Annotated in this window: 55 protein-coding genes and 1 riboswitch (2 of these 56 only partly in view); of the genes, 13 read left to right on the forward strand and 42 right to left on the reverse strand. The window is 63.9% G+C overall.

The window, feature by feature from the left end; genetic code table 11:
* Positions 1 to 297 carry the 3' portion of a GNAT family N-acetyltransferase gene (locus BMW28_RS03075; RefSeq protein ID WP_407640938.1) on the forward strand. The gene continues 213 nt to the left of window position 1, outside the view, so the window shows 297 of its 510 coding nt (coding positions 214-510); its start codon lies beyond the left edge, outside the window; its stop codon occupies positions 295 to 297.
* Between the two features lie 54 nt (positions 298 to 351).
* Here the strand turns inward: BMW28_RS03075 and accD are convergent, their stop codons facing one another.
* The 8 genes from accD to aqpZ form a co-directional block, all read right to left on the reverse strand.
* Complete coding sequence (gene accD, locus BMW28_RS03080) at positions 352 to 1,236, reverse strand: acetyl-CoA carboxylase, carboxyltransferase subunit beta (protein WP_091813691.1); 885 nt, start codon at positions 1,234 to 1,236, stop codon at positions 352 to 354.
* Positions 1,237 to 1,265: 29 nt separating this feature from the next.
* Positions 1,266 to 2,075, reverse strand: a complete 810-nt coding sequence (trpA, locus tag BMW28_RS03085; RefSeq protein WP_091813694.1) for a tryptophan synthase subunit alpha — start codon at positions 2,073 to 2,075, stop codon at positions 1,266 to 1,268.
* Positions 2,072 to 3,355, reverse strand: a complete 1,284-nt coding sequence (trpB, locus tag BMW28_RS03090) for a tryptophan synthase subunit beta (RefSeq protein WP_091813697.1) — start codon at positions 3,353 to 3,355, stop codon at positions 2,072 to 2,074. The genes trpA and trpB overlap by 4 nt, the downstream gene beginning before the upstream one ends.
* Positions 3,356 to 3,369: 14 nt before the next feature.
* Positions 3,370 to 4,044, reverse strand: a complete 675-nt coding sequence (locus BMW28_RS03095) for a phosphoribosylanthranilate isomerase (protein ID WP_091815421.1) — start codon at positions 4,042 to 4,044, stop codon at positions 3,370 to 3,372.
* Between the two features lie 108 nt (positions 4,045 to 4,152).
* The gene (gene truA, locus BMW28_RS03100; protein ID WP_091813701.1) at positions 4,153 to 4,941 is read right to left on the reverse strand and encodes a tRNA pseudouridine(38-40) synthase TruA; all 789 of its coding nucleotides are present in this window, start codon (positions 4,939 to 4,941) and stop codon (positions 4,153 to 4,155) included.
* 17 nt (positions 4,942 to 4,958) lie between these two features.
* On the reverse strand, positions 4,959 to 6,389 hold the full coding sequence (locus tag BMW28_RS03105; RefSeq protein WP_091813704.1) for a FimV/HubP family polar landmark protein: 1,431 nt from the start codon (positions 6,387 to 6,389) through the stop codon (positions 4,959 to 4,961).
* 133 nt (positions 6,390 to 6,522) lie between these two features.
* Positions 6,523 to 7,659 (reverse strand): aspartate-semialdehyde dehydrogenase, encoded by a 1,137-nt coding sequence (gene asd, locus BMW28_RS03110; protein WP_091813707.1) that lies wholly within the window; start codon positions 7,657 to 7,659, stop codon positions 6,523 to 6,525.
* A gap of 403 nt (positions 7,660 to 8,062) precedes the next feature.
* Positions 8,063 to 8,746: an aquaporin Z gene (gene aqpZ, locus BMW28_RS03115; protein WP_091813709.1), complete on the reverse strand. Its 684-nt coding sequence runs from the start codon at positions 8,744 to 8,746 to the stop codon at positions 8,063 to 8,065.
* Between the two features lie 275 nt (positions 8,747 to 9,021).
* On the opposite strand from aqpZ, the gene BMW28_RS03120 reads away from it, so the two are divergent.
* The gene (locus tag BMW28_RS03120; protein WP_091813712.1) at positions 9,022 to 10,131 is read left to right on the forward strand and encodes an S-(hydroxymethyl)glutathione dehydrogenase/class III alcohol dehydrogenase; all 1,110 of its coding nucleotides are present in this window, start codon (positions 9,022 to 9,024) and stop codon (positions 10,129 to 10,131) included.
* Between the two features lie 258 nt (positions 10,132 to 10,389).
* Here BMW28_RS03120 and BMW28_RS03125 read toward each other — a convergent pair whose 3' ends face one another.
* From BMW28_RS03125 to BMW28_RS03150, 6 genes are all read right to left on the reverse strand, one after another.
* On the reverse strand, positions 10,390 to 10,875 hold the full coding sequence (locus BMW28_RS03125) for a hypothetical protein (RefSeq protein WP_091813715.1): 486 nt from the start codon (positions 10,873 to 10,875) through the stop codon (positions 10,390 to 10,392).
* A 217-nt stretch (positions 10,876 to 11,092) separates the two neighbouring features.
* Positions 11,093 to 11,584, reverse strand: a complete 492-nt coding sequence (gene lepB / locus BMW28_RS03130; protein WP_091813718.1) for a signal peptidase I — start codon at positions 11,582 to 11,584, stop codon at positions 11,093 to 11,095.
* 3 nt (positions 11,585 to 11,587) lie between these two features.
* Positions 11,588 to 12,193 carry a DUF6448 family protein gene (locus BMW28_RS03135; protein ID WP_091813721.1) on the reverse strand — a complete coding sequence of 202 codons (606 nt, stop codon included), beginning with the start codon at positions 12,191 to 12,193 and terminating at the stop codon, positions 11,588 to 11,590.
* Between the two features lie 96 nt (positions 12,194 to 12,289).
* Positions 12,290 to 12,748, reverse strand: coding sequence for a periplasmic heavy metal sensor (locus tag BMW28_RS03140; protein WP_091813724.1), 459 nt, complete (start codon positions 12,746 to 12,748; stop codon positions 12,290 to 12,292).
* Positions 12,745 to 13,227: an anti-sigma factor family protein gene (locus BMW28_RS03145; protein ID WP_091813727.1), complete on the reverse strand. Its 483-nt coding sequence runs from the start codon at positions 13,225 to 13,227 to the stop codon at positions 12,745 to 12,747. Before BMW28_RS03145 ends, BMW28_RS03140 begins: the two co-directional genes overlap by 4 nt.
* A 13-nt stretch (positions 13,228 to 13,240) precedes the next feature.
* The gene (locus BMW28_RS03150) at positions 13,241 to 13,795 is read right to left on the reverse strand and encodes a sigma-70 family RNA polymerase sigma factor (RefSeq protein ID WP_091813730.1); all 555 of its coding nucleotides are present in this window, start codon (positions 13,793 to 13,795) and stop codon (positions 13,241 to 13,243) included.
* 231 nt (positions 13,796 to 14,026) lie between these two features.
* On the opposite strand from BMW28_RS03150, the gene fghA reads away from it, so the two are divergent.
* Positions 14,027 to 14,860: an S-formylglutathione hydrolase gene (gene fghA / locus BMW28_RS03155; protein WP_091813733.1), complete on the forward strand. Its 834-nt coding sequence runs from the start codon at positions 14,027 to 14,029 to the stop codon at positions 14,858 to 14,860.
* Positions 14,861 to 14,970: 110 nt separating this feature from the next.
* On the opposite strand, the gene BMW28_RS03160 is transcribed toward fghA, so the two are convergent.
* Positions 14,971 to 16,197 carry an MFS transporter gene (locus tag BMW28_RS03160; protein WP_091815424.1) on the reverse strand — a complete coding sequence of 409 codons (1,227 nt, stop codon included), beginning with the start codon at positions 16,195 to 16,197 and terminating at the stop codon, positions 14,971 to 14,973.
* A gap of 273 nt (positions 16,198 to 16,470) precedes the next feature.
* On the opposite strand from BMW28_RS03160, the gene BMW28_RS03165 reads away from it, so the two are divergent.
* A complete protein-coding gene (locus tag BMW28_RS03165; RefSeq protein ID WP_091813736.1) occupies positions 16,471 to 19,158 on the forward strand; it encodes a bifunctional acetate--CoA ligase family protein/GNAT family N-acetyltransferase in 2,688 nt (895 codons plus the stop codon).
* 130 nt (positions 19,159 to 19,288) lie between these two features.
* Positions 19,289 to 19,519 (forward strand): molybdenum ABC transporter permease, encoded by a 231-nt coding sequence (locus BMW28_RS03170; RefSeq protein WP_143280533.1) that lies wholly within the window; start codon positions 19,289 to 19,291, stop codon positions 19,517 to 19,519.
* A 64-nt stretch (positions 19,520 to 19,583) separates the two neighbouring features.
* Here the strand turns inward: BMW28_RS03170 and BMW28_RS03175 are convergent, their stop codons facing one another.
* From BMW28_RS03175 to BMW28_RS03195, 5 genes are all read right to left on the reverse strand, one after another.
* The gene (locus BMW28_RS03175) at positions 19,584 to 20,369 is read right to left on the reverse strand and encodes an ABC transporter ATP-binding protein (protein ID WP_091813740.1); all 786 of its coding nucleotides are present in this window, start codon (positions 20,367 to 20,369) and stop codon (positions 19,584 to 19,586) included.
* The gene (locus BMW28_RS03180) at positions 20,366 to 21,433 is read right to left on the reverse strand and encodes a FecCD family ABC transporter permease (RefSeq protein ID WP_327020810.1); all 1,068 of its coding nucleotides are present in this window, start codon (positions 21,431 to 21,433) and stop codon (positions 20,366 to 20,368) included. Before BMW28_RS03180 ends, BMW28_RS03175 begins: the two co-directional genes overlap by 4 nt.
* Entirely contained in the window at positions 21,430 to 22,377 is a 948-nt protein-coding gene (locus BMW28_RS03185; protein WP_234969958.1) for an ABC transporter substrate-binding protein, read from the reverse strand. Before BMW28_RS03185 ends, BMW28_RS03180 begins: the two co-directional genes overlap by 4 nt.
* 256 nt (positions 22,378 to 22,633) lie before the next feature.
* On the reverse strand, positions 22,634 to 24,781 hold the full coding sequence (locus tag BMW28_RS03190) for a TonB-dependent receptor (protein WP_091813746.1): 2,148 nt from the start codon (positions 24,779 to 24,781) through the stop codon (positions 22,634 to 22,636).
* Between the two features lie 127 nt (positions 24,782 to 24,908).
* Positions 24,909 to 25,150: riboswitch (cobalamin riboswitch) on the reverse strand.
* A 95-nt stretch (positions 25,151 to 25,245) separates the two neighbouring features.
* Entirely contained in the window at positions 25,246 to 25,575 is a 330-nt protein-coding gene (locus BMW28_RS03195; protein WP_091813749.1) for a cupin domain-containing protein, read from the reverse strand.
* 124 nt (positions 25,576 to 25,699) lie between these two features.
* On the opposite strand from BMW28_RS03195, the gene BMW28_RS03200 reads away from it, so the two are divergent.
* Positions 25,700 to 26,947 (forward strand): nucleoside recognition domain-containing protein, encoded by a 1,248-nt coding sequence (locus BMW28_RS03200; RefSeq protein ID WP_091813752.1) that lies wholly within the window; start codon positions 25,700 to 25,702, stop codon positions 26,945 to 26,947.
* 103 nt (positions 26,948 to 27,050) lie between these two features.
* A complete protein-coding gene (locus BMW28_RS03205) occupies positions 27,051 to 28,316 on the forward strand; it encodes a putative Na+/H+ antiporter (protein WP_091813755.1) in 1,266 nt (421 codons plus the stop codon).
* A 114-nt stretch (positions 28,317 to 28,430) separates the two neighbouring features.
* Here BMW28_RS03205 and BMW28_RS03210 read toward each other — a convergent pair whose 3' ends face one another.
* From BMW28_RS03210 to BMW28_RS03270, 14 genes are all read right to left on the reverse strand, one after another.
* Positions 28,431 to 28,796, reverse strand: coding sequence for a PaaI family thioesterase (locus BMW28_RS03210; RefSeq protein WP_407640939.1), 366 nt, complete (start codon positions 28,794 to 28,796; stop codon positions 28,431 to 28,433).
* 73 nt (positions 28,797 to 28,869) lie between these two features.
* Entirely contained in the window at positions 28,870 to 29,202 is a 333-nt protein-coding gene (locus BMW28_RS03215; protein WP_091813759.1) for a DUF4298 domain-containing protein, read from the reverse strand.
* Between the two features lie 153 nt (positions 29,203 to 29,355).
* Positions 29,356 to 30,423 carry a 3-isopropylmalate dehydrogenase gene (gene leuB / locus BMW28_RS03220; RefSeq protein ID WP_091813762.1) on the reverse strand — a complete coding sequence of 356 codons (1,068 nt, stop codon included), beginning with the start codon at positions 30,421 to 30,423 and terminating at the stop codon, positions 29,356 to 29,358.
* A 27-nt stretch (positions 30,424 to 30,450) separates the two neighbouring features.
* Positions 30,451 to 31,101 (reverse strand): 3-isopropylmalate dehydratase small subunit, encoded by a 651-nt coding sequence (leuD, locus tag BMW28_RS03225; RefSeq protein WP_091813764.1) that lies wholly within the window; start codon positions 31,099 to 31,101, stop codon positions 30,451 to 30,453.
* An 89-nt stretch (positions 31,102 to 31,190) separates the two neighbouring features.
* A complete protein-coding gene (locus BMW28_RS12725) occupies positions 31,191 to 31,352 on the reverse strand; it encodes an entericidin EcnAB (protein WP_143280534.1) in 162 nt (53 codons plus the stop codon).
* A 34-nt stretch (positions 31,353 to 31,386) separates the two neighbouring features.
* Positions 31,387 to 32,838 carry a 3-isopropylmalate dehydratase large subunit gene (gene leuC / locus BMW28_RS03230; protein WP_091813765.1) on the reverse strand — a complete coding sequence of 484 codons (1,452 nt, stop codon included), beginning with the start codon at positions 32,836 to 32,838 and terminating at the stop codon, positions 31,387 to 31,389.
* Positions 32,839 to 32,865: 27 nt separating this feature from the next.
* Positions 32,866 to 33,798, reverse strand: a complete 933-nt coding sequence (locus BMW28_RS03235; RefSeq protein ID WP_091813768.1) for a LysR family transcriptional regulator — start codon at positions 33,796 to 33,798, stop codon at positions 32,866 to 32,868.
* A 300-nt stretch (positions 33,799 to 34,098) separates the two neighbouring features.
* Entirely contained in the window at positions 34,099 to 35,409 is a 1,311-nt protein-coding gene (locus BMW28_RS03240) for a citrate synthase (protein ID WP_091813772.1), read from the reverse strand.
* A gap of 51 nt (positions 35,410 to 35,460) precedes the next feature.
* The gene (locus tag BMW28_RS03245; protein WP_091813774.1) at positions 35,461 to 35,739 is read right to left on the reverse strand and encodes an FAD assembly factor SdhE; all 279 of its coding nucleotides are present in this window, start codon (positions 35,737 to 35,739) and stop codon (positions 35,461 to 35,463) included.
* 18 nt (positions 35,740 to 35,757) lie between these two features.
* Positions 35,758 to 36,462: a succinate dehydrogenase iron-sulfur subunit gene (locus tag BMW28_RS03250; protein ID WP_091813777.1), complete on the reverse strand. Its 705-nt coding sequence runs from the start codon at positions 36,460 to 36,462 to the stop codon at positions 35,758 to 35,760.
* A gap of 13 nt (positions 36,463 to 36,475) precedes the next feature.
* Complete coding sequence (sdhA, locus tag BMW28_RS03255) at positions 36,476 to 38,281, reverse strand: succinate dehydrogenase flavoprotein subunit (protein WP_091813779.1); 1,806 nt, start codon at positions 38,279 to 38,281, stop codon at positions 36,476 to 36,478.
* A gap of 3 nt (positions 38,282 to 38,284) precedes the next feature.
* Positions 38,285 to 38,650, reverse strand: coding sequence for a succinate dehydrogenase, hydrophobic membrane anchor protein (gene sdhD, locus BMW28_RS03260; protein ID WP_091813781.1), 366 nt, complete (start codon positions 38,648 to 38,650; stop codon positions 38,285 to 38,287).
* A gap of 22 nt (positions 38,651 to 38,672) precedes the next feature.
* Positions 38,673 to 39,107: a succinate dehydrogenase, cytochrome b556 subunit gene (gene sdhC, locus BMW28_RS03265; RefSeq protein ID WP_091813783.1), complete on the reverse strand. Its 435-nt coding sequence runs from the start codon at positions 39,105 to 39,107 to the stop codon at positions 38,673 to 38,675.
* Between the two features lie 207 nt (positions 39,108 to 39,314).
* On the reverse strand, positions 39,315 to 40,121 hold the full coding sequence (locus BMW28_RS03270; RefSeq protein ID WP_091813785.1) for a GntR family transcriptional regulator: 807 nt from the start codon (positions 40,119 to 40,121) through the stop codon (positions 39,315 to 39,317).
* A 249-nt stretch (positions 40,122 to 40,370) separates the two neighbouring features.
* Between BMW28_RS03270 and BMW28_RS03275 the strand changes: the two genes are divergently transcribed.
* The 4 genes from BMW28_RS03275 to acnB all read left to right on the forward strand — a co-directional run bounded on the left by BMW28_RS03275 (position 40,371) and on the right by acnB (position 45,892).
* Positions 40,371 to 41,357: a malate dehydrogenase gene (locus BMW28_RS03275; protein WP_091813787.1), complete on the forward strand. Its 987-nt coding sequence runs from the start codon at positions 40,371 to 40,373 to the stop codon at positions 41,355 to 41,357.
* 229 nt (positions 41,358 to 41,586) lie between these two features.
* The gene (locus BMW28_RS03280) at positions 41,587 to 42,579 is read left to right on the forward strand and encodes an HpcH/HpaI aldolase/citrate lyase family protein (RefSeq protein WP_091813789.1); all 993 of its coding nucleotides are present in this window, start codon (positions 41,587 to 41,589) and stop codon (positions 42,577 to 42,579) included.
* Positions 42,580 to 42,632: 53 nt separating this feature from the next.
* Positions 42,633 to 43,226: a hypothetical protein gene (locus tag BMW28_RS03285; protein WP_091813791.1), complete on the forward strand. Its 594-nt coding sequence runs from the start codon at positions 42,633 to 42,635 to the stop codon at positions 43,224 to 43,226.
* Between the two features lie 74 nt (positions 43,227 to 43,300).
* Positions 43,301 to 45,892 (forward strand): bifunctional aconitate hydratase 2/2-methylisocitrate dehydratase, encoded by a 2,592-nt coding sequence (gene acnB, locus BMW28_RS03290; RefSeq protein ID WP_091813794.1) that lies wholly within the window; start codon positions 43,301 to 43,303, stop codon positions 45,890 to 45,892.
* 106 nt (positions 45,893 to 45,998) lie between these two features.
* On the opposite strand, the gene BMW28_RS03295 is transcribed toward acnB, so the two are convergent.
* The 5 genes from BMW28_RS03295 to trhP form a co-directional block, all read right to left on the reverse strand.
* Complete coding sequence (locus tag BMW28_RS03295) at positions 45,999 to 46,196, reverse strand: hypothetical protein (RefSeq protein WP_091815430.1); 198 nt, start codon at positions 46,194 to 46,196, stop codon at positions 45,999 to 46,001.
* A gap of 88 nt (positions 46,197 to 46,284) precedes the next feature.
* The gene (locus tag BMW28_RS03300) at positions 46,285 to 48,459 is read right to left on the reverse strand and encodes a polysaccharide biosynthesis tyrosine autokinase (RefSeq protein WP_091813797.1); all 2,175 of its coding nucleotides are present in this window, start codon (positions 48,457 to 48,459) and stop codon (positions 46,285 to 46,287) included.
* A 4-nt stretch (positions 48,460 to 48,463) separates the two neighbouring features.
* Positions 48,464 to 48,901, reverse strand: a complete 438-nt coding sequence (locus tag BMW28_RS03305) for a low molecular weight protein-tyrosine-phosphatase (protein WP_091813800.1) — start codon at positions 48,899 to 48,901, stop codon at positions 48,464 to 48,466.
* 5 nt (positions 48,902 to 48,906) lie between these two features.
* Positions 48,907 to 50,076 carry a polysaccharide export protein gene (locus tag BMW28_RS03310; RefSeq protein ID WP_200785710.1) on the reverse strand — a complete coding sequence of 390 codons (1,170 nt, stop codon included), beginning with the start codon at positions 50,074 to 50,076 and terminating at the stop codon, positions 48,907 to 48,909.
* 58 nt (positions 50,077 to 50,134) lie between these two features.
* On the reverse strand, positions 50,135 to 51,535 hold the full coding sequence (gene trhP, locus BMW28_RS03315) for a prephenate-dependent tRNA uridine(34) hydroxylase TrhP (protein WP_091813805.1): 1,401 nt from the start codon (positions 51,533 to 51,535) through the stop codon (positions 50,135 to 50,137).
* A gap of 174 nt (positions 51,536 to 51,709) precedes the next feature.
* Here trhP and BMW28_RS03320 point away from each other — a divergent pair, with 174 nt between their 5' ends.
* Positions 51,710 to 52,918 carry an FAD-dependent monooxygenase gene (locus tag BMW28_RS03320; RefSeq protein ID WP_091813807.1) on the forward strand — a complete coding sequence of 403 codons (1,209 nt, stop codon included), beginning with the start codon at positions 51,710 to 51,712 and terminating at the stop codon, positions 52,916 to 52,918.
* A 93-nt stretch (positions 52,919 to 53,011) separates the two neighbouring features.
* Positions 53,012 to 53,428 (forward strand): COG4315 family predicted lipoprotein, encoded by a 417-nt coding sequence (locus BMW28_RS03325; protein ID WP_200785711.1) that lies wholly within the window; start codon positions 53,012 to 53,014, stop codon positions 53,426 to 53,428.
* A gap of 106 nt (positions 53,429 to 53,534) precedes the next feature.
* Here BMW28_RS03325 and BMW28_RS03330 read toward each other — a convergent pair whose 3' ends face one another.
* From BMW28_RS03330 to BMW28_RS03340, 3 genes are all read right to left on the reverse strand, one after another.
* Positions 53,535 to 53,846, reverse strand: a complete 312-nt coding sequence (locus tag BMW28_RS03330) for a YkgJ family cysteine cluster protein (protein WP_091813810.1) — start codon at positions 53,844 to 53,846, stop codon at positions 53,535 to 53,537.
* Positions 53,847 to 53,868: 22 nt separating this feature from the next.
* Positions 53,869 to 54,777 carry an ornithine carbamoyltransferase gene (gene argF / locus BMW28_RS03335; RefSeq protein ID WP_091813813.1) on the reverse strand — a complete coding sequence of 303 codons (909 nt, stop codon included), beginning with the start codon at positions 54,775 to 54,777 and terminating at the stop codon, positions 53,869 to 53,871.
* 77 nt (positions 54,778 to 54,854) lie between these two features.
* A protein-coding gene (locus tag BMW28_RS03340; RefSeq protein WP_091813816.1) for an aspartate aminotransferase family protein crosses the window boundary here: on the reverse strand, positions 54,855 to 55,296 show its 3' portion. The gene runs 755 nt beyond the window's last position; 442 of the gene's 1,197 nt are visible here — the last part of the coding sequence; the start codon falls outside the window, past its right edge; it ends in the stop codon at positions 54,855 to 54,857.

The raw sequence follows: 55,296 nt of genomic DNA on the forward strand, positions 1-55,296 counted from the left end.
TGGCGTGCCTTCGACGGCTACCGGCATACAGTGGAGCACTCGGTCTACGTGCATCCGGATGCGAGGGGGAAGGGCGTGGCGCGGCAGTTGATGCACGAACTGATCGAACGGGCACGTGCGCTCGACAAGCATGTGATGGTGGCGGCGATCGAGGCGGGCAATCAACCGTCGATTGGGCTGCATCGCCAGCTTGGCTTTGTGCAAACCGGTCTGATGCCCGAGGTGGGCACCAAGTTCGGGCGCTGGCTGGATCTGGCGTGGATGCAACTGACCTTGCCATCCGCCGACAAAGACTGAAGCAGCGCGCCATCACGGGGCGCTGCTTCGGGCTTCGGGATCAGATGCAGAAGTTCAGACCGTTTCGACCGCATCCGCCGGCATGCGCTGCAGCATGGCCAGCGATTTGGCGATGGTGCTGCGCAGTTCGCGGCGGTCGATGATCATGTCGACAGCACCTTTTTGCAACAGGAACTCGGCGCGCTGGAAACCTTCGGGCAGCTTCACGCGCACGGTGTTCTCGATCACGCGCGGGCCGGCAAAGCCGATCAGGGCCTTGGGTTCCGCAATCACGATGTCGCCGACAAAGGCAAAACCGGCAGAGACGCCGCCCATGGTCGGGTCGGTCAGCACACTGATGTAGGGCAGGCCTTTTTTCGCCAGACGCGTGAGCGCAGCGTTGGTCTTGGCCATCTGCATCAGCGAGAGCAGGCCTTCCTGCATGCGCGCACCGCCGGTGGCGGTGAAGCAGATGAAGGGCACTTTCTGCTCGATGGCATGCTCGACGCCGCGCACGAAGCGCTCGCCAACCACGGAGCCCATGCTGCCGCCCATGAAGTCGAACTCGAAGCAGGCCACCACCACGTTGATACTCTGCACGCTGCCGCCCATGACGACCAGTGCGTCGGTCTCATTGGTGGCTTCCAGCGCTTCCTTCAGGCGTTCGGGATACTTGCGGCTGTCCTTGAACTTGAGGGCGTCGACCGGCAGCACTTCCTGGGCCAGCTCGTAGCGGCCTTCGGCATCCAGAAACGCGTTGAGGCGCTCGCGCGCATTCATGCGGTGATGGTGACTGCACTTCGGACAGACGTTCTGGTTCTGTTCGAGATCGGTCTTGTACAGGACGGTGTCGCAGCTCGGGCACTTGATCCACAGCCCTTCGGGCATGTTGGCACGTCGCTCGGCATTGTTTGCCGCCTTGGTTGCCTTGGCAGGCAGCAGTTTTTCCAACCAGCTCATATTGTGATGCGTAATTTCAGTTGCCGTAATTATGCGTCCAATGCGCTACGGATACCTTGCAGAAAGCTGGCAGCCGTCCGGTTGATGCCTTCTCCCTGCTCGTTGGCGATGAGCTGGATGATGCGGCTGCCGATCACCACGGCATCGGCATGCTCGGCAATGGCGCGGGCGCTTTCGGCGTCGCGGATGCCGAAACCGACCCCGACCGGGATCTTCACATGCTCGCGGATGCGCGGAATTGCCTCTGCCACAGCAGCGGTATCCAGCGCGCCGGAGCCGGTCACGCCCTTGAGCGACACGTAATACACATAGCCGCTGGCCAGATCCGCCACTTGCTGCATGCGCTGCGGCGTGGAGGTGGGCGCCAGCAGGAAGATCAGGTCCATGCTGTTCTCGCGCAGCTGGGCAGCGAACTCGCTGCACTCCTCGGGCGGATAGTCCACCACCAGCATGCCGTCCACGCCGGCACTGGCTGCGTCGCGGGCAAAACTGCCGGCGCCATGATGCAGTTCGTAGCACTCGATCGGGTTGGCGTAGCCCATCAGCACCACGGGCGTCTTGTCATCCTTCTGGCGGAAGGTGCGCACGGCCTCCAGCACGTCCGGCAGGCCGCTCCCTTGGGCAATCGCCTGTTCGGCCGCCTGCTGGATCACCGGACCGTCGGCCATGGGGTCGGAGAAGGGGATGCCCAGCTCGATGATGTCCACGCCGGCGTCGACCATGGCGTGCATCAGCGCAGGCGTGCAGCCCTTGTGCGGGTAGCCGGTCATCATGTAGGGGATGAGGGCGGTGCGGCCCTGGTCTTTCAGGGCTTGGAGGGTGGAGGCGATGCGGCTCATGACTGGGCTCCTGCGCTGGATTGCGATTCGGCAGCAGCGCCGCCCTTGACGACATGGCCACGCATGGACGGACGGTCGTAGAAATCGACGCCGGACAGGTCGGCCACGGTGCCGATGTCCTTGTCGCCACGGCCGGACAGGCAGACCAGGATGCTCTGCTCCGGCGACATGGTTTTTGCCAGCTTCATGGCATGCGCCACGGCGTGGCTGGATTCCAGCGCGGGGATGATGCCCTCGGTGCGGCACAGGTAGTGGAAGGCTTCCAGCGCTTCCTTGTCGGTGATGCCGACATACTCGGCGCGGCCGGTGTCGCGCAGCCAGGCGTGCTCGGGGCCGACGCCGGGGTAGTCCAGGCCGGCGCTGATGCTGTGCGTTTCGGTGATCTGGCCGTTGGCGTCCTGCAGGATGTAGGTGCGGTTGCCGTGCAGCACGCCGGGGGCGCCCATCTGCAGGCTGGCCGCGTGCTTGTCGGTGTCCAGGCCCTCGCCGGCCGCTTCCACGCCGATCAGGCGCGTGTTTTCGTGCTCGATGTAGGGGTAGAAGATGCCCATGGCATTACTGCCGCCGCCCACGCAGGCGATCACGGCATCCGGCTGCCTGCCGCTGTTCTGGTCGGGCATCTGCGTCAGGCATTCCTCGCCGATGACGCTCTGGAAATCGCGCACCATCATGGGGTAGGGGTGCGGGCCGGCCACGGTGCCGATGATGTAGAAGGTGTTGTCGACGTTGGTCACCCAGTCGCGCATGGCTTCGTTCAGCGCGTCCTTGAGCGTGCGGCTGCCGGACTCGACCGGTACCACCTTGGCACCCAGCAGGTGCATGCGGTAGACGTTGGGCGACTGGCGCTTGACGTCTTCCGCGCCCATGTAGACCACGCACTCCAGGCCGTAGCGGGCGCAGATGGTGGCGGTTGCCACGCCATGCTGGCCGGCGCCGGTCTCGGCAATCACGCGCGGCTTGCCCATGCGCCTGGCGAGCAGGGCCTGGCCGATGGTGTTGTTGATCTTGTGGGCGCCGGTGTGGTTCAGGTCTTCGCGTTTCAGGAAGATCTGGGCACCGCCCATTTCACGGCTCATGCGCGCGGCATGGTAGATGGGCGAGGGGCGGCCGACGAAATGCGCCAGCTCGTGTTTGAACTCGGCGATGAATTCGGGGTCCTGTTGGTAGCGGGCGTAGGCCTGCTTGAGTTCGTCGATGGCGTGCGTCAGCGTTTCGGAAATGAACGCACCGCCGTACTTGCCAAAGTGCCCGTTGGCATCGGGTTGGGTATATGCAGACATGGGGGGACTTTCAATCAGGGCGTGCTGTCGGCGGCGCGCACAGCCGCCACGAAGGCACGGATCTTGTCGGCGTCCTTGATGCCCTTGGCCGACTCTACGCCGGAACTGACATCCACCGACAGCGACTTGCAGCGATCACGCAGCAAGCGCACGCCATCGCCCGCATTTGCAGGCGTCAACCCACCACTCAAAACGAGGCGAGCGTCGACGTTTGTTGGAAGCTGTGACCAATTGAATGCCTTGCCGCCGCCGCCATAGCCGTCGACATGGGCGTCGAGCAGGATGGCCTGGGCGTTTGAATACAGATGGATGAATTCTAGCAAGTCGAAGCGCGGGGCGTCATCCCCCAGCGGAATGCGCGCGGCGCGCAGGTAGGGGCGGCGGCCGTTTCCCGTCACTGCGTCGCAGCGTTCGGGCGTTTCGTCGCCGTGGAATTGCCACAGGGCCTGGGGCACTGCCTCGGCGGCTTCGGCCAGCAGGGCATCGTCTGCATTGACGAAAAGCAGCACCGGCGTGACGAAGGGCGGCAGGCGCCGCGCCAGTTCGGCCGCGCGCTGCGGCGTGACGGCGCGCGGGCTGGGGGCGTAGAGCACGAAGCCGGCAGCGTCGATACCGGCCTCCACGGCAGCGTCGATGTCCTGTTCGCGGGTGAAGCCGCAGACTTTGATGCGGGTGCGGGGATGTTCCATGGGACTATTGTCGCGGATGCGGAACAGGGGCAGGCTCCACAGTCCAAAAACAGGCGCAGCCACCGAGGGCATGGCTACTGTCGGGCAGATCGCCTGCAACCTTGTTGTTTATCCCGGCAGGAGATCAAAGCTGGCAGTGCGCTCCGGCAGTCCCCAGTGTGGTTCGTAGACCGGTCCGGCGAAATACAGCCCGTCGGGCGCAAACGTCGGAGCAGCCGCATCACGGCTGCGTGCCGCCAGTACTTCGTCGATCCATTCCGGCGGCTTGTGCCCGTGGCCGACCGCAATCAGGCAGCCCATGATGTTGCGGATCATGTGGTGCAGGAAGGCGTTGGCCTGGAACTCGAAGCGCCAGTAGGCGCCGCGGCGGCTGATGGCGATGCGCTGCACGGTCTTGACCGGGCTGAGCGCCTGGCAGGCGGCGGCGCGGAAGCTGGTGAAGTCGTGCTCGCCGAGCAGACGGGCTGCGGCGTCCTGCATGGCGGCCTCGTCCAGCGGGCGGAATACCCAGCCGACGCGGTTGGCTTCCAGGCTGGGGCGCACCGGTGATTCGAGCAGCACGTAGACATAGCGCCGCGCGATGGCGGCAGCGCGGGCGTGGAAGCTGTCCGGCACTTCGGCGGCCCACTGCACGGCAATGTCCGGGGGCAGGTAGCTGTTGGTTCCGCGTACCCAGGAGTTCTGGTCGCGCTGGATGTCGGTGTCGAAGTGCACCACCTGCATCAGGCCGTGCACGCCGGCATCGGTGCGGCCGGCGCACAGGGTGTTGATGGGGGGCCCATCGGTAAAGCGCTGCAGCGCCAGTTCGAGCTTGTCCTGCACGGTCTTGCCGTCGGGCTGGCTTTGCCAGCCGTTGTAGGCGGTGCCGAGATAACTGACGCCCAGAGCGATGCGCATGGAAGGTCGGTCCGTGCTCACTGCTTTTCTGCAGCGTCAATGTCGGCCAGCAGCTGGCGGGCTTGTGCTTCCAGGGCCTCGTCGGCCTTGTCAGCCACTTCTTCAGCCAGTGCGCGGGCACCGTCGTAGTCGGAGATGGCCAGGAATTCTCGGGCGAGCTCGAGACGGGTTTGCAGTGCTTCCGGGCTGGCCGTGGTATCGGCCGGATCTTCCAGTTCGAGGTCGATGCTGCTGAAGTCGAAGGTGCGGGGCTGGATGGCGGGAGCGTCGGTGTTGCGCGCTTCTTCCAGCGCGCTCAGGTCCAGCGTCAGGCCGTCTATTTCGGCGGTGGAGGCTTCGGGCTGGTCTTTCAGGGTCGCCTGCGCAACGCCCGTGGTTCCAGCGCCTGGTGTGGCAATGGCTGCAGCAGTCGCTGCGGCGGCGGTACCGGCTGCCGTAGTGGGCGAAGCGTCTTGGGCTTGAGAGGGGGGCTCACCTGCCTGGTGGTCTACGTCCCAGACGCGGGACAAGGCCTCGGCCGCAGCGCGGGGCTGGGCCGCAGCGGCTTCGGCCGCGAGGCGCTCCTCTTCACGCATGCGGCGGATGCGCAGCATCAGCCAGGCAACGAGTGCAAGCAGCAGGGCGGAGCCGGCTGCCAGCCAGACCATCGGGTTGATGCCGGTGTCGGAGGCTGGAGCAGGGGCTGCTGCGTCAGGCGCGCTCACGGCTTCTGCCGGAGCACTGCTGGCTATTGCCGGAACAATGGCGCTGGCGGCATCAGATGCAGGCGTGGCAGGGGCGACAGCCGAAGCCGTGCCTGCCGTGCTTGAGGCAGCAGCGGGCTCGGCGGCAACTGCGGACGCAGTGCCTGCTGCAGGTGCGGCCTGAGAGGGAGCTGAGGCAGAATCGGCAGCGGCGATGGGCGCTGCCTGATGCGATGCTGCGGTATCCGCAGGAGCCTGGGTGCCACTGCCGGCATCGGCGTTCGGTGCAGGTGCAGTAGTGGCAGACCCGTCAGGGCTGGCTGGAGTGCTTGCTCCAGTGGAAGCAACGGTGGCGCTTGCCATCTGTACCAGCCGATAGCCGTGTTTTTCGAAAGCCGCATTCTGCTGCTGGATCATGCGACGCGCGTCAGCAGCGGGGGTGGCCAGAACCTCGGCGGCAGCCGGCATGGTCAGCGCTGCACCTTTTTTCAGCAGGTTGATGTTGCCCGCCATGAAGGCGTCCGGATTGGCCTGCAGGATGGCCAGCAGCATCTGGTCGAGGGAAGCGCCTGCAGGACGGTGTGCGGAGGCGATGCGGCTGACCATGGCGCCGGGTTTGGTCTGTACCACGATGGCACTGCCTGCGCCACTGGGCGCGACGGCCGGACTTTGCGCTGCCAGGGGCAGTGCGGCGCCAGTCATCAGGGCGGCTGCGGCCAGCATGCGAACGCGTGGGATCAGGGTGGCGGATTGGCGAGTCTTCATGGCGATAGTCTAACTGCGTGAGCAGGCTGCCACATGACCAGGACGGCCAGCCGCAAGGATCAGAGAACAAAAAAGCGCAACGCCCGAAGACGTTGCGCTCTTGACGCACGATGGCGACAGGGCAACCGGGAGCTTACGCCTCCAGCAGGATGCGCAGCATGCGGCGCAGCGGCTCGGCAGCGCCCCACAGCAGCTGGTCACCGATGGTGAAGGCGCCGACGTATTCGGGGCCCATGGCCAGCTTGCGGATACGGCCGACCGGGATGGTCATGGTGCCGGTCACGGCAACGGGGGTCAGGTCCTGCACGGTGGCTTCACGCGTGTTGGGCACCACTTTCACCCAGTCGTTGTCGGCGGCGATCATGGCCTCGATGTCGGCCACGGGCACGTCCTTCTTCAGCTTGAAGGTCAGTGCCTGGCTGTGGCAGCGCATGGCACCCACGCGCACGCAGTAGCCGTCCACCGGGATCTCGCTGGAGCCGAAGTCGGCGCCCAGGCCCAGGATCTTGTTGGTTTCGGCCATGCCTTTCCACTCTTCGCGCGACTGGCCGTTGCCCAGATCCTTGTCGATCCACGGAATCAGGCTGCCGCCCAGCGGCACGCCGAAGTTGGCGGTTTCGGCAGCGGTCAGGGCGCGCTGCTTGGCGACGACCATGCGGTCGATCTCGAGGATGGCGCTCTTTGGGTCATCCAGCAGGGCCTTGACTTCGGCGTTGAGCGTGCCGTACTGCGTCAGCAGCTCGCGCATGTGCTGGGCACCGCCGCCGGAAGCGGCCTGGTAGGTCTGCGTGCTCATCCATTCGACCAGACCGGCCTTGTACAGCGCGCCCACGCCCATCAGCATGCAGCTGACGGTGCAGTTGCCGCCAACCCAGTTCTTGCCGCCGTTGGCCATGGCGTTCTTGATGACCGGCATGTTGACCGGATCCAGCACGATGACGGCGTCCTTTTCCATGCGCAGGGCAGAGGCAGCATCGATCCAGTGGCCGTTCCAGCCGGCTGCGCGCAGCTTGGGGAACACCTCGTTGGTGTAGTCGCCGCCCTGGCAGGTCAGGATGATGTCGCACTTCTTCAGTGCTTCGATGTCGTGCGCGTCCTTGAGCGTCTTCTCGTTCTTGGCCATGGCCGGGGCAGCGCCGCCGGCGTTGGAGGTGGAGAAGAACACGGGCTCGATCAGGGCAAAGTCATTCTCTGCCTGCATGCGGTCCATCAGCACGGAGCCGACCATGCCGCGCCAGCCCACCAGACCTACTACGTTTCCAACTTTCATCGTGCACACCTTTCGCGATTTTCAGAGATTGAACCGGACACACCATCGCCCGTGTCCATGCATGGAGCAGGACCGTCGAACGGCAACGCGGAATTTCAGGGGAGGTTTGCAGCCGGCTCGTCCGGCCGGATTTGGCGCACGACGAACCGGAGCGATCAGCCCTTGATGGTTGTCGTTTTGATGATGGAAGCAGGCAATGCCGCAGCTCGGGCGCGGGAGAGGGCGCACTGGGAGCGGGAGACAGCATTGCTAGACATACGAAAGATTATAGGGAGCAACCCGAACGCACGGGGGTGCTAAATGAAAGTGCCTGCGCAAAAAGCGGGAATTGCCGGGCAAATGCGTGGCGTGCGCGCAAAAAAGCCGCCTGTCTAGGCGGCTTGCGCGGTCACGCTTGTGGGGTTCAGTCCGTTGCAATGGCACGGTAGGCCACGGCACCCAAGAGGGCGCCCACAATCGGCGCCACCCAGAACAGCCACAGCTGCTCCACGGCCCAGCCGCCCACGAACAGCGCCACGCCGGTGCTGCGCGCGGGGTTGACGGAGGTGTTGGTGACCGGGATGCTGATCAGGTGGATCAGCGTCAGGCCCAGACCGATGGCGATGGGGGCAAAGCCGGCCGGGGCGCGCTTGTCGGTAGCGCCCAGAATGATCATCAGGAAGAACATGGTCATCACGACTTCCATCAGCAGGGCGGACATCATGCTGTAGCCGCCCGGAGAGTGGGCGCCGTAGCCGTTGCTGGCAAAGCCGCCGGCCAGGCTGAAATCGGCATTGCCGCTGGCAACCACGTACAGCACCGCACCCGCGGCAATCGCGCCCAGCACTTGCGCCACGATGTAGGGCAGCAACTGGCTGGCCGGAAAGCGGCCGCCGGCCCACAGGCCGATGGACACGGCCGGGTTGAAGTGGCCGCCGGAAATATGGCCCACGGCATAGGCCATGGTCAGCACGGTCAGACCGAAAGCCAGGGCAACGCCGGCAAAACCGATGCCCAGTTCAGGAAAGGCGGCGGCCAGCACTGCGCTGCCGCAACCACCCAGCACCAGCCAGAAGGTACCGAAAAATTCTGCGCCGTAACGCTTCATGGAAAAACTCCTCATCCAGTCAACAAAAAAGCCCTGTTTCCAGAGCTTGTGGAAAAAGTGTAGGTGCGTTCGGTGACCAATCGATGTCACAAGGTCGGATAGGTGACAATTTGCCGCCAAAGCGTGATCAACTGCGCGATCGGGAAAGGCAGGAAATCCGGCCCGGGAAGGGGTATGCTTCCGGTTGAGGCCGTCGCTGTCCGGCCGTGACTTGTCTTGGGAAAGGTGAAACCGGCCTTTCCTGAATCCAGAACAGCTCCCGCAGGAGAAGCCCCATGAAATCCCGTGCCGCCGTAGCCTTCGCCCCCGGAAAACCGCTGGAAATCGTCGAGATCGACGTCGCTCCGCCGCAGAAAGGCGAAGTGCTGGTGAAGATCACCCATACCGGCGTCTGCCATACCGATGCCTTCACGCTGAGCGGGGACGATCCCGAGGGCGTGTTTCCCGCGGTGCTGGGCCATGAGGGTGCCGGCGTGGTGGTGGAAGTGGGCGATGGCGTGACCAGCCTCAAGCCGGGCGACCATGTGATTCCGCTCTACACCGCCGAGTGTGGCGAGTGCCTGTTCTGCAAGAGTGGCAAGACCAACCTGTGCGTGGCCGTGCGTGCCACCCAGGGCAAGGGCCTGATGCCGGACGGCACCACGCGCTTCAGCTACAAGGGCGAGCCGATCTACCACTACATGGGCTGTTCCACTTTCAGCGAGTACACGGTGGTGGCCGAGGTGTCGCTGGCGAAGATCAATCCCGAAGCCAACCACGAGCAGGTGTGCCTGCTGGGCTGCGGCGTGACGACGGGGCTGGGCGCCGTGTCCAACACGGCCAAGGTGCAGGAGGGCGATACCGTGGCGGTGTTCGGCTTGGGTGGCATCGGCCTGGCGGTGATCCAGGGTGCCAAGCTGGCCAAGGCGGGCCGCATCATTGCCATCGACACCAACCCCGGCAAGTTCGAGCTGGCGCGTACCTTTGGCGCGACCGACTGCATCAACCCTAAGGATCACGACAAGCCGATCCAGCAGGTGGTGGTGGAGATGACGGGCTGGGGTGTGGACCATTCCTTCGAGTGCATCGGCAACGTGAACGTGATGCGTGCGGCGCTGGAGTGTGCACATCGTGGCTGGGGGCAGTCGGTCATCATCGGCGTGGCCGGGGCAGGGCAGGAGATTTCCACCCGCCCGTTCCAGCTGGTGACCGGCCGCAAGTGGCTGGGCACGGCTTTTGGCGGCGTGAAGGGCCGCAGCCAGCTGCCGGGCATGGTGGAGCAGGCCATGCAGGGCGAGATCCAGCTGGAGCCCTTCGTTACGCACACCATGCCGCTGGACGAGATCAATGAGGCGTTCGACCTGATGCATGAGGGCAAGTCGATTCGCAGCGTGATTCACTATTGAGCGTTTGGCGTTTGGCGTTTGGCGTTTGGCGTTTGGCGTTTGGCGCTTGACGCTTGACGCTTGACGCTTGACGCTTGACTCGCGGCGGTCTGCTCTCGCTGGCTGGATTAGGTCACTTGCGTGAGATTCGTAAGGTCGCCAATGGAAAAGAGGATGGTGCATCTGCAACCATCCTCTTTCCCTGGGGTCGCAACGCCTTGCCTTGAAGGGGTGCATCCTCTCCGTCAGGCATTGGCGTTACTGCGCCAGCGCTGACGTTCAGTGGCCGACGTCGATCTTCTTCCAGCCCTTGTGGTCGAAGTAGTCGCCGTAGGTGTTCAGGGCCTTGGCCACGGCCACCACGCCATCGGCGCGCTTGGCATCGCCTTGCTTGCCCTGGGCGGCTTCGGCGCCATTCATCATCTGGCCGATCAGGCCGTGGAGTTCGGCGTCGGCCTTGGGATCGAGCTTGCAGTTCTTGACGATGTAGGCCACGTCATCGTTCACCTGCTTGTTGAAGGCGGTGTAGTCGGCTGCAGTGGCCTTGCCTGCGTGGATGCGGTGCAGCGTCTTGTTGGTGGATGCCTGGATGGATTCCATGCCCTTGCGCAGCGGGGCGTCGATGGCCCACTTCTTGCCGTTGTTCAACTGGATGGTGTGGGTTTCGCTGGCGGCGCCGTGGTTGTGTGCGTTGTCGGCAGCGAGGGCGGCCAGCGGAGTGGCCAGTGCGAAGGCGAGGATGAGGGGCAGGGTGCGGCGTTGCATGAGGGAATCTCCTTGAGTCGATCGGGTTGAACAGGGCCGAATCAGTCGGCTTGTGTGTACTAACGAGCGGGGGCTGGAGAAAGTTCCACGGGGTGCGAAATTTTTTCGCAAAAAAAGCGCCCGTCGTTGCGGGCGCTGTAGTCTGCTCTGGCTCTGGCTCTGGCTCTGGCTCTGGCTCTGGCTCTGGCTCTGGCTCCGTGCCCTGTGTTCAGGAGCGCTAATCGTTGCGCAGCCCAACTGCCGATCTGCCGCGCACAATGCCCACAATGGCGTGGAGCGGCACGTACGGCGCCTGCCAGCTGCGGCTGTCGCTGGAGGCTGCGCGGTTGTCGCCCAGCACGAAGCAGTGTCCGGAAGGCACCTGCCAGCGGCCAGTTCGACCGCCGTGATGGGCAACATGGGGCTCATCCACCCGCTGGCCGTTGCGTTGCAGGCCCTGGGCATCGATTGCCAGCCGGTCACCAGGCAGGCCCGCCAGCCGCTTGATGATGCGCTCGTTCAATTCCTCCGATTGCAGCACCACGATGTCGCCATGGCGTAGCTGACCGGGATCGCGCAGGGGACGCGCAAAAAGAAGCTGCCCCGCGCGCAGCGTGGGCAGCATCGATCGTGAATGGACCCGGATCACCAGACCGGCATAGCGCCGGAACCCCAGGGCCGCGAGCGCCGCGGCCGCCAGGGCGCCCAGCCAGAGCCAGGTCGTGTCCATGGCTCAGTGGGCGTGGTGATGGTGATGAGCACCGCCGCAGCCGCCATGCCCATGCTCGTGGTCATGCCCTTCGGCGTACTTGAAGAAGGACACGTAGTCTTCCACATGGGCGCGGGCCGCTGTCAGGTCGTTGATGTCGTAGCCCAGGCTGGCGCGCGCCCGGTCGAAGCGGGCGCGCAGTTCGGCGTGCTGTTCGGCTGGCATCAGGGCCAGCAGGGGATCCAGGTTGCCGTCGAGCATGGCGGCATCGGCAGCAATTACCTTGGGATCGAGGGCAGTGCCGGTGGGCTTGATGCCGTCGTAGCCGGCACCTTCACCCGCGCGGTGGATGCGCACCAGGTTTTCCAGGAAATGGCGGTCAGCCACTTCGGCGGCTTCGCCACCCAGGGAGCGTACGCGGATGGCTCGCTCGAAGATGGGACGCAACTCCGCTTCGCCGTTCTCGAAGATCCACTTCAGCGCGTAGTTGACATTGCCGGTCTGCAGCGCCTTGTGGCCGTCGACCACGGCGGGTCCGTCCTCGGTGTCGCAGTGGGCGCTGGCGCGCAGCGGCATCAGGGCGATCACGGCAAACAGGGCGATGGCAGACAGGATGATGGTTGCAAGCATGACGTTCTCCTTCAGGGATGATGAACCGCCGGAAAAATGGCCGGCTTGTTCATGCAAACGAACGGGAACGGAAAAAGTTCCATGCCTGCATCAACTTTATTTGTTGTGCAGCTGTTCCTCCTGCGTCGGCTCGGCGGAATAGCGGCTGAGCAGCAGGGCCAGCAGGCGGGCACGCTGTTCGGAATTGAGCAGCTCGCGTTCGGCCATCAGCTGCGTGATCACGCGTTGCTGCTGGGCGTTCTGCAGCTCGGCAATGCGTGCCTGTTCGCGCTCGATGGCGGCCGGGTCGGGCGTGCTGGCAAAGATGGCCTGCACCAGCGCTTCGCGGTGATGGCGGATTTGTTCCCAGTTGCCGTTCAGATCCTGCAGGAAGGGGCGCTCCAGGGCTTCCCACTGCTGGCGCTGTTGCGCATCCAGCGCCAGGGTGTCGGTCAGATGTTGCGGAGCCTGTGCGGCTTGCGGGCTCCACTGTTTCCAGGCGACTGCGCCCAGCATGCCGAGGTTGAGGGCCAGCGAGGCGGCCAGCAGCCAGGTGAGGGGTTTGCGTTGGCTCATGGCAGGGTCCTCGTCATGCGGCACAGTTCGGGGGCTGCGCACAGTCCGCCCGGCGGCACCGGGTCGAAAACGCGCACGCTGGTCATGTCCGTGGCCTGACCGACTGCCGCCGCCGGCAGCAGGCCGCCACCCAGCCAGAGGCCGACGGCCAGCGCCAGGCCGGCCGCAACTCCGCCGGGAGCGCCGCCGAACCAGCCCAGCCAGCCCGAAAGCCAGCCGGAGCTGTCCCGCGCTAGCCGGCTTGCCGGCTTGCGGGTGTTGGGGTGCGCGTGGAGGCGGTCGTGCAGATTGGCCGCCAGATCGAAGCCCAGCGCGGGCGTGGGCAGGGCGCGCAAGGCCTGCTGCAGGCCGGTGAAGGTCTGCAACTGCTTCTGGCAGAGCGGGCAGTGCAGCAGATGCTTGGACACCTGCTCGCGTTCGGCGGGGGACAGGGCGTCGTCCAGATAGGCCGACAGGTCATCGGTAGGAGGGCAGGTCATGGCAGGCTTTCAGTCATCGGGGCATGGTTTCGGCCAGGGCAAGCCGCGCACGGGCAATGCGCGACTTGATGGTGCCCAGCGGCACATCCAGTACCAGGGCGATTTCGTCATAGGACAGTTGTTCGATCTCGCGCAGCAGCAGCACTTCGCGCTGGTCGGTCGGCAGGCGGGCCAGCGCCGTTTCGAGCAGGCGCAGCTGTTCCACGCCTTGCAGCGCGGCTTCGGGGGTGGGTGCGGTATCCACGAGCCGGGCTTCCTGTTCAGGCTCCAGCGTGACGAAGTCCACCCGCTGGCTGCGCCGAAGCATGTCATACGCCAGATTGCGCGCGATGCGCAGCAGCCAGGTGCTGAACTGGGCATCGGGTCGCCATCGGGGCAGTGCTTCGTAGGCGTGCATGAAGGTCTCCTGCGTCAGGTCCTGCGCGTCCTCGCGCGTGCGCGTCAGCCGCAGCAGGAACCGGAACACGCGATCCTGGAAACGCCGTACCAGTTCGGCAAACGCCGTCGCATCGCCACGCTGGGCGCGGGCAATGCAGTCGTCGTCGGTGAGCTGGCGGGTGTTTCGCATGATCTGGTCATTGATTCAACGAACGGCGCGCAGGAAAGTTCCACCTTTCAGACAAGAATTTCCATGAACCGGCGCTTCAAGGAGGTACCAGCACTGGGTGGATGCGAGTTTACAGAACGCGACGGGCGCTGGAGCGCAAGCCCCCCTGTCCCGTGCGTGCTGCAAGGGCAGTGTATCCTTGGCCCAAGCCATCGGGCCCGGCCCGGTTTGACGGATTGTGGAGGACGGAACATGCAGCGCATCGAACAGCACGCCAGCTTTGGCGGTCGTCAGGAAGTCTGGCAGCACGCCAGCACCAGCACGGGCACCGACATGAAAGTGGGCGTGTTCCTGCCGCCCAGGGCGCTGGCAGGGCAGAAGTGCCCGGTGCTGTACTGGCTCTCGGGCCTCACCTGCAACGAGCAGAATTTCATCACCAAGGCAGGAGCGCAGCAGTTTGCCGCACAGCATGAGCTGATTCTGGTGGCGCCCGATACCAGCCCGCGCGGCGAAGGCGTGGCCAATGACGAGGCCTACGATCTGGGGCAGGGCGCAGGCTTCTACCTGAACGCCACGCAGCAGCCCTGGGCGCAGCACTATCGCATGGAAGACTACGTGGTGCAGGAGCTGCCGGCCCTGATCGAGGCGCACTTTCCGGCCAACGAGCTGCGCGGCATCTTCGGACACTCCATGGGCGGGCATGGTGCGCTGACGCTGGCGTTGCGTCATCCGGGGCGCTACTGCAGCGTGTCGGCGTTTGCGCCCATCGTGGCACCGAGCCAGGTGCCGTGGGGACAGAAGGCTTTTGCCGCCTATCTGGGGCCGGACGAGGCGTTGTGGAAGCAGCACGATACGGTCGCGCTGATTGCGACGGCGCAGGAGCGCCTGACGCTGCTGGTGGATCAGGGCGATGCGGATGATTTCCTGGCGGGGCAACTCAAGCCCGAGCTGCTCTGGCAGGCCTGCGCCGCCACCCAGCACCCGCTGAAGCTGCGCATGCATTCGGGCTATGACCACAGCTACTACTTCATTGCCAGCTTCATGCAGGAGCATGTGGAGCACCATGCGGCGGCCTTGAACGCCTGAGGCATGGCTTGCTGTTGGAGCGCATGGCGAGGCTCTGGCGAAGGTCGTGGCGGGACGCGCACCTGTGCGGAGGAGCCGCCTGCCAGAACGGGCGGTAGGCGCCTTCAGGATCAGGCAGCAGGCTGTCCGCGCGTTCCGGGGGCCAGCAGCAGCGCCAGCGCAGTCACCCCCGCAAAGCCGGCGCCAGCCCAGAAAGTCAGCGACGGGCCGTGTGCATCCCACAGCCAGCCGGCGATCAGGCTGGCAGCCAGCATGGCCACGCCACTCACCAGATTGAACATGCCAAACGCCGTGCCGAGCAGGGATTGGGGTGCACGGTCGGCCACCAGCTTGGAGAGCAGGCCCTGCGTGACCGCCATGTGCAGCCCCCACAGCGCGGACCCTACATAGACCATCCACACATTCGGAGCCAGCGCCAGCACCACGTCGGCGGCCACCAGCAGTGCCAGTCCGAGCAGCATCAGGGTGCGCGGCTGCATGCGGTCGGAGGCGGCGCCGGCAGGATAGGCGCCTGCGGCATAGACGATGTTCATCACCACCATCACGATGGGCACCAGTGCCATGGCCACCCCCATGCTTTGCGCGCGCAGCACCAGAAAGGCCTCGCTGAAGCGCGCCAGCGTGAACACGGCGCCGATCAGCACGATCAGCCAGTACTGCAGCGGCAGCTCCTTCACGCTGGACCAGTGCAGGCGCTTGCCGTTGGCCCTGGCTTCGCCGGCCGGCTTTTCCGGATCGCGCACCCAGATCGCCAGCAGCACCACGCAAATCACCGCCGGAATCACCGAAAACCACATGGCCAGGCGCAGGTTGTCGGCCAGCCACAGCATCAGCAGCACCGCCAGCAACGGGCCGGCCAGTGCCCCCACGGAATCCAGCGACTGGCGCAAGCCATAGGCCGCGCCGCGCATGTGCGGCGGGGCAATGTCTGCCACCAGGGCATCACGCGGTGCGCCTCGAATACCCTTGCCGATGCGGTCGATGAAGCGCGCCGCCATCACCCAGCCCATGCTGTGTGCCAGCGGAAAGATCGGCTTGGTCAGCGCCGCCATGCCGTAACCCAGCACCATCAGCCACTTGCGCTTGCCGAGATAGTCGCTCAATGCACCGGAAAACACCTTGGTGATGGAGGCCGTAGCCTCGGCAATGCCTTCCACCAGCCCCACCGCCACCATGGAGGCGCCCAGCGTGCCGACCATGAACAGCGGCAGCAGGCTGTGAATCAGCTCGGACGAGATGTCCATGAACAGCGAGGCAAAACCCATGGCCCAGATGCCGGCGGGGAGGGCACGGGGCGAGATGCGCTGTGCAGGGGGAGTCTGTGGTTGTTGGCCCATGGCGCGCTGAAGAAAGGGGCTGGCGGCCGCGCCTTCCGGATAAAGCGGATGGCGCTGCCGCAATCGTTCCACTATAGGAGAAAACCGGCTTGCATGTGCCTGCGCGCAACGCGTGTGTGCGATTTGTCTCGGCCTCCTGACGCAGGTCAGTGGACAGCCAGCAATACCCATTGGGAAAACGGGGAAGCTCGGTTACAGTTGGTCGTGTAACACGCCGCCACGCTGCGCTGCAGCGCGGGGCTTCTGTGTGCCCTCAACCGACAGGCTTACGATATGGACCAGCACTACCTCACGCCCCTGTTTGCTCCTTCCTCTATCGCGGTGTTTGCCGGCAACCCCGAGTTGCGCGAATCCGATCCTGCCTACCGGGATGCGAAGAACCTCTACGAGGCCCTTACGGCTCAGCGCTACACCGGCAAGTTCAACTTCCTGGACGTGGACACCACCGAAGGCCGCCTGGCGGACCTGATCAATACCGGTGCCGACCTGGCGCTGGTGGCATTGCCCCCGCACAAGGTGATGGCGGCACTGGAAGTGGCAGGGCGCATCCGCTGCAAGGCGGCGCTGATCATCTCCACCGGCATCACGGCCGAGCAGGCGTCCGAACTGCGCGCCGTGGCACGCCGCAATAACATGTTCCTGATGGGCCCGAACAGCCGCGGCTTCCAGCGCCCGCATCTGGGGCTCAACTCCAGCATCGTCGGTCCGATTGCCGAGAAGGGGCCGCTGGCGCTGGTGTCGCAATCGGGCGCACTCACCTCGGCCCTGCTGGACTGGGCACGGCCCAACAAGGTGGGCTTCTCCACCGTGATCTCGCTGGGCCCGCACACTGCCGTGGACATGGCGCAGACGCTGGATTTCCTGGCCGCCGATCCGCAGACCCACAGCATCGTGGTGTATCTGGAAGGCATCAAGAATGCCCGTAATTTCATGAGCGCGCTGCGCGCTGCCGCCATCGCCAAGCCGGTGGTGGTGCTCAAGGCGGGCCGCAAGCAGGCGGGCAACGTGGCAGCGCGCACGCATTCGGCCGCCATTGTGGGCAGCGACGAGGTGTTTGATGCCGCACTGCGCCGCGGCGGTGCCGTGCGCATCCGTTCCTTCACCGAATTGTTCTCGGCCGTGCAGTGCCTGGCATCGCGCTACCGCCCGGTGGGCAAGCGCCTGGCCATCATCACCAACGGCGGCGGCCCCGGCGTGCTGGCCGCAGACCGTGCCAACGACATTGGCCTGGAACTGGGCCATCTGTCCGACACCACGGTCAACGCACTCAAGCCCAAACTGCTGCCGCAAGCCTCGCTGGTGGACCTGATGGACCTGACCGAGGACGCATTGGGAGAGCACTTCCTGGAGGCGCTGCGTGCTGCCGCTTCCGATCCCAACATCGACGGCGTGTTGACCATCCACACGCCCAAGATCGGGACCGACATGGAGGGCGTGGCCACGGCCATTGCGCAGGAACGCCCGAAGTTTTCCAAGCCGCTGATCAGCTGCGTGATGGGCGATGCCTCGGTGCACGAGGCGCGCAACATCCTGAACAATGCCAGCATCCCCACCTTCCGCAGTCCGGAAGCTGCCGTGGGGGCTTTCGGCAACATCGCCTCTTACTACCACAACCAGAAGCTGCTGCAGCAGACGCCGCCGCCGCTCACCCATCTGGCCAAGCCCGATGTGGAGGGCGCACGCATGCTGCTGGAAGGCGTGCTGGCCGAGCGTCGCCAGATCCTGACCGAGATGGAATCGAAGGCGCTGCTGTCGGCCTTCCACATCCCTGTTACGCAGACGATTCTGGCGCGCAGCGCGACCGAAGCCATGATGCTGGCCGCGCAACTGGGCTTCCCGGTGGCGCTCAAGATCGACTCGCCCGACATTCCGCACAAGAGCGACGTGAACGGCGTGGCGCTCAACATCATGAACGCCGTGGGCGTGCGTGACGTGTTCGAGGAGATGATGGAAAACGTGGCACGCAAGATGCCCAAGGCGCGCATCAACGGCGTGTCGGTGCAGCGCATGGCGCGCCACAACCGCGGCCGCGAGCTGTACATCGGCGTGGTGACGGACGAGCCTTTCGGCCCCGTGATCGCTTTCGGTGCAGGCGGCACCATGGTCGAACTGTATGACGACCGCGCGATGGAATTGCCGCCGCTCAACCAGTTCCTGGCGCGCCACATGATCGAGCGCTCACGCGTATCCGCCACGCTCGATGCCTGGCGCGGTGCCACGCCGGTGGATCGCGAGGCGCTGGAACAGGTGTTGCTGCGCGTCTCCGAAATGGTGTGCGAGCTGCCGCAGCTGCGCGAGATGGACATCAACCCCATCATCGTGGACGAAGACGGCGCCGTGGCGGTGGATGCGCGCATCGTGGTGGGCAACACGCTGGCCACGGCACGGCCCTACCAGCACCTGTCCATCCTGCCGTATCCGGCGCACTTCGAGCAGCAATGGCCGCTGCCGGGGGGCGGGCACTACATCGTGCGTCCCATCCATCCGGACGATGCCGAGATGCTGCAGACGCTGGTGCGCGAACTCAAGCCGGAAAGCCGCTACAACCGCTTCGTGTCGGCGCTGACCGAGCTGTCACCCAACATGCTCTCCAAGTTCACGCTGATCGATTACGACCGCGAAATGGCGCTGGTGGCCATCCTGATCGACAGACAGGTGGAAGAAGACGGCAGCGTGACCGAAACGCAGCGCATCGTCGGCTCGGCACGCTACGTGACCAACCCGGACAGCAGCACCTGCGAATTCTCGCTGCTGGTGGCCGACGACATGTCCGGCAAGGGCATGGGCTCGCGCCTGATGCGCTCCATCATGGACGTGGCGCGCGAGAAGGGGTTGAGCGAAATCATCGGTCTGGTGCTGACCAATAACTCCGGCATGCTGAAGCTGATGCGGTCGCTGGGCTTCACCATCAAGGCTTATCCGGATGATCCGGATTTCAGGTTGGTGACGCATCAGTTGTGATGTTGCCGGCGGGCATCTGGTGTGCCCGCAATGAAAACACCTTTTTCAAAGCCTTAGGTTTTCAATTTTCAGTTTGTATTAGTATAAACTTCGCATCTTATACGCGTGACAATCTGATTGGAGGCTGATTTTGAGTGCAATGATTACGGGTGTTTTGTTTCTGCTCTTTGGGGTGCTTGGCTTGTATCTGGTCAGCCGTCGCCAGTTCTATCGGCGCAATGTTGCCGGAGTCGAGGAGTTCAGCAGCCATTCAGCAATGATTGGCGCGCGGCTTCTTGAGAAAGTCATCAGGATCGCCTCGTGGCTGCTGGTTGTTTTCGGCATCATTGCCGTGATCGCAGCCTACAGCCGACCTGCCTGAACGGTGCATACTGAATAATGGTCTTTCAGGGTAGCTTGCGGGGCGACCCTGGACGAGCCGTGAGCTACAGGGCGGCTGTCGAACTGAGCGCGGTGATGGAGACTCGAAGCAAGCCTGTGCCAGGCCGTCTGTCCACCAGTGCGTCAACACCATAGACTCTTGCAATATTTTCGGGCGTCAGGGCAGAGGCAGGTGTTCCCCGAGTGATGACATTGCCCCCCTGCATCACGTAGATGCGGTCGCAGTACTGCGCAGCAATGTTCAGATCATGCAGCGCCACCTGCACCGTCCGTCCCGATTGCTTGACCAGATGCATCAGCTCCAGCTGATACCGGATATCGAGATGGTTGGTCGGCTCATCCAGTATCAGCACTTCCGGTTCCTGCGCCAGCGCGCGGGCCAGCAGTACGCGCTGCTTTTCGCCGCCAGACAGGCCGGAGAAGTCCCGCTCCGCCAGGTGCAGACAGCCGACCTGCCGAAGACAATCCTCCACCACCTGCAGATCGTGCGCACTGTTGCGTGCCCAGGGAGACTGGTGCGGAATCCGCCCCATCATCACGGCCTCCTGCACGGTGTAATCAAACACATGGGCTGACTCCTGCCCCAGCACAGCGACCTTTTGGGCAAATTCGCGGGGGGAGAGCGTCCAGATGTCGCGGCCGTCCAGGTGCACGCTGCCGCTGTCGGGCCGGGTGTGGCGATACATCATGCGCAGCAGGCTGGATTTGCCGCAGCCATTGGGGCCGAGCAGGCCGACGCACTCGCCCCGTTCCACATGCAGGCTGACGCTGTCGACAATGCGTTGGCCATCCACCGACCAGCTCACGTTGCGTGCTTCCAGCAGGCTCATGCAAATCCCTTCACACTGCGCGCCTTGCGTGCCAGCATCCAGACAAAGAACGGGCCGCCGATCAGCGAGGTGATTACGCCAACCGGAATTTCCATGGGAGCCAGCACAGTGCGCGCCATCAGGTCGACCAGGACTAGAAAGATCGCACCCAGCAACGCTGCCACCGGCAGCACGCGGCGATGCTCCACGCCCACCAGCATGCGCGTGATGTGCGGAATGACCAGCCCGACGAAGCCGATGGCACCGCTGACGGCCACCATGGTTCCGGTGATGAGCGAGATGACGGCAAACAGCACGCGTCGCAGCGCATGGGGATTGATGCCCAGGGTGCCGGCGGTTTCGTCACCGGTAAGCAGGGCATTGAGCGCGCGCGCCTGCAGCACCAGCCACAGAACGCCCAGCAGCAGGAGGGCGGCAGGCAGCGCCAGATGATCCCACTGTGCGCCGGCCAGACTTCCCAGGGTCCAGGTGAGCAGGGCGTTAGCCAGGTCGCGCTGGCCGGAGGTAAGCGTGATCAGGCTGGTCAGCCCTATCAGGAAGTAGCCCACCGCCACGCCGCTCAGGATCAGACGCGTGGCCTCGATGCGTCCGCCTTGGCGCGCCAGCCAGTACACCACGATGGCGGCTGCCAGCGCCCCCAGAAAGGCACCTGCCGAGATGGCGTACACGCCTGCTGCTGCCAGGCTGCCAAAGGCCAGCACAGACACTGCGCCGACCGAAGCGCCGGATGACACGCCCAGCATGTAGGGGTCTGCCAGCGGGTTGCGCACCATGGCCTGCATCACCACGCCCACCGTTGCCAGTCCGGCACCGACCAGCGCCGCGAGCAGGATGCGCGGCATGCGGATCATCCAGACGATCTGGTAGTGCTGGATGGACCAGTCGGGCGTGAGCAGGGCCAGGCCAAAGCGCTGGCCCAACTCGTGCAGCAGGATGCGCCATACGGTGCCTGGGTGCAGCGACACCGAGCCGAGCGTGACAGCCAGTGTCATGGCGGCGATCAGCAGCCCCGCCAGCGCGAGGCAGGCCAGACCGATGGGCCACTGCCGCATCCAGCGCATCATGATCTGGCCGTAGCCGCCGTAGCCGCCGTAGCCGCCGTAGCCGCCGTAGCCGCCGTAGCAGCCGTAGCAGCCGTAGCAGCCGTAGCAGCCGCGCCGAAGCGCTCGGGATGCAGCTTCCGCGCCAGCGCTCGCGCCGCCTTCACATTGCGTGGCCCCGGCGTCGCCTCGGCATAGCTGATCACAAAGAACCGCTGGTTGCGGATCGCATCCACATTCGCCAGCTCGGGCTTCTGTCGCAGAAAATCGATCTTGGCCTGCGCCGACACCGTGCCGTAGTCGTTGATCAAGATCCAGGCTGGATCGCGCGCCACCACGTCTTCCCAGTTGCCGCGCGGCCAGTTGCTGGCGATATCGTCAAACAGGTTCTCCCCGCCGGCCAGATCGATGATGGCGCGTGCCATGCCGTAGCGGCCCACGGTGGTGGGAATTTTCTCGCCGCCGTCATACAGGAACACGCGCGGGCGCTCCGCCACGCCTTGCATGCGCTGGCGCAAATCGTGCAGGTCCGTCTCGATGGCGCGGATGCGCGCTTCGGTCTGCGCCTCCACATCGAAAATGCGCGCGATATTGCGCAGGTCGCGCAGCGTGTCGTCAATCGCCACGCCTTGGCGCGGCTGGATGCGCACGCAGGATTCCGTCAGTGCGTACGAACTGATGCCGTAGCGCTGCAGTATCGCAGGTGTCACGCCGCCTTCGCGAAAGCCGTAGTTCCAGCCGGCAAACACGAAGTCGGCCTGCACGCCGAGCAGGTTTTCCAGCGTCAGGCCCTGGCTGGACAGATCGGGCACGCGCTTGAGGGAGGGCTGAAAGGCGGGATCGATCTCGCCATGGGAGCGGATGCCGGTAAAGCCGGCCAGCCGGTGTTCCAGACCGAGGAACAGGAACATCTCGGTGATGCCCATGTCGTTGGTCACGGCGCGCCGGGGCACGACCGGATAGTGCACGTCCTCGCCGCAGACCTGCAGGCGCAGATCGCGTGTCGTGCCGCTGGCCGCAAGACCAGCTGCGGTGCCAGCTGGCCCCGAAACAGCAACACCACTGCTTGAGGTCGCGTCTTTGCATGAAGCAGCCGCACGACTGTGTGCGGCGTGTCCATCGCTCGCCTGCTGGCCGCATCCCGCCAGCACCGCCGCCACCATCACCGCGAGCAAACCCGGGCGCATAGCAGCAAGGGAAGAATTCCGCATGGGGAGCCCCCGATCAGAAGCGCATCAACGCCGTCAGTTCCACATGGCGCCCCGGCGCCACCAGCCATTGCTTGCCGTAGGTGTTGCTGGCGTAGAAGCGGTTGGTCAGGTTGCGCCCGGACAGGCTCAGCGTGGTCACGCGGTTCACATCCCAGCTCAGCGCGCCGTCCAGCGTGGTGTACGCTGGCAGCTTCACGCTATTGGCGTTGTCGGCAAAGCGCGCGCCCACGTGGCGCAGGCCAAGCGACGCCTTCCATTTCGGCTGCTGGTAGTGCGCCCACAGGTTGGCCGTGTAGCGCGCCACGTTGGCGGGACGGTTGCCGGAGCGATCGATGCCGGCGGCTCCTTCGCGCAGGTGGTCGAACTTGGCATCCACCCAGGCCACGTTCCCTTCAAGCCTCCAGGCCTTTGTCGGCCGGATCGCCGCACTCAGTTCCACGCCCCGGGACGATTGCTGCCCGCCCTGCACCGAGATGGCAGGACGGTCAGGATCGCGCGTCAGGATATCCTTCTTGCTGATATCGAATGCGGCGAGCGTCCATTCGCCGCGATCGTCAGCCAGTTGCTGCTTGACGCCGATTTCGACCTGTCGCCCCTTGCTCAGCCTGAAACGGCTTTGGGCTTCGCCCAGGGAGAGCAGGCTGGTGACGGGATCATGCCCCTGGCTGTATTGGGCATACAGGTTGGTGCGCTCATTCAGCCGGTAGCTCGCCCCCAGCCGCCAGGAAGTGCCGCCCAGGGTGCTCTCGAAATGCTTGCCACTGGCCGCGTCCGTGCGGGCCACCTGGTACAGATCGCGCCGGATGCCGCCCATCAGCAACCACTGTTCGTTCACGTTCCAGGCATCTTCCAGATAGAAGGCATGCTGGCGTACGCGCGAATCAAAGCGCGGAACGGTAGCATCCGGGCTGCTCCACCAGCCATGTTCCGGCGCCAGCAGTGAAACAGAAGACGAACCACGGAAGGGTGCGTTGCTGTTCAGCGCGAAGTCCGTGCGGGACACGTCCCAGCCAACGGCAATCTGGTGATTGCGCGGCGTCAGCTCCAGACCCAGACGGTTGCCCACCTGGCGGGTGTCATGGCCGATTTCCAGGTAGGAGTCGCGATCGATCCGGCCGGTGGCGGGGTTGTGCCGGTAGCCCTCCACGTTCTTCCAGTGCCGGTCGGAGTCGAAACGGTAGGTTTCGTTGTGCAGCCTGATCCAGTGCTGCGGCGACCATTCGCCCTTCAGGCGCACGCGCTTGTCCTTGTAGCGGATGTCGCCATCGGCTACGTTGTAGTTGTTGCTGGCCACGTCCTTGCGCAATTCGCCATTGACCAGCGGCGTGCCCCAGTAGCGCTCGGGCTTCTGGTCGGCGATGTCGGCGGTCAGGTCGAACATCAGGTTGGAACGCGGCTGCCAGCGCAGGCCGGTCATCAGCTTGGCGTTGCGTGCATCGCCGTAGGCGCGCTCGCCATCGCTGCGCTGGCCATAGGCATCGATGCGGTAGCTCAGCGTTTCGCCCAGCGGCCCGGTGGTGCCCACGCCGAGCCGCGCAGTGCCATGCGTGCCTGCGCCGATCAACACCTCGGTTTCACGGATGCGGCTGGGAGTCTTGCGTACGGCATTGAGGGTGGCGCCCATGGTGCCACTGCCATACATGAGCGAGGCCGGACCGCGCAGCACGTCCACGCGCTCGTAGCCCCAGGTGTCGGCCGGGTAGGTCACGGTGCCCGCGCCGATGCCCAGCGTCAGCCCGTCCTCGGCCACCCCGACGGAGTTGACGCCGGAGAACCCACGGCTGGCAAATGACAGCCCGCCGTTGCCGGGAGAGCCGTTCTCGCTCACCCCGACGGTACGCGTCACTGCGCTGTTGACGCCATGGTCCGAGCGTTCCAGCATCTGTTCGCTGCTTACGCTGCCGACACTGGCCGGAAGATCCTGCACGCTCACACCGGTGCGTGAGCCGGACGCCGCAGGAAGGTTCAGGCCCAGACCGGTGGCGCCGAAGGGGCTGGCAGTCACTTCGATGCGGGGCAGGGTGTCAGTGGTGTCATCGGCATGTGCGCCGGTCACGCTGGCAAGCAATACCAGCGTACAGGCCGTGGCAACAGAACGGGGACGGGAAGGGGGCAGGGCGGCGCGGCCGGCAGCGGGCGCCGAGAAGAAAAACGCAGGCATTGTCAGAAAAGGCGGTGACTGCCTGATGGATGCCTGCACACAAGAACGCCCAACGGCGCCAATACAAGCGCGCGGACTTTGCATGACGGCTATCTACACCCCGCAGACAGTCATGGGTTTGTGCCAGGGCACAGGGAACCAGCAGGCCGGTCTCCGGGCTCACAGACGATGCGTGCGCATCCGCATGTCACCTTCCCGAGGCAGGCGCTTGCACGCACTGGCCCTCAGTGGTTGCCCCTGGCGCGAACGCTGAAGGGCGTGACATGATTTTCTGCATACCGTTGCGGGGGCAGCCAAGGCCTGGGCATTGCGCCGTACCTTGTTCCCGTTTCACTTGCTGAGGCAAGCACCTGCTGACGATCGTTCTTTTTCAAGAACGGCAGGAGTCTATCACGTGTGAATGATGTGGGAGGCGAACGGGAGCGAAACTTTCCAGCGCCCAGCCCAACCCAGCACCGGCCGTTTCAGCCTTGCAGGCAGATCGTCACCAGCGCCGAACAATCCTCCTCCGCCAACAGCGCATGCGGCTCGTTGCCGGCCAGATGCACCCAGTCGCCGGCCTGCATCGTCTGTGCGCCCAGAGAAGTCTGCATCTGGAACCGGCCCTCCAGGCATTGCACCGTGATTTCGCCCGGCACCGTATGCTCGCGCAGCGTTTCGCCCTGGCGCAACACCACGCGCACCACTTCCAGCTGGCGCGCCTTGAGCAGGGCATGGGTGCGCGTGTCCGTCAAGGCAGCGCCCAGCGGCGCAAGCGAAACGACCTGGTTCGAAATGGCATGGGGCTTGGCCATGGCGGACTCCTTGGGCAACGATGGTGCGACCCATGATACGCAGCCCCGGCGAATGCTCCGCAAGCAAGAGCCTGCATCAGACAGGGATAATGCTCCCAGTTCCACTCGATAGGGCGCCCGCGCCATGGTCCTCAATCTCGTCTGGCTGGGATTCTTCGTCTCGGCCTTTGCCATCGCCCTGTTCCAGCTCATGCAGGGCGATCTGGAAGTGTTCTCCCGCCTGCAGACCGCACTGTTCGACGCAGCCAAGACCGGCTTCGAGATCTCGCTTGGCCTGACCGGCATGATGGCGCTGTGGCTGGGCATCCTGCGCGTGGGCGAGAAGGCCGGCGTGATCAACGCCTTTGCCCGTGCGGTGAATCCGCTGTTCCGCCACATTTTCCCCGGCGTGCCTCAAGGCCACCCGGCGCAGGGCGCCATGACCATGAACATGTCGGCCAACATGCTGGGGCTGGACAATGCCGCCACGCCGCTCGGCCTCAAGGCCATGCAGGAGCTGCAATCCCTCAACGACAAGCCCGACACTGCCACCAATGCCCAGATCCTGTTTCTGGTGCTCAATACTGCCGGCCTCACGCTGATCCCCACTTCGGTCATCGCCATCCGCCAGACCATTGCACTCAAGCAGGGGCTGACCGGCTTCAACGCGGCCGATATCTTTCTGCCCACGCTGGTGGCCACCTCCATTTCGCTGCTGTCGGCGCTGCTGATCGTGGCGCTGGTGCAGCGCCTGCCGCTCTGGCGCCCCGCAGTCTGGGCGCCGCTGGCGGCTTTCGGGGCAGCAGTAGGGGGGTTGACCTGGTGGCTGGCCCAGCTGCCGCCCGATCAGTCTGCGCGCCTCATTGGCACCATCGGCAGCGGCGTCATCCTCGGGCTGGTGGTGCTCTTCCTCGTGGCGGGTGCGCTGCGCCGCATCAACGTCTACGACACCTTCGTGGACGGCGCCAAGGAGGGCTTTGGTGTGGCGGTGCAGATCATTCCCTATCTGGTCGCCATGCTGTGCGCCATCGCCGTGTTCCGTGCCTCTGGCGGCATGGACTGGATCATGCAGAGCATTGCCACCGTCGTCAGCGCCTTCGGCCTGCCGACCGACTTCCTGCCCGCCTTGCCGGTGGGCTTGATGAAAATCCTCTCCGGCTCGGGCGCACGCGGCCTGATGGTGGACGTGATGAACACCTACGGTGTAGCGTCCTTCCCGGCGCAGGTCGCCGCCATCATCCAGGGCTCCACCGAAACCACCTTCTACGTGCTGGCCGTGTACTTCGGCAGCGTGGGCGTGAAGCAAACGCGCCATGCGCTGGCCTGTGCGCTGTTTGCCGACGTAGTCGGCATCGTGGCCGCGGTATTGGTGGGGTATGCGTTCTTTACATAAAGGTAAACCCTTGTGTTGTAAACTTCGTTACAGATTCCCGCGACAGGGTGGCGAAAGCCGAGTTGCGCGGGCTGCGTCCTGATTCCGCCGGGTTGTCCCTTCCATGAGTCCGAACTTTCCTCACGCTGCAGAGTTGCTGGCAGCCACGCTGTTTGCGCTGGCCTTGATCCACACCTTCTCCACCAAGTATTTCCATGGTCTGGCACAACGCTATCCGGGGCATTCCGGCGTCTGGCACCTGCTGGGCGAAGTGGAAGTGGTGTTCGGCTTCTGGGCCATGCTGCTGATGGTGCTGCTGTTCGGCCTGTACGGGCAGGACCAGGCGTTGGGCTATCTCGAGTCACGCAACTTCACCGAGCCCATGTTCGTGTTCGTCATCATGGTGGTGGCGGCCACGCGGCCCATTCTCGACTTTGCCAGCCGCATCGTGCTGCGCATGGCGCGCCTGCTGCCCCTGCCGGATGGCATGGCACTTTATTTCATGCTGCTGGCCTTTGTGCCGTTGCTGGGTTCCTTCATCACCGAGCCCGCCGCCATGACGCTGGCTGCGCTCATGCTGCGTGATGCCGTCTTCACCCAGCCCGTTACCAACCGACTCAAGTACGGCACGCTGGGCGTGCTGTTCGTCAATGTCTCTATCGGCGGCGTGCTGACGCCGTTTGCGGCTCCGCCCGTGCTGATGGTCGCCGCCAAGTGGGGCTGGGATTTGCCCTTCATGCTGACCCAGTTCGGCTGGAAAGCGGCTGTTGCCGTCTGCTTCAACGCCGGCGCTGCCATGTGGCTGCTGCGCCGCGAACTCAAGCGTTTGCCCGTGGCACAGCCGGAACCTGGCTCGCACGTGCCGGTCACCGTGGTGGTCATCCACCTGCTGTTCCTGGCCACCGTGGTGCTGTTTGCCCATCATCCGGTGGTATTCATGGGCATGTTCCTGTTCTTCCTGGGTTATACGGCGGCGTATCCGCGCAACCAGAGCCCGCTCATCCTGCGCGAGGCGCTGCTGGTGGCCTTCTTCCTGGCCGGACTGGTGGTGCTGGGCGGCATGCAGCAATGGTGGCTGCAGCCGCTGCTGATGGGCCTGAACGCCGACACCGTGTACTTCGCAGCCACTGCGCTGACCGCCATCACCGACAACGCGGCACTGACCTATCTGGCATCGCTGGTGGAAGGCCTGTCGCCAGACTTCAAGACAGCGCTGGTGGCTGGTGCCGTGACCGGCGGCGGCCTGACGCTGATCGCTAACGCCCCCAACCCGGCTGGCGCCACCATTCTGAAGGAACACTTCCCCGAAGGCGCCATCCACTTCTTCTGGCTGCTGGTGGCCGCGCTGCCGCCCACGCTGGTGGCGATGATGGCGTTCCGGTTGTTGTAATCTTCCGGCAGCCGAGCAGCCGAGCAGCCGAGCAGCCGAGCAGCCGAGCAGCCGAGCAGCCGAGTGGCTTGGCACGCTTTCCGCAGGCCGCCGGTCGAGCCGGCACCGCCGCGCTTACACCTTCACGTTGACGATCGTCGCCTGCATCAGCGCAACCACCTTGGTTGCCCCGTCCTTGTAGGCCAGCACTTCACCCGTGCATACGGTCAGCATCTTGCCGGCATTCACCACCTTGCCAATGGCGACAAAGCGTTCGCCAATGGCCGGACGCAGCAGGTTCAGCTTGAACTCGGCAGTCACCACCTCATGCCCCGGCGGCGCCTTGGTCAGCGCCGCGTAGCCGCAGGCGCTGTCGACGATACTGGTAATGGCTCCGGCGTGAACAAAGCCCTGCTGCTGGGAGAGATGGAACGAAAACGGCAGGCTGATCTGCACCTCGCCTTCCTGCGCCGACAACAGTTCGGCACCGAGGGTGGCCATCAGCCCCTGCTTTTCAAAGCTGGCTGCAATGCGGTCATGGATCTCGCTCACGTTCTGTCTCCCGTCACTTGTTCTACTGGATTTTCTGCGCCAGTGACTTGAGCAGCCGGAGGTACTCCTGATTGGTATCGCTCAAGGCGTTCCAGATGGTGTCCTGATCCAGAACGGAGAAGGAACCCTCTGCGACCATGGCCTGAATCTGCTGGCGCTGATTGTCGTCCAGATCCGCAGATTCGGACAACTCCATCCAGTGTGCCTGATAAAGAGCCCCCAACTTCCGGTAACGCTCATCCACGCTACTCAGGAATTTCCCGAACTTGCGCAACTGGCACAGGTCATCTTCCAGTGCGGTACACAGTGTCTGCATCTCCTGCAGTTGGGCGAAATCATCAGGGGACAGGGGCATGGCGAGCTACGGTTGGCAGCCCGGCAGGCGGTAGCCCCGGGCCGAAAATGACCGCACCCATGTACGACGCGATCAGCAAGAGGGCATGATAACGCGCAAAAAAAGCGCGCAGCCTGAAGGCGCGCGCTGTGTTCCGGCAGGCCGGATCAGGGTTTACAGGGCCGCCACAACGGCATCACCCATTTCCACCGTGCTCACCTTGGTCGTGCCCTCGCTCAAGATGTCTGCCGTGCGCAGACCCTGTTCCAGAACCTTCTGCACGGCCGCTTCGATGCGGTCGGCAGCTTCCGGCTGGTTCAGCGAGAAGCGCAGCATCATGGCGGCGCTCAGGATGGTCGCCAGCGGGTTGGCAATGCCCTTGCCGGCGATGTCGGGCGCGCTGCCATGGCTGGGCTCGTACAGACCCTGGTTCCTGTCATTCAGGCTGGCAGACGGCAGCATGCCGATGGAGCCGGTCAGCATCGCAGCCTCGTCGCTCAGGATGTCGCCGAACATGTTGCCGGTCACCACCACGTCGAACTTCTTCGGCGCCTTCACCAGCTGCATGGCGGCGTTGTCGACCAGCATGTGGTCCAGTGCCACGTCGGGATACTGCTGGGCCACTTCGACCATCACGTCCTTCCACAGCTGCGAGGTTTCCAGCACGTTGTTCTTGTCCACGCTGGTCAGGCGCTTGCCGCGCTTTTGCGCTGCCTGGAACGCCGTGTGCGCAATGCGCTCGATTTCGGGGCGGCTGTAGCGCATGGTGTCGAAGGCTTCCTCGGTGCCGGGGAAGTGGCCATCTTCAGCCGTACGGCGGCCGCGCGGCGTGCCGAAGTAGATGTCACCGGTCAGTTCGCGGATCAGCAGGATGTCCAGGCCGGCAATCAGCTCGGGCTTCAGGCTGGAGGCGTTCACCAGCTCCTTGTAGCAGATGGCAGGACGGAAGTTGGCGTACAGGCCCAGCGCCTTGCGCAGGCCCAGAATGGCCTGCTCGGGGCGCAGATGGCGTTCCAGCACGTCGTATTTCCAGTCGCCCACGGCGCCGAACAGGATGGCGTCGGAGGACTTGGCCAGCTCCAGCGTGGCTTCGGGCAGCGGGTGGCCGTGTTTCTCGTAGGCGGTACCGCCCACGTCGGCCCAGTTCATTTCCAGCGGCAGATTCAGCGCGTTGAGGACCTTGACAGCTTCTGCAACGATTTCGTGACCGATGCCGTCACCGGGAAGAATAGCGATTTTCATGATGGTGGTTCAGGGATAAATAAAAAATCAGACAGCCGGCTGATGTGCCAGCCAGGGCTTGCTTGCCAGACGTTCGGCTTCGAAGGCCTTGATCTTGTCCACATGGCGTAGCGTCAGGCCGATATCGTCCAGGCCGTTGATCAGGCAGTACTTGCGGAAGGCCTGCACGTCGAAGGGGATTTCTTCGCCCTGCGGCAGCACGACGACCTGACGCTCCAGGTCGATGGTCAGCTGGTAGCCGGGGAAGGCCGCCACTTCATCGAACAGGCGCGACACGGTCGCTTCCGGCAGCACGATGGGCAGCAGGCCGTTCTTGAAGCAGTTGTTGAAGAAGATGTCGGCAAAGCTGGGCGCGATGATGGCGCGGAAGCCATACTGCTCCAGTGCCCAGGGGGCGTGCTCGCGGCTGGAGCCGCAACCGAAGTTCTTGCGCGCCAGCAGAATGCTCGCGCCCTTGTAGCGCGGCTGGTTCAGCACGAAATCGGGATTCGGCTTGCGCTCGGATTCGGGCTTGCCGGGCTCGCCCTTGTCAAGGTAGCGCCACTCGTCGAACAGGTTGGGGCCGAAGCCGGTGCGGCGGATGGATTTCAGGAACTGCTTGGGAATGATGGCGTCGGTATCGACGTTCTCGCGGTCAAGTGGGGCCACGAGGCCCTGGTGGATGGTGAACTTTTGCATGATGAATCAATAAGAGGGGCAGGGCAGATGCCCTGCGCAATGGCCGGGAGGAGGGGCAGGGATCTGCTGCCCGCCGCCTCCGGACGCAATTACTTGGAAACTTCCTGGACTTTCTCGCCCGCCTTTTCGATGCCGGAGCCGGCAGCCTGGCCGGCCTGCTTGACGTCCTGCTTCACGCCGGCCCAGGTATTGCAGCCGGAGATGGAGAGTGCCATGACGATGGCGCTGGCGAGGATTGCGATGGTTTTCATTCAGGGTCCTTTCTTGAAAACAGCCTGGTGGGCTTCATGCAAAAGCACGGACATCCACGAAGTGCCCGTGTACCGCAGCAGCCGCGGCCATGGCCGGGCTGACGAGGTGCGTGCGACCGCCATTGCCCTGGCGGCCTTCGAAGTTGCGGTTGCTGGTCGAGGCACAGCGCTCGCCCGGCTCCAGACGGTCGGCGTTCATGGCCAGGCACATGCTGCAGCCCGGCTCGCGCCATTCAAAGCCGGCCGCCTTGAAGATCTCGTGCAGGCCTTCGCGCTCGGCTTGTTCCTTCACCAGACCGGAACCCGGCACCACCATGGCCAGCTTCACGTTCCTGGCCACTTTCTGGCCCAGCTTCTTCACCACGGCGGCGGCTTCGCGCATGTCCTCGATGCGGCTGTTGGTGCAGCTGCCGATGAACACCTTGTCCACGCTGATGTCGGTCAGGGCCTTGCCCGGCTCCAGACCCATGTATTCCAGCGCGCGCTCGATGGCGCCACGCTTGCTGGCATCCTTTTCCTTGTCGGGGTCCGGCACATTGCCGTTCACGCCCAGCACCATCTCGGGGCTGGTGCCCCAGGTCACCTGCGGCTGGATCTCGGCGGCATTCAGCTCCACCACGGCGTCGAAACGCGCACCCTCGTCGGAGTGCAGCGTGCGCCAGTGCGCCACTGCCTGCTCCCACTCGGGGCCACCGACGAACTTGCCGGTAGCGGCATCGGTACCCGGAGCAAAGGGGCGACCCTTCACGTACTCGATGGTCTTGTCATCCACCGCCACGATGCCGGCACGCGCACCGGCTTCGATCGCCATGTTGCACACCGTCATGCGGCCTTCCATGCTCAGGCCGCGGATGGCGCTGCCGCCAAACTCGATGGTGTAGCCGGTGCCGCCAGCGGTACCGATCTTGCCGATGATGGCCAGCACCACGTCCTTGGCCGTCACGCCCGGAGCCAGCGTGCCTTCCACCTTCACCAGCATGTTTTTCGCCTTCTTGGCCAGCAGCGTCTGCGTGGCCATCACATGCTCCACCTCGCTGGTGCCGATACCGTGCGCCAGCGCGCCGAAGGCACCGTGCGTGCTGGTATGGCTGTCGCCGCAGACCACGGTCATGCCTGGCAGGGTGGCGCCATTCTCGGGACCCATCACGTGCACAATGCCCTGGCGCTTGCTCAGAAAGGGGAAATAGGCCGCAGCACCGAATTCCTTGATGTTGGCATCCAGCGTGGTCACCTGCTCCTTGCTGGTGGGATCGGTGATGCCGTCATAGCCCAGTTCCCAGCCGGTGGTGGGGGTGTTGTGGTCGGCGGTGGCCACCACGGAGCTCACGCGCCACAGCTTGCGGCCGGCCTCGCGCAGGCCTTCGAAAGCCTGCGGGCTGGTCACTTCATGCACCAGATGGCGGTCGATATACAGGATGGCGGTGCCGTCTTCTTCGGTATGCACCACGTGCTCATCCCAGAGTTTGTCGTACAGGGTACGGGCCATGATTGTCCTTGTGATTAGCGTGAAAGGTTAAACGGAAACGGGGTGGGGCCGTTCGGCGCCCAGCAGGTGATCCACCAGCTGGCGCGCCGCATGCGGCAAGGCAGAAAAATCGCGCGCCACCAGATCCAGGCGGCGCTCCGACCAGGCATCGCGCAAGCCGATACTCACCAGCTTGCCGGCTCCATGCAGCAATTCAAAAGCGCGGCGCGGCATCACGCCCACGCCCAGACCATTGTCGATCATGCGGCACATGGCGTCCAGACCGGACACGGAGATGCGCAGGCGGATCGGCCGTCCGGCCAGCAGCGCCGCATGGCGCATGGCCTGATGCACCGAGCTGTTGGCATGCAGGCCCACATGGTCGTAGTCGAGCGACTGGGCGAAATCGATCTCGTCGTGCTGTGCCAGCGGATGCGACTCGGGCGCGATCAGCACCAGCTGGTCCTGCCGGTAGGGCAGGGTCTGCAGGCCGGCGCTGCCATGCACCAGATTGCCGATGCCGAGATCGGCCGTGCCATCCTGCACGGCGCGCACGATATCGGGGCTCAGATGCTCTTCCAGATCGATCTTGATGTGCTCATGTTCGCGCGCAAAGCTGCCCAGGTCTTCCGGCAGAAACTGCACGATGGCCGAGATGCTGGCATGCACACGCACATGGCCGCGCACGCCTTCGGCATATTCGCCCAACTCATCCTGCATCTTGTCGATGCGGCGCAGCACGGCGCGGGCATGGTGCAACAGGTTTTCGCCCGCAGGAGTCAGCGACACACCGCGTGCATGACGCTCGAGCAGGGGGGTGTGGAACAGCGCTTCCAGATCGCTCAGCCGCTTGCTCACCGCCGAGGCTGCGATATAGGCCTTGTCCGCTGCGCGCCCGATGCTGCCCGATTCGCACACGGCAACAAACAGCTGCAGCGAGGTCAGGTCGAGTCGGCGGGAAACGGAGTGGTCGGCGGCCATGGAATTGGAGTAAGCATCGTGGTTGACGATGAATTTCCGCTATTTTGCGCGAAATTTTGGCGCGGATGCATCGCGGATCACGATGTCTGACCTTCTTAATGGCGAATCTTCATGTTCGCAGAGGATGCTGGAAAAATGAACCTGCACCGGCATCTGCGCACCAAGCTTCTGCAAACCCCCCTGTGCAAATCAGGCGCCCACGAATCCGCTTCGCCTCGCAGCGCAAGAAAAAACCCGCCAGGCTTGCGCACAGGCGGGTGGTGCAGACCGGCTGCCATGCAGCCGGTACGGCAGGGTCGATCAGCCCTTGTAGTTGGCCGGAACGTCGCGACGGACGGAGCCGGTGTACAGCTGGCGCGGACGGCCGATCTTGTACTCGGGGTCGCCGATCATCTCGTCGAGCTGGGCAATCCAGCCAACGGTACGGGCCAGGGCGAAGATGCCGGTGAACAGGTTCACCGGCACGCCGATGGCGCGCTGCACGATGCCGGAGTAGAAGTCCACGTTCGGGTACAGCTTGCGCTGGACGAAGTAGTCGTCTTCCAGGGCGATCTTTTCCAGGGCCTTGGCCAGGGCGAACAGCGGATCGTTTTCCAGACCCAGTTCAGCCAGCACCTGGTCGCAGGTTTCCTGCATCAGCTTGGCACGCGGGTCGTAGTTCTTGTAGACGCGGTGACCGAAGCCCATCAGCTTGACGCCGGAGTTCTTGTCCTTCACCTTTTCCATGAACTCGCCAACCTTGGCCACGCCACCCATCTTCTGGATGTCTTCCAGCATGTTCAGGCAGGCTTCGTTGGCGCCGCCGTGGGCAGGACCCCACAGGCAGGCCACGCCGGCTGCGATGGCAGCGAACGGGTTGGTGCCGGAGGAACCGCACAGACGCACGGTGGAGGTGGAAGCGTTCTGCTCGTGGTCAGCGTGCAGGATAAAGATGCGGTCCAGGGCCTTCTCGATCACCGGGTTGACCTTGTACTCCTCGCAGGGCGTACCGAACATCATGCGCAGGAAGTTGCCGGCATAGCTCAGGTTGTTCTGCGGGTACATGTAGGGCTCGCCCTTGCCATACTTGTATGCCATGGCGACCAGGGTCGGCATCTTGGCAATCAGCTGGATGGCGGCGCGGGCACGGTGTTCGGGGTTATGAACGTCGGTGCTCTCGTGGTAGAAGGCGGACATGGCGCCAACCAGACCGGTCAGAACGGCCATGGGGTGGGCGTCGCGACGGAAACCGCGCAGGAAGAACTGCATCTGCTCGTTCACCATGGTGTGACTCAGCACACGGTGGTGGAAGTCCTTGGACTGGTCTGCGCTGGGCAGTTCGCCCTTCAGCAGCAGGTAGCAGGTGTCCAGATAGTCGCAGTTCTGGGCCAGTTGCTCGATGGGGTAGCCGCGGTACAGCAGTTCGCCCTTGTCGCCGTCGATGTAGGTGATGGCGGATTGGCAGGAGGCCGTGGAGAGGAAACCGGGATCGTACGTGAACATGCCGGTCTGTGCGTACAGCTTGCGGATGTCGATCACGTCAGGACCGATGTTGCCCTGGTACACCGGCAGCTCGACGTTCGGGCTGCCGTTGCTGAAGGAGAGGGTCGCTTTGTTGTCAGACAGTTTCATCAAGGAACTCCTGCGTTCTTGGTTCAGTGAATTAAAAGCAGCCAAAGCTGCTCAATGAGGGGCCGGATTACGCATCCGTTCCAGCAAGGCAACGACTTCGGGAGTGTCGAGCGGCGCCGCAGGTTGCTTGCGGCGCAGCAACAGATCCAGCAGATCGTTGTCGGACAGGTCCATTAGGGCATACATCGCTTGCGCTTCACTGACAGTCATGGCGCTGCCATGGTTGTCGAGGAAGCGCGTGATGAACAGGTCGTTTTCCAGCAAGCCGCGGCGGCAGCGCCACCGCATCTTGCTGAATTCTTCCGCTGTCAGGCGGTCGTCTGCCGTCATGTGCGTGTTTCTTCCAGATCAGATCGTGCGACGCGCGATCATTTCCTTGATCTTGCCGATCGCCTTCGCCGGGTTCAGGCCCTTCGGGCAAACGTCGACGCAGTTCATGATGGTGTGGCAGCGGAACAGGCGGTACGGATCTTCCAGGTTGTCCAGACGCTCGGCCGTGGCCTGGTCGCGGCTGTCAGCCAGGAAGCGGTACGCCTGCAGCAGGCCGGCAGGACCGACGTACTTGTCGGGGTTCCACCAGAAGCTGGGGCAGCTGGTCGAGCAGCTGGCGCACAGAATGCACTCGTACAGGCCGTTGAGCTCTTCGCGCTCTTCGGGGCTCTGCAGGCGCTCTTTCTCGGGAGCCGGCGTGTTGTTGATCAGGTACGGCTTGATGGAGTCGTACTGCTTGAAGAACATGGTCATGTCGACGATCAGGTCGCGCACCACCGGCAGGCCCGGCAGCGGCTTCAGGACGATCGGGTCCTTCAGCGTGCGCAGGTTGGTCAGGCAGGCGAGACCGTTCTTGCCGTTGATGTTCATGGCGTCGGAACCGCACACGCCTTCGCGGCAGGAGCGGCGGAACGCGATCGTGGGATCGAGTTTCTTCAGCTTGACCAGGGCGTCCAGCAGCATGCGCTCATGGCCGTCGAGTTCGATCTCGATGGTCTGCATGTAGGGCTTGGCGTCCTTGTCCGGATCGTAGCGGTAGATTTTGAAGGTACGTTTTTGCATGGAAAACTCCGGATCAGAAGGTACGGACCTTCGGTGGCACGGATTCAACCGTCAGGGGTTTCAGGTTCACGGGCTTGTAGCTCAGGCTGTTGCTGGCGCTGTGCCACAGGGTGTGCTTGAGCCAGTTGGCATCGTCACGACCCAGTGGAGCGGTGGGGTGGTCAGCCGGATGCTCGTAGTCGTACACGGTGTGGGCGCCACGGCATTCCTTGCGGGCAGCGGCGGACACCATGGTGGCCTGGGCCACTTCCATCAGGTTGGCCACTTCCAGCGCCTCGACGCGGGCGGTGTTGAACACCTTGGACTTGTCCTGCAGGATGATGTTGCCTACGCGATCGCGGATGGCAGCAATCTTCTGCACGCCTTCGTCCATGCTGGCCTGGGTGCGGAACACGCCGGCGTGTTGCTGCATGGTGGCACGGATGTCGTTGGCGATGTCCTGCGAGTATTCGCCGGAAGTGTTCTCTTCCAGCTTGGCCAGGCGGGACAGGGTGAAGTCGGCAGCATTCGCCGGCAGCGGCTTGTGCTCCTTGTTCTTGTCGTTGAACTGCACGATGTGGTTGCCGGCAGCGCGGCCGAACACCAGCAGGTCGAGCAGGGAGTTGGTGCCCAGGCGGTTGGCGCCGTGCACCGACACGCAGGCGCATTCGCCCACGGCGTACAGGCCGTTGACGATGCGGTTTTCACCGTTGATGTGCTCGACGACCTGACCATGGATGTTGGTCGGGATGCCGCCCATCTGGTAGTGGATGGTGGGCACCACCGGGATCGGCTCCTTGGTGATGTCGACGTTGGCGAAGTTGTGGCCGATTTCTTCCACGGACGGCAGGCGCTTGCGGATGGTTTCGGCGCCCAGGTGGTCCAGCTTCATCAGGATGTAGTCCTTGTTGGGACCGCAGCCGCGACCTTCCTTGATCTCCTGGTCCATCGAGCGGGACACGAAGTCGCGCGGAGCCAGATCCTTCAGCGTGGGCGCATAGCGCTCCATGAAGCGCTCGCCTTCGCTGTTCAGCAGGATGGCGCCTTCGCCGCGGCAGCCTTCGGTCAGCAGCACGCCGGCACCGGCCACGCCGGTGGGGTGGAACTGCCAGAATTCCATGTCCTGCAGCGGGATGCCGGCACGTGCCGCCATGCCCAGGCCGTCACCGGTGTTGATGAAGGCGTTGGTGGAAGCAGCGAAGATGCGGCCGGCACCACCGGTGGCCAGCAGCGTGGTCTTGGCTTCGAGCATGTAGACCTCGCCGGTCTCCATCTCGAGGGCAGTCACGCCCACCACGTCGCCGTCGGCGTCGCGGACCAGGTCCAGCGCCATCCACTCGACGAAGAAGTTGGTGCGGGAAGCCACGTTCTGCTGGTACAGCGTGTGCAGCATGGCGTGGCCGGTACGGTCAGCGGCTGCGCAGGCGCGCTGCACGGGCTTCTCGCCGTGGTTGGCGGTGTGGCCGCCGAACGGACGCTGGTAGATCGTGCCATCGGGGTTGCGGTCGAACGGCATGCCGAAGTGCTCGAGCTCGTACACGACCTTCGGGGCCTCGCGGCACATGAATTCGATGGCGTCCTGGTCACCCAGCCAGTCGGAACCCTTGATGGTGTCGTAGAAGTGCCATTCCCAGTTGTCTTCGCTCATGTTGCCGAGGGAAGCGGACACGCCACCCTGGGCGGCCACGGTGTGGGAACGGGTCGGGAAAACCTTGGTCAGCACGGCCACGTTGAGGCCGGCGCGTGCCAGCTGCAGCGAGGCACGCATGCCGGAGCCGCCGGCACCGACGATGACGACATCAAACTTGCGGCGGGGCAGGGATTGGGGAATCGCAGTCATTTTTTACACTCTCCACAGAACTTGGATCGCCCAGCCAGTGCAACCCAGCAGCCATACGATCGTAAACACATGCAGCGCCAGGCGGATGCCGGTCGGCTTGACGTAGTCCATCCAGATGTCACGCACGCCGATCCAGGCGTGCCAGGCCAGGGCCACGACGGTGACCAGGGTCAGGAATTTCATCCACTGGGGGGCAAAGATGCCGGCCCAGGTGTCGTAGCTGATGGGGCCCGACGTGAACAGCACGGAGAGCAGCAGCACCAGCGTGAACAGCACGATCAGGGCAGCGGTGACACGCTGTGCGATCCAGTCACGCCCGCCGTAGTGGGCACCGGTAGTGAGGCGTTTGTAGCCGTAGTTGACAGACATGGGAGTTTCCTTTTGCTTGAAATCAGTACAGGCCGAACAGCTTGGCGCCCAGGACCAGGGTCAGCGCGATGCTCAGGACCAGCACGGCCTGGGCAGAAGTGCGGCCACCCTGCTTGCTGATGAGTTCGTGGTTCATGTCCATCAGCAGGAAGCGGATGCCCATGAACATGTGGTGCAGGAAGGCCCAGATCAGGCCGAGGCTGATCAGCTTGTAGAACCAGCCGGGCATGCCCAGACCGCCGTTGAACAGGGCGGTGAATTTCTCGAACGAGACTTGCGAGGAGATCGAGTTGTCGAACAGCCAGATCACGAAGGGCAGCAGCAGGAACATCAGGGCGCCGCTGATGCGGTGCAGGATGGACGCGATACCCGCGACCGGGAGGCGGTAGCTCGTGATATCCCCGATGGAGATATTACGGAACTCGGGCCGCTTGGAAGGTTTGCTAGTAGTTGTCATGGGAGGCCTTTTGAAAGTCAACAATCCAGGAAGGCGCAGTTGTGACGCCCCGCAAAAAGCGTTACAAGAGCAATCGCCGATTTTAGGACATGGTACGGGCTTGCGGGCACCGTTTGGGTCCAATTATGAAAAAACGCGGGGTTTGGCCGGCTTGCGCGTAAGCTTGCATTCAGTTAGTGATGTAGAAGACATACGTTACAACGGCGCTCAACTGAGCGTGTTCTTGTAATAGTGGGTATCGGTCCGGTAGAGTCCCTTGCGGACTTCGACCGGTGCGTCATTGTAGGTATAGCTCACGCGGTCCACCTGCAGCAGGGGGGTGTGGGGCGTGACCTCGAGCAGTTCTGCCTGGGCGGCATCGGGCAGCACGGCACGCACCTGTTCCTCGGCGCGAATGGTGCGCACGCCGAATTCCTTTTCGAAAAGGGCATACGTGGGGCCCTGGTGCGTGGTCAGCATGTCGGCATTCAGGCCCTTGAACAGTTGCGCGGGCAGCCAGATGTCCTCGAGGATGGTGGGAGTGCCGCCGAGCGTGAGCAGGCGGCGCACCTGCATCACGGCATCGCCGCTCTGCAGGCCCAGGGTGCGTGCGAGTTCGGCATTGGCACGGGCACGCTTGCATTCCAGGATGGTGCGCTGCGCCGGTCCTTCGGTGGAAACCGTGCCGCTGTCGGGATGCAGGCGCAGGAAGCGGTATTCGACGTGGCGCTCGTTGTGGCTGGCCACGAAGGTGCCCTTGCCCTGGCGGCGCACCACCAGGTTCTCGGCGGCCAGTTCGTCGATGGCCTTGCGCACGGTGCCCTGGCTCACGTTGTAGCGCTTGGCCAGTTCCATTTCGCTGGGGATGGCTTCGAGCGGCTTCCATTCGCCGGCTTCCAGACTGTGCAGGATGGCCTGCTTGATCTGCTGGTAGAGCGGGCTGAAGGAGGGCGTGGGCTGCGGCAGTGGTGCGGAAACCGCAGCGCCGGAGTCCGCCACGATGGCGTCGGAGGGCTCTGGGGAGAAGTCTGGCATGGCGGCTACGGCAGGGTGGTCAGGGAGGGGTTTGCCCGGAGTTGTGGCAACGAGCACGAATGATAAATCATATCTTATATAAGATATAAGACAAATTGACCGAATGTCACAATCGGCGTTACACTATGCGCACTCTGCGGCAGGGCTGTCACGCACGCTCCGGGCGCAGGGCCAAACTTCCCGATTTCCGGCGGTGACCGGCAGGCGGCCGGTGCAGCTGTTTCGACTTTTCTAACTGGAGACCATTCCATGAGCAAGACCCCCGTTCGCGTGGCCGTTACCGGCGCTGCTGGCCAGATTGGCTATGCCCTGTTGTTCCGTATTGCTTCCGGCGAAATGCTGGGCAAGGACCAGCCGGTCATCCTGCAGCTGCTGGAAATCCCCGACGAGAAGGCACAGAACGCGCTCAAGGGCGTGATGATGGAACTGCAGGATTGCGCTTTCCCGCTGCTGGCCGGCATGGAAGCCCACTCCGACCCGATGACCGCCTTCAAGGATGCCCAGTACGTGCTGCTGGTTGGTGCCCGTCCGCGCGGCCCCGGCATGGAGCGTGCCGACCTGCTGGCTGCCAACGCCCAGATCTTCACCGCCCAGGGCAAGGCCCTGAACGCCGTGGCTGACCGCAACGTGAAAGTGCTGGTGGTGGGCAACCCCGCCAACACCAACGCCTACATCGCCATGAAGAGCGCTCCCGATCTGCCGGCCAAGAACTTCACCGCCATGCTGCGCCTGGACCACAACCGTGCTGCCAGCCAGATCGCCGAGAAGACCGGCAAGCCCGTGTCTGCCATCGAGAAGCTGGCCGTGTGGGGCAACCACTCTCCCACCATGTACGCCGACTACCGATTCGCCACCATCGATGGTCAGTCCGTGAAGGACATGATCAACGACGAAGAGTGGAACCGCAACACCTTCCTGCCCACCGTGGGCAAGCGCGGCGCCGCCATCATCGAGGCCCGTGGCCTGAGCTCCGCAGCTTCCGCTGCCAACGCTGCCATCGACCACATGCGTGACTGGGCCCTGGGCACCAACGGCAAGTGGGTCACCATGGGCATCCCGTCCAAGGGCTGGTACGGCATCCCCGAAGGCGTGATGTTCGGTTTTCCGGTGACCTGCGAAAACGGCGAGTACACCGTGGTCGAAGGCCTGCCGATCGACGAATTCAGCCAGCAGTGCATCAACAAGACCCTGGACGAGCTGAAGGGCGAAGAAGACGGCGTCAAGCACCTGCTGTAAGCACAGGAGCTGCCTGTCGGCTTGCCGGCAGGTTCGCCAACAGTTTGTCCTGGCACCGTGCCAGGACTTCCAGCCAAGCATTGTGGATACCGTTCGCAGTTCTTGGCTGGAAGTGTGTCCGGACTGGCTGCAAGCCGGTTGCCGGATGCCGATGCCGGTTAGCGCCTCCCTGCGGGGCGCTGCCCGGACGTGATGTGTGCAACCCCAACCCGATTGCTGCAAGCCCGCCATGACTGACACCACGACGGCCCATCCCCGCGAAGTTCTGCTGGATGCACAGGGCGCCACCGGCCTGCTGCCGGTGTGCGACCATTACTGCGGCGTCGAGGTGCGCATGCGCAAGAGCCTGCAGCTGCAGGCCGAGATGACCGAGGAATTCGGCGCCTGCATGTTCGACATCACACTCGACTGCGAGGACGGGGCCCCTGTAGGCGGCGAGGCCGAGCATGCCGATCTGGTACTGGCCGTGGCGCGCGATGCTGTGCCCGAAGCGCGTGTGGCCGTGCGGGTGCATCCTGTCGATCATCCCGCGTTTGCTGCCGATGTCGAGAAGCTGGTGGGCCAGGCGGCGGATCGCTGGTGCCACGTGATGATTCCCAAGGTGGATTCGGTGGCCGATGTCGAGCTGGCCGTGCGCCATGTCGACGCAGCCGGGGGCAGTACGCTGCCACTACAGGTGCTGGTCGAGTCGCCGCTGGCCGTGCACAACGCCTTCGAGATTGCTGCCCATCCGCGCGTGCAGTCGATCAGCTTCGGCCTGATGGACTTTGTTTCCGCCCATGGAGGTGCGATTCCCGGCGAGGCCATGGGCCTGCAGGGTCAGTTCACCCATCCGCTGGTGGTGCAGGCCAAACTGCAGATTGCATCGGCCTGCCACGCCTATGGCAAGACGCCGTCGCACTGTGTGGTGACCGAATTCAGTGACGCCGAAGCCATCGGTCATGCTGCCCATCGGGCCGCGGCCGAACTGGGCTACACCCGCATGTGGAGCATCCACCCGAGCCAGATCCGTCCGATTCTGGCTGCATTTGCTCCGACCGATGCGGAAATCGATACGGCCGTGGCCATTACCGAGGCTGCCATTGCTGCCCAGTGGGCACCCGTCAGCCACAAGGGCAAGCTGCATGATCGCGCAAGCTACCGCTACTACTGGCAGGTGTTGGAACGCGCACACGCGACTGGCAAATTGTTACCACAAGGCATGCTGAAATACTTTGCGTGACAGGGACTGATTTGATAATCGGTTGTCCCGTGTTCCATGACTGAAAGGTATCCATGAAAAAGACCCTGATTGCGCTGAGTGCCATGATGATCGCCGCTTCCGGCGCAATGGCTGCTACCACGCCTGCCAAAGCTCCGGCCAAGAAGGCAGCGGCAGCGAAGAAGGCCGCGCCGAAGAAAGCAGTGAAGAAACCGGCTGCCAAGAAGGCGGCTCCGGCCAAGAAGGCTCCGAGCAAGCTGCGCGAGCGTCTGGCCGTGAACCCGATCACCGGTGCGAGCGCGCCTGTGGCCAATATTCCAGGTCCGGGCACTCCGTTCCCGGCCCCTGCAGCCGGCACCGTGTTTACCGGCACGATGCGCTGCGAACTGGGTAGCGCGGTGACGGTCACCCAGGATGCCGCCCGCCCCACCATGTACCAAGTCAGCAACGGTAAAGGTCTGACCTATACCATGCACCAGGTGCCCACCACCACCGGCGTGGTGCGTCTGGAAGACCGCGCCAACGGCGCCACCTGGCTGCAGTTGGGCAACAAATCCATGCTGATGGATCAGAAGCGTGGCGAACGTGTGGCCGATGGCTGCCAGAACCCGCAACAAGTGGCGCGCGACCGCGAGCTGCAACAAAGACCCGTCGACCTGCTGCGCTGATGCGGGCAGGTTGATGCCGGCTGCACTGCCTGCAAGGGGGTGCAGCCTCCCATACCAACCTCAGGAGAACCACCATGTTGAAAGCCTACCGTGACCATGTGGCCGAGCGCGCCGCACTCGGCATTCCCCCGCTGGCACTGGACGCCAAGCAGACGTCCGAGCTGATCGAGCTGATCAAGAACCCGCCGGCAGGCGAGGAAGCTTTCCTGGTGGATCTCCTGACCCACCGTGTGCCGCCGGGCGTGGATGATGCCGCCAAGGTCAAGGCCAGCTTCCTGGCTGCCGTGGCGCATGGCGACATCCAGGTCGGCCTGGTCAGCAAGGCCAAGGCGACCGAGCTGCTGGGCACCATGGTGGGTGGCTACAACGTCCATCCGCTGATTGAGCTGCTGGATGACGCCGAAGTGGCCGATATCGCCGCCGAGGGTCTGAAGAAGACCCTGCTGATGTTCGATTTCTTCAACGATGTGGCGGTCAAGGCCAAGGCCGGCAATGCCAAGGCCCAGGAAGTGCTGCAAAGCTGGGCTGATGCCGAATGGTTCACCAGCCGTCCCGAAGTGGCCCAGAAGATCACCGTGACCGTGTTCAAGGTGCCCGGCGAGACCAACACCGACGACCTGTCGCCCGCTCCCGATGCCTGGAGCCGTCCCGACATTCCGCTGCACTATCTGGCGATGCTAAAGAACACCCGTCCTGACGCGGCCTTCAAGCCCGAGGAAGACGGCAAGCGCGGCCCGATGCAGTTCATCGAGGACCTGAAGCAGAAAGGCAACATCGTGGCCTACGTGGGTGACGTGGTGGGTACCGGTTCCAGCCGCAAGTCCGCAACCAACTCCGTGATCTGGGCTACCGGTGAAGACATTCCCTTCGTGCCGAACAAGCGCTTCGGTGGCGTGACGCTGGGCGGCAAGATTGCCCCGATCTTCTTCAACACCCAGGAAGACTCCGGCTCCCTGCCGATCGAGGTCGATGTGACCCAGATGGAAATGGGCGACGTGCTGGATGTCTATCCCTATGACGGCAAGATCGAGAAGAACGGCCAGAAGATTGCCGACTTCGCCCTGAAGAGCGATGTGCTGCTGGACGAAGTGCGTGCCGGTGGCCGTATCAACCTGATCATCGGCCGCAGCCTGACGGCCAAGGCGCGTGAAGAGCTGGGTCTGCCGGCCTCTACCGTGTTCCGTCTGCCCAAGTCCCCGGTCGATTCCGGCAAGGGCTTCACGCTGGCCCAGAAGATGGTCGGTCGTGCCTGCGGCCTGCCGGAAGGCCAGGGCATCCGTCCGGGCACCTACTGCGAACCCAAGATGACCACCGTCGGCAGCCAGGACACCACCGGCCCGATGACGCGCGACGAGCTGAAGGATCTGGCCTGCCTGGGCTTCAGTGCCGACATGGTGATGCAGTCCTTCTGCCACACCGCTGCCTATCCGAAGCCCGTCGATGCCAAGATGCACCGCGAGCTGCCCGCCTTCATCAGCAACCGCGGCGGCGTGGCCCTGCGTCCGGGCGATGGCGTGATCCACAGCTGGCTGAACCGTCTGCTGCTGCCCGATACCGTGGGTACCGGCGGCGACAGCCACACCCGCTTTCCGATCGGTATCAGCTTCCCGGCTGGCTCTGGTCTGGTGGCATTCGGTGCTGCCACCGGCGTGATGCCGCTGGACATGCCCGAATCCGTGCTGGTGCGCTTCAAGGGCGAGATGCAGCCTGGCGTGACCCTGCGTGACCTGGTGCATGCGATCCCGCTGTACGCCATCAAGGCCGGTCTGCTGACGGTCGAGAAGGCTGGCAAGAAGAACATCTTCTCCGGCCGCGTGCTGGAAATCGAGGGTCTGCCGGACCTGAAGGTGGAGCAGGCGTTCGAACTGTCCGATGCCTCCGCCGAGCGTTCCGCTGCCGGCTGCACGATCAAGCTGAACAAGGAACCCGTCATCGAGTACCTGAACTCCAACGTCGTGCTGATGAAGAACATGATCGCCGACGGTTACGAAGACGCGAAGACGCTGGCCCGCCGCATCGAGAAGGTCGAGCAGTGGCTGGCCAACCCGCAGCTGCTGGAGGCCGACGCCGATGCCGAGTACGCCGCCGTGATCGAGATCGATCTGGCCGACATCAAGGAACCCATCGTCTGCTGCCCGAACGACCCGGATGATGCCAAGTTCATGTCCGAAGTGTCTGGCACCCAGATCGACGAAGCCTTCATCGGCTCCTGCATGACCAACATCGGCCACTTCCGCGCCGCAGCCAAGCTGCTGGGCGGCAAGCGCGATATCCCGGTCAAGCTGTGGGTGGCACCGCCGACCAAGATGGACCAGGACGAGCTGATGAAGGAAGGCCACTACGCCGCCTTCGGCACGGCTGGTGCGCGCACCGAAATGCCGGGCTGCTCGCTGTGCATGGGTAACCAGGCACAGGTGCGTGAAGGCGCTACGGTGATGTCCACCTCCACCCGCAACTTCCCGAACCGTCTGGGCAAGAACACCAATGTGTACCTGGGCAGTGCGGAGCTGGCTGCCATCTGCTCCAAGCTGGGTCGCATCCCGACGGTGGAAGAGTACCGTGCCGAAATGGGCATCATCGATGCCGACAAGGCCAGCGTGTACCGCTACATGAACTTCGACCAGATCGAGGAGTATGCAGAAGTGGCCAAGGGCGTGAACGTCTGAATGCTGCTGCGCTGACGGTCTGGGTACCCGGTGACGGGTACCCGGAAACGAGAAAACGGCCCCTGCGGGCCGTTTTTTCATGGGTTCGTGGGTCTTTCTCGCCGGTTTACAGCGGCGGCTCCTCGTGCCGGTCCTTGACCACCAGGTACACGCCCAGCGCTGCGACGATGGCCCAGCCGACAAAGGCCAGCATGCCGAAACGCTCGGCCAGCGGATTCATGTAGAACAGCATCAACAGTGCCACTGCCAGCAGGGCGTTGCCGATCCAGAAGGCGGTCTTGGAGGGGTTGGGAGAGGGTTTCATATGCTTGTCCATGATACGCGCAGGGGAGCAGGAAAAAGCCTGCACCTCCGGTCAGGAGGGTGCAGGCTTGCCGTGGCAACTTGCGGGATCAGTCTTTTTTGGCGTAGCTGACGTAGCTGTCGTACGCGTGGTAGTTGGAAGCCGAGCGCTCGATGCCGTTGAGCACCGCACCGGAGACGGTAATCTGGTTGTTGCGCAGGCGGTCCAGGCTGGCTTCCACGTCCTTCACCGAGGTTTGCTCAAAACGGGTCACCATCAGGGTGGTGCCGGCATGCTGACCAATGATGTTGGCATCGGCGACGGCAAGGACCGGCGGCGAGTCGACAATCACGAAGTCGTAGGTGCGGGAAGCCTGTTCCAGCAGTTCGGCCAGACGCGGGCTGGACAGCAGTTCGGCCGGATTGTCCTTCTGGGGTGTTCCGCGTGACATGAAGTCGAGCCCGGACACCAAGGTGGACTGGATCGGGGCAGGCAGACCGGGAGTTGCCAGGAATTCCGCCAGGCCCTGACCCAGGGTGAGGTTGAGCAGCTCGTGGACATAGCCCGTGCGCAGGTCGGCATCGATCAGCAGGACCTTCTTGTTGGACTGCGCCATCACGGTGGCCAGGTTGGCGCTGACAAAGGTCTTGCCCACGGCAGGGGTGGCACCCGTGATCATCAGCACGTTGTTGCGCGCTTCCATCAGGTTGAAGTACAACGCGGTACGCAGGGAGCGCAGCGCTTCCACGGCCACGTCATCCGGCTGGTTGGAGGCCAGCAGGAAGTTGGAGCGCACGTTTTTGTCACGACGCTTGAGGTGTTTCAAAACCGTGTCGCGCTTGCGTTGTACGGTGGACAGCGGCACCGACGACAGCACCGGAACGCCGATTTCCTCCAGCTGGCCGGCTTCCTCGATACCACGACGGAACAGCGAGCGCAGGATGAAAAACAGCGAAGCCAGCAGACCTGCCCCCAGCGTGCTGGCCAGCACGATCAGTTTTTTCTGCGGCTTGATCGGCTCTTCCAGGGTCAAGGCACGATCGATCACGCGGATATTGCCCAGCTTGCTGGCCTGGTTGATACCCAGCTCCTGCTGCTTGGTCAGCAGCTGCTGGTAGATCGCCTGCTGGATCTGCACGTCGCGGCTCAGACGAATCACTTCCTGCTGGGTCTTGGGCAGGTTGCCGATCTTGCCCAGCAGTTGCTTGCGGGCGTTTTCCAGCACCTGTTTTTTCTCGGCAATGGCCTTGTAGACCGGGTGGTCCGGCGTGTAGAGCTGGGAAACTTCGCTTTCCTTGATTTTCAGATCGGTGAGTTGCATCTCGATCTGGTTCAGGCTTTGCACCACACCCTGGGATTCGATGGCGATATCCACGGTGGCGTTGCGGTTGCGGAAGGCGTTGAGCGCGTCTTCCGCCGCTTCCAGCTTTTGGCGGATTTCCGGCAGTTGTTGCTCGATGAACGCGAGGCTGGAGCCTGCCACCTGGGCGTCGTATTCCTTGTTCTGATTCACGTAGAAGTCGATCACGGTGTTGAGCGTCTTCTCGGCAGCCTTGGCGTCCGTATCATTCAGGCTCATGCCCATGATGTTGGTTTTCTTGCCGTTCTCCTGCACGCCCAGGTCTCGTGACAGGCGCGTGATGGCCGACTGGCGGGACACCGGCGTGACCTCGAAGCTGTCGCCAGGAAGGCCGTTGAACCTGCTGACATGGACGGTGATGCCTTCTGCCGAGGTAAAGACGCTGCCTGCCGTTGCGTCATGCTGCTTGTCGTCCGGCGTGGTGATCTGGAACTTGTTGCCGCCCTGGAAGGTAAAGGTGAAGGTTTCACCCAGCAGACTGGCCGGAACCACCATGTTGCTGATCACCAACTCCGGTTCCACCGTGCGCTTGTCGGCCATGAAGCGGGTGTAGAAGGGCGGGCGCACGTATTCGGGCTTGGCAGTCAGGGCCAACTGGTCCACGGTTGCGCCCAGCACCATGCGGGAACGGATGATCTGGATTTCGGTGGCGGCATCGCCGGAGTCGTTGCCCGTCAGGGCGCTCAGTTCACCCAGGATCTGGTTCTTGTCCTTGGATTCGATTTGCAGCAGGGCGTTGGCCTGGTAGACCGGGGTGGACGACAGGGCGTACAAGGCTCCCAGCACCAGTCCGGCCAACAGGCTCAGGGCAATCCAGGTCTTGTTGATCAGCAGGACATTGAACAGCCGGCCCAGATCGATTTCATCGTCATTGGTCTGGACAGGACGGGAAGAAGCTGCTGCGCGTGTGTTGTTGTTTTGCATGAAGTTACCAGTTCATCTTGCTTTTCCACTGGTCGGAAAAGGCGGAAATCAGTTGGTGAGCGGTGGTGAAGTGGCTGGCCTCCTTGCGATAGGGGTCAGCCACCTCCTGCTGGTTGCTCCAGCGACCCAGCAGCATGACCTTGCCGCGTGCGCTGGGGCTGATCTGACAGACACTCTCGATATGGCGCTCTTCCATCACCAGGATCAGGTCGTGGGCCTGGCACATGGCATCGGTCAGCTGGCGGGCACGGTGGGCAGACAGGTCCAGCCCGTCCTTGCGGGCTTCTTCCTGTGCCTGCGGGTCGGCCGGGTGATCGACCAGGGCCTGGATGCCGGCCGAGGCGATCTGTACTGACGCCGGTGCCAGTTGACGCAACTTGGCTTCTGCAGCGGGAGAACGGCAGATATTGCCGACGCAGACCACCAGGATCTTGTTGAACATGTGGCTTAGTCTCCCAGGTTGAATGCGTTCGCCAGCAGGCCGAACGTGGTCAACGACGGGATCACCTGGCTCACGACACGGTTCCAGCGACCCACCGGTGCCAGCGTCACGAACACAATGTCTTCCGGCTGCAGCTGGAAGCGGGTGCCCATGGCAAAGGCCGAGGCATCCTTCAGGTTGAGCTGGTAGATGTCGGCGATCTTGTGGGTGCTGGCCGGATCGCGCGGGCGAATCACGAACACGCCACGCGCATCGGCCAGGGTCTGGCTGATGCCCTTGGCTTCGCCGAGGGCCGATGTCAGGGACAAGCCGCTGGGCGGAATCGCCAGCGTGCTTTGCTGGGTCACCTCACCCATCACGTGCACACGGCGCTTTTCATTGGTGGGAATGAAGAGGACGTCGTTGGGGCCGAGCAGCACGTTCTGGCTCATGTCGCCATGCTGCATGATGTCGTACAGCGAGATCGTGCGCGTCTGGCCGTTGCGTGTCAGCATGGCACGCGTGGCATCGGCATTGTCGGCCAGGCCACCGGCCAGGTTGACGGCGTTCAGCACTGTCATCGGCACGTTGGTGATGGCGAGCTGGGACGGGCGCTCGACGGCACCGGTCACCTGCACCTTCTTGTGCTGGTAGGAGGCGATGGTAACGTCCACTTGCGGGTAGCGCAGGTAGCGGCCGAGCCGACCCGTCAGCATGGCGCGGATCTGCGAGGCCGACTGGCCTGCCACGCGGACACGGCCGGCATAGGGGTAGAAGATGTAGCCTTGGGCATCCACCACGGTGCCGCTGGAGGTATTCTGCTGCTGGCCATCCAGACCACCCATCAGCGAGGTGGCGTTGGTCATGGGGGATTGGCCTACGGCACGGTTGATTTCCGGATGGCCCCAGACCACGATATTCAGCACATCACCCGGGCCGACGCGGTATTCATAGGATTGCAGGCTGGAGGCCAGACCCGGATTGGCGCGCGGCATCACTTCCGGCTGGTGGAGCGTTCCCAACAGGGCGGGCGTGATCGGGAAAATTTCGACATGCTGGTTGATGTCGAAGGTGGCAGCATCGTGGGGCTGCGTGATCTGCTTGCCGGAAGTCTTGAGCTGCACGCCGGGAACGGCACAGCCTGTCAGGGTGACAGCCAAGGCTAGCAGGGCGGTGGGGATCAAACGTGGGGTCATGGTAAACATTGGGCTGTGGCTAGAGACCTTGCGGACAAGTACGAATTGTATCCAGTGCTTACTGGGTCAGGCGCGCCAGCAGCGCTCCCTGGTAACGTGCCTCCAGCGGCAGCCAGACCTTGAGCGGGCTGCCGTTGGCAATCTGGATGTCCAGGCCGTCGGCGTTCTGCATGGATTGCAGCGTGATGATCTGGTTGCCGGAGGGGTGGATGAGTTCGAGCCGGTCGCCGACGGCGAAGCGGTTCTTGACCTCGACCTGCAGCCAGCCGTGGCGCGCTTCGGTCTTGCTGACTTCGCCGACGAACTGGCTGCGCTGGGTTTGCGAGCTGCCGGTTTCGTAGTTCTGGTAGTGGTTGGCCGGGCGGCGCTCCAGAAAGCCTGCCGTGTAGCCACGGTTGCTCAGGCCTTCCAGCTCGGTGATCAGTTCCGGATTGAACGGCCGACCCGCGACGGCATCGTCGATCGCGCGGCGATAGATCTGGGCGGTGCGGCTGACGTAGTAGAGCGACTTGGTGCGGCCTTCGATCTTGAGCGAGTCGATGCCGATCTGCGTCAGGCGCTCGACATATTCGACGGCACGCAGGTCCTTGCTGTTCATGATGTAGGTGCCGTGCTCGTCTTCCATGATCGGCATCAGTTCACCGGGGCGACCGATCTCTTCGATCAGGTAGACCTTGTCGGCCAGCGGATGGCGCTTGCCATCGCCGGTGGCCGCCTGTTCGCGGCTGGTGGCGGCAAAGGCCTTTTCGGCCTGCTCGCGTTCGGATTCGAAGCTGAAATCCTGGTCCATCTTCGTGCCGATGGCATCGCCGGTATTGGCATCGATGTCGGCGTCGTGCGTGGCGTAGTTCCAGCGGCAGGCGTTGGTGCAGGTGCCTTGGTTGGGATCGCGCCGGTTGAAGTAGCCGCTCAGCAGGCAGCGGCCGCTGTAGGCAATGCACAGGGCGCCGTGCACGAATACCTCGAGCTCCATGTCCGGACATTCCTGGCGGATGCGCTCGATCTCGTCCAGGCTGAGTTCGCGCGACAGGATGATGCGCGCCACGCCCATGCGCTGCCAGAACTTGACGGCGGCGTAGTTGACGGTATTGGCCTGTACCGACAGGTGGATCGGCATCTCCGGCCATTTCTCGCGCACCATCATGATCAGTCCGGGGTCGGCCATGATCAGGGCATCGGGCTGCAAGGCAATCACCGGCTCGATGTCGCGCATGTAGGTGCGTACCTTGTCGTTGTGCGGCAGCAGGTTGCTGGTGACGAACAGTTTCTTGCCACGCGCGTGGGCTTCGGCAATGCCTTGTTGCAGCTGTTCCAGGCGGAATTCGTTGTTGCGCGCACGCAGGCTGTAGCGCGGCTGACCGGCATAGACGGCATCGGCGCCGTAATCGTAGGCGGCGCGCATCTTGTCGAGGCTGCCGGCAGGCAGCAGCAGCTCGGGGGCTTTGAGGGTGGTGGTCATGGCTGGGACGACTTGCAGGGCCGTCGGAAAATGCGTGGAACCTGCTATTTTCCGGCTTTTGGCGGCAAAGGAACAGGGTGCCGGCCAGAATCCGGCATTGCGTCAGGTCAACAAGCGCTTGCATGCGCACTGCCTTGATGCGGCTTGGCGGCAATTTGGCGAGACAATCGCAGGATGGATACACCGATTCTGATTGCCGGGGGCGGCATCGGCGGCTTGGCTGCAGCCTTGGCCTTGGCACGCAATGGCGCCCATGTGACTGTGGTGGAGCAGGCCGATGCCTGGGCGGAAGTGGGGGCAGGGATTCAGCTCGGTCCCAACGTGGTGCGGGTGCTCAAGAGCTGGGGGCTGGGTGACGGCCTGCAGCGCATTGCGTCGTTTCCGCAGTTGCTGCGTGTGCGTGATGCGGCCAATGGCAATACGCTGGGCACGCTGCACTTCGATGCCCGTTTTGCGCTGCGCTACGGAGCGCCTTACGCGACCGTCCACCGCGCCGACCTGCACCAGTTGTTGCTGCAGCAGGTGCAGCAGCAATATGCCGTGCAGCCGCTGCTGCAGCGCCAGGTGCAGGGCTGGAAACGTCTGGAGCAGGGCGGGCTGTCCGTGGATCTGGCGGCCGGCCCCATGGCAGGGCCGACAACTTCCGAGTCCGTGCGGGCACAGGTGCTGATCGGCGCCGATGGGCTGTGGAGTCAGGTGCGCAGGCAGATGCTGCCGGGCGAAGCAGCTCCGCGTTACAGCGGCATTCTGGCGTATCGCGCTCTGGTGCGGCAGGACAGTCTGCCGCCTGCGCTGCGCAGCCGCCAGGTGACGGCCTGGCTGGGCGATCGCATGCACATGGTGCAGTACCCCGTGCGCGGTGGCAGCCACATGAACGTGGTGGCGCTGGTGCAGGGGTCGCGTCCGGACGACCTGCAGAACTGGGACCATGCGGCCAATGCCGGCCATTTGCGTGCCGCGCTGGCCGGTACTGCCGCGCCGGTGATCGGCATGGCGGAAGCCATCGAACACTGGCGGCTGTGGCCGCTGTGCGACCGTCCGCCAGTGCGCTCGGCTGCCGAGATGGCGCAGGGCAGGGTGGCGCTGCTGGGGGATGCGGCGCATCCGATGCGGCCCTTCATGGCCCAGGGGGCCGGCATGGCGCTGGAAGATGCAGCCGTGCTGGCCCAGTGCATGCAGGCGGATGGCATCGGGGAAAAAGCCCTTTACCGCTACGCGGAGCGCCGCTGGCAGCGCTGCGCGCGTGTGCAGCTGCGCAGCATCCGCAATGGCAACATCTTCCACAGCACCGGCATGATGCGCTGGGGCCGTGATCTGGGCATGCGTGTGCTGGGGGAGCGGCTGCTGGATGTGCCGTGGCTGTATGGGCAATCGGTGGTGTAGGAGGGCTGTCGGGCGCTCGTCCTACTTGCCTGCGCAGGCACGCCTGTATGATGGACTTTCCCTTGTACCGACATCGCATCGAAGGAGAGAAGCATGATCAAGTCCACGGCCCTGATGACTACCGCCGCCGCAGCCGTTTTTCTGGCCGGTTGTGCCAGCACCAGCAGCAACGCTCCCAGCGCCAGCGACATGCCGCCCGCGGTGAACGCCGGCGGCATCATGGTCGGCACTGCCAACCGCATGACGCTCTACACCTTTGACAAGGACGGCGTGAACCAGTCCAACTGCAATGACCAGTGCGCCGTGAACTGGCCGCCACTGCTGGCCGGCAGCAGCGATGTGGGCCGCGGCGATTTCAGCGTGCTGACGCGTGCCGATGGCCGCAAACAGTGGGCCCTGGTCGGCAAGCCGCTGTATTTCTGGAGCAAGGACGTGCGCCCGGGCGATACCACGGGGGACAATGTGAACGGTACCTGGCACGTGTTCCGGATCGCGCCCAAGCAGCGATAAACTCCAGCGCGCCTGTCTCCGCTACCAGGAGTGCCTTCGAGTAGGCATCGTGCCTTATAGAGAGTAACTCCAGGCGGTGGGGCATTGGTTCCTGCTGCTGGAGGCGCTATTCGTCCAGCACAGGCAGGCCGTGACGCAGCCGCGCACGGTTGCAGCCGTCGCTGCCCGCTTCCAGTTCACGACACGGGTTGGGGCGCCATTCGTAGATGCCGCAGGCCACCTGCTGGCCAACCTGTCCGCACAGCGCAGCACAGCGCGGCGGCTGGTGGTCGGTGCCGCGCATGCGGCTGAGGCTGGCTGTCAGCGGCAGTGCCAATCCGTCGGGCACGATGCCGTCTTCGGATTGCAGTTCGTGCATGGAAAAATCCACGCGAAAAGCGGCGCAACAGGCGCCGCAGGTCTGGCAGGGTCCGGCCATGGCAGGCGTGTGAGGAGGGTGCTTACTGGCGGTCCAGCAGCAGGTACTCCATGAGCGCCTTCTGCACATGCATGCGGTTCTCGGCCTCGTCCCACACCACGGATTGCGGGCCGTCGATCACCTCGCCGGTGACTTCCTCTCCACGGTGTGCGGGCAGGCAGTGCATGAACAGGGCATCCGGCTTGGCCAGCGCCATCATCTCGCAGTCCACGCACCAGTTGGCGAAGGCGGCACGACGGGCTTCGTTCTCGGCTTCGTAGCCCATGCTGGTCCACACGTCGGTGGTGACCAGATCGGCGCCGGAACAGGCTTCATGAGGATCCTTGAAGAACTTGACGTGATCGCCCAGTTCCACGCCGGGGATGTCGCTGTTGATCTCGTAGCCGCTCGGCGCGCTGACATGCACGGTGAAGCCCAGCAGCTTGGCCGCCTGCAGCCAGGTGTTGGCCATGTTGTTGCCGTCACCCACCCAGGCCACCACCTTGCCCTGGATCGAGCCACGATGCTCGATGAAGGTGAAGATGTCGGCCAGGATCTGGCAGGGGTGGTATTCGTTGGTCAGGCCGTTGATGACCGGCACGCGGGAGAATTCGGCAAAGCGTTCCAGCTTGGTCTGCTCGAAGGTGCGGATCATCACCAGGTCGACCATGCGGCTGATGACGCGGGCGGAGTCCTCGATCGGTTCGGCGCGGCCGAGCTGGCTGTCGCCGGTGGTGAGGTGCACCACGCTGCCGCCCAACTGGTACATGCCGGCCTCGAAGCTGACGCGCGTGCGCGTGCTGGCTTTCTCGAAGATCATGGCCAGGGTGCGGTCGGCCAGGGTCTGGTGCTTTTCGTAGGCCTTGAACTTGCGCTTGATGTAGCCTGCGCGGTCGATCAGGTAGGTGTACTCGGCAGCGCTGAGGTCGGTGAATTGCAGGTAGTGTTTCATGGGGCGATCCCCGGAGGATTCAGGTAAGAGGGCCGGCTGCCACGCTTGCCCGCAAGCGGGCAGTGGCAGCCACTGCTTCAGGCTGCCAGGAATTCCTTGACCAGCGGAGCCAGGATGGCGACGATTTCGTCGGCTTCTGCGCGCGTGAGCGTGAGCGGCGGCACCAGACGGATCACGCGGTCGGCGGTGACGCTGAACAGCAGGCCGCGTTCGGCTGCCTGCTCCAGCAGGGCGCCGCAGGGCTTGCTGAGCTCCACGCCCAGCATCAGGCCGTGGCCGCGCACTTCCTTCACGCCTTCGATGCCGGCAAAGGCCTGTTCCAGCGCCTGCTTGAGGTGCTGACCAACCTGGGCGGCGTTCTCGAGCAGCTGCTCTTCTTCCATGATGCGGATGGTCTCGATACCGGCACGCATGGCCAGCGGATTGCCGCCAAAGGTGGTGCCGTGATTGCCCGGCTGCAGCACATCGGCCGCACGCGGACCGGCTACGAGCGCGCCGATCGGCACGCCGGAACCCAGG

This window comes from Allobrachymonas denitrificans DSM 15123 (assembly GCF_900110225.1).
Lineage (GTDB): Bacteria > Pseudomonadota > Gammaproteobacteria > Burkholderiales > Burkholderiaceae_C > Brachymonas > Brachymonas denitrificans.

Bases quoted from the DNA above. Each gene is read 5' to 3' on its own strand.
- BMW28_RS03175 (WP_091813740.1), bottom strand. From the start codon at position 20,369: ATGAGCCTGCTGGAAGCACGCAACGTGAGCTGGTCGGTGGATGGCCAA.
- sdhA (WP_091813779.1), bottom strand. From the start codon at position 38,281: ATGACTGCGATTCCCCAATCCCTGCCCCGCCGCAAGTTTGATGTCGTC.
- leuD (WP_091813764.1), bottom strand. From the start codon at position 31,101: ATGCAAAAGTTCACCATCCACCAGGGCCTCGTGGCCCCACTTGACCGC.
- BMW28_RS03310 (WP_200785710.1), bottom strand. From the start codon at position 50,076: ATGACCCCACGTTTGATCCCCACCGCCCTGCTAGCCTTGGCTGTCACC.
- BMW28_RS03160 (WP_091815424.1), bottom strand. From the start codon at position 16,197: ATGGGCCAACAACCACAGACTCCCCCTGCACAGCGCATCTCGCCCCGT.
- accD (WP_091813691.1), bottom strand. From the start codon at position 1,236: ATGAGCTGGTTGGAAAAACTGCTGCCTGCCAAGGCAACCAAGGCGGCA.
- lepB (WP_091813718.1), bottom strand. From the start codon at position 11,584: ATGGACACGACCTGGCTCTGGCTGGGCGCCCTGGCGGCCGCGGCGCTC.
- fghA (WP_091813733.1), top strand. From the start codon at position 14,027: ATGCAGCGCATCGAACAGCACGCCAGCTTTGGCGGTCGTCAGGAAGTC.
- BMW28_RS03250 (WP_091813777.1), bottom strand. From the start codon at position 36,462: ATGCAAAAACGTACCTTCAAAATCTACCGCTACGATCCGGACAAGGAC.
- aqpZ (WP_091813709.1), bottom strand. From the start codon at position 8,746: ATGAAGCGTTACGGCGCAGAATTTTTCGGTACCTTCTGGCTGGTGCTG.
- BMW28_RS03240 (WP_091813772.1), bottom strand. From the start codon at position 35,409: ATGAAACTGTCTGACAACAAAGCGACCCTCTCCTTCAGCAACGGCAGC.
- leuC (WP_091813765.1), bottom strand. From the start codon at position 32,838: ATGGCCCGTACCCTGTACGACAAACTCTGGGATGAGCACGTGGTGCAT.
- BMW28_RS03205 (WP_091813755.1), top strand. From the start codon at position 27,051: ATGAGTCCGAACTTTCCTCACGCTGCAGAGTTGCTGGCAGCCACGCTG.
- BMW28_RS03105 (WP_091813704.1), bottom strand. From the start codon at position 6,389: ATGAAGACTCGCCAATCCGCCACCCTGATCCCACGCGTTCGCATGCTG.
- BMW28_RS03275 (WP_091813787.1), top strand. From the start codon at position 40,371: ATGAGCAAGACCCCCGTTCGCGTGGCCGTTACCGGCGCTGCTGGCCAG.
- BMW28_RS03305 (WP_091813800.1), bottom strand. From the start codon at position 48,901: ATGTTCAACAAGATCCTGGTGGTCTGCGTCGGCAATATCTGCCGTTCT.
- sdhD (WP_091813781.1), bottom strand. From the start codon at position 38,650: ATGTCTGTCAACTACGGCTACAAACGCCTCACTACCGGTGCCCACTAC.
- BMW28_RS03270 (WP_091813785.1), bottom strand. From the start codon at position 40,121: ATGCCAGACTTCTCCCCAGAGCCCTCCGACGCCATCGTGGCGGACTCC.
- BMW28_RS03300 (WP_091813797.1), bottom strand. From the start codon at position 48,459: ATGCAAAACAACAACACACGCGCAGCAGCTTCTTCCCGTCCTGTCCAG.
- BMW28_RS03120 (WP_091813712.1), top strand. From the start codon at position 9,022: ATGAAATCCCGTGCCGCCGTAGCCTTCGCCCCCGGAAAACCGCTGGAA.
- BMW28_RS03180 (WP_327020810.1), bottom strand. From the start codon at position 21,433: ATGATGCGCTGGATGCGGCAGTGGCCCATCGGTCTGGCCTGCCTCGCG.
- BMW28_RS03245 (WP_091813774.1), bottom strand. From the start codon at position 35,739: ATGACGGCAGACGACCGCCTGACAGCGGAAGAATTCAGCAAGATGCGG.
- leuB (WP_091813762.1), bottom strand. From the start codon at position 30,423: ATGAAAATCGCTATTCTTCCCGGTGACGGCATCGGTCACGAAATCGTT.
- trpA (WP_091813694.1), bottom strand. From the start codon at position 2,075: ATGAGCCGCATCGCCTCCACCCTCCAAGCCCTGAAAGACCAGGGCCGC.
- argF (WP_091813813.1), bottom strand. From the start codon at position 54,777: ATGAAACACTACCTGCAATTCACCGACCTCAGCGCTGCCGAGTACACC.
- BMW28_RS03095 (WP_091815421.1), bottom strand. From the start codon at position 4,044: ATGGAACATCCCCGCACCCGCATCAAAGTCTGCGGCTTCACCCGCGAA.
- trpB (WP_091813697.1), bottom strand. From the start codon at position 3,355: ATGTCTGCATATACCCAACCCGATGCCAACGGGCACTTTGGCAAGTAC.
- BMW28_RS03150 (WP_091813730.1), bottom strand. From the start codon at position 13,795: ATGCGAAACACCCGCCAGCTCACCGACGACGACTGCATTGCCCGCGCC.
- BMW28_RS03125 (WP_091813715.1), bottom strand. From the start codon at position 10,875: ATGCAACGCCGCACCCTGCCCCTCATCCTCGCCTTCGCACTGGCCACT.
- BMW28_RS03165 (WP_091813736.1), top strand. From the start codon at position 16,471: ATGGACCAGCACTACCTCACGCCCCTGTTTGCTCCTTCCTCTATCGCG.
- BMW28_RS03135 (WP_091813721.1), bottom strand. From the start codon at position 12,193: ATGCTTGCAACCATCATCCTGTCTGCCATCGCCCTGTTTGCCGTGATC.
- truA (WP_091813701.1), bottom strand. From the start codon at position 4,941: ATGCGCATCGCTCTGGGCGTCAGTTATCTCGGCACCGCCTACAACGGC.
- BMW28_RS03320 (WP_091813807.1), top strand. From the start codon at position 51,710: ATGGATACACCGATTCTGATTGCCGGGGGCGGCATCGGCGGCTTGGCT.
- BMW28_RS03235 (WP_091813768.1), bottom strand. From the start codon at position 33,798: ATGGCCGCCGACCACTCCGTTTCCCGCCGACTCGACCTGACCTCGCTG.
- BMW28_RS03190 (WP_091813746.1), bottom strand. From the start codon at position 24,781: ATGCCTGCGTTTTTCTTCTCGGCGCCCGCTGCCGGCCGCGCCGCCCTG.
- asd (WP_091813707.1), bottom strand. From the start codon at position 7,659: ATGAAAGTTGGAAACGTAGTAGGTCTGGTGGGCTGGCGCGGCATGGTC.
- BMW28_RS03140 (WP_091813724.1), bottom strand. From the start codon at position 12,748: ATGAGCCAACGCAAACCCCTCACCTGGCTGCTGGCCGCCTCGCTGGCC.
- trhP (WP_091813805.1), bottom strand. From the start codon at position 51,535: ATGACCACCACCCTCAAAGCCCCCGAGCTGCTGCTGCCTGCCGGCAGC.
- BMW28_RS03200 (WP_091813752.1), top strand. From the start codon at position 25,700: ATGGTCCTCAATCTCGTCTGGCTGGGATTCTTCGTCTCGGCCTTTGCC.
- BMW28_RS03295 (WP_091815430.1), bottom strand. From the start codon at position 46,196: ATGAAACCCTCTCCCAACCCCTCCAAGACCGCCTTCTGGATCGGCAAC.
- BMW28_RS03210 (WP_407640939.1), bottom strand. From the start codon at position 28,796: ATGGCCACCCTCGGTGCCGAACTGTTGTCGGCGCAGGAAGGCGAGGTG.
- acnB (WP_091813794.1), top strand. From the start codon at position 43,301: ATGTTGAAAGCCTACCGTGACCATGTGGCCGAGCGCGCCGCACTCGGC.
- BMW28_RS03195 (WP_091813749.1), bottom strand. From the start codon at position 25,575: ATGGCCAAGCCCCATGCCATTTCGAACCAGGTCGTTTCGCTTGCGCCG.
- BMW28_RS03325 (WP_200785711.1), top strand. From the start codon at position 53,012: ATGATCAAGTCCACGGCCCTGATGACTACCGCCGCCGCAGCCGTTTTT.
- BMW28_RS12725 (WP_143280534.1), bottom strand. From the start codon at position 31,352: ATGAAAACCATCGCAATCCTCGCCAGCGCCATCGTCATGGCACTCTCC.
- BMW28_RS03280 (WP_091813789.1), top strand. From the start codon at position 41,587: ATGACTGACACCACGACGGCCCATCCCCGCGAAGTTCTGCTGGATGCA.
- BMW28_RS03215 (WP_091813759.1), bottom strand. From the start codon at position 29,202: ATGCCCCTGTCCCCTGATGATTTCGCCCAACTGCAGGAGATGCAGACA.
- BMW28_RS03145 (WP_091813727.1), bottom strand. From the start codon at position 13,227: ATGACCTGCCCTCCTACCGATGACCTGTCGGCCTATCTGGACGACGCC.
- BMW28_RS03285 (WP_091813791.1), top strand. From the start codon at position 42,633: ATGAAAAAGACCCTGATTGCGCTGAGTGCCATGATGATCGCCGCTTCC.
- sdhC (WP_091813783.1), bottom strand. From the start codon at position 39,107: ATGACAACTACTAGCAAACCTTCCAAGCGGCCCGAGTTCCGTAATATC.
- BMW28_RS03330 (WP_091813810.1), bottom strand. From the start codon at position 53,846: ATGGCCGGACCCTGCCAGACCTGCGGCGCCTGTTGCGCCGCTTTTCGC.